Origin of the sequence: Bacteroides finegoldii DSM 17565 (genome assembly GCF_000156195.1) — a bacterium.
Lineage (GTDB): Bacteria > Bacteroidota > Bacteroidia > Bacteroidales > Bacteroidaceae > Bacteroides > Bacteroides finegoldii.
Map to the genome: position 1 here is coordinate 1 of NZ_GG688317.1, position 57,671 is coordinate 57,671.

At 43.1% G+C, this 57,671-nt stretch carries 48 protein-coding genes and 2 pseudogenes (1 of these 50 running past the window's edge); 18 read left to right on the forward strand and 32 right to left on the reverse strand.

Annotation, left to right across the window (positions count from 1 at the left end; all coding sequences use genetic code 11):
* Positions 1–330: 330 nt before the first annotated feature.
* From BACFIN_RS19210 to BACFIN_RS19195, 4 genes are all read right to left on the reverse strand, one after another.
* The gene (locus BACFIN_RS19210; protein ID WP_007747474.1) at positions 331–1,086 is read right to left on the reverse strand and encodes a succinate dehydrogenase/fumarate reductase iron-sulfur subunit; all 756 of its coding nucleotides are present in this window, start codon (positions 1,084–1,086) and stop codon (positions 331–333) included.
* A 36-nt stretch (positions 1,087–1,122) separates the two neighbouring features.
* On the reverse strand, positions 1,123–3,102 hold the full coding sequence (locus BACFIN_RS19205; protein WP_007747475.1) for a fumarate reductase/succinate dehydrogenase flavoprotein subunit: 1,980 nt from the start codon (positions 3,100–3,102) through the stop codon (positions 1,123–1,125).
* Positions 3,103–3,139: 37 nt separating this feature from the next.
* The gene (locus BACFIN_RS19200) at positions 3,140–3,844 is read right to left on the reverse strand and encodes a succinate dehydrogenase/fumarate reductase cytochrome b subunit (RefSeq protein ID WP_007747481.1); all 705 of its coding nucleotides are present in this window, start codon (positions 3,842–3,844) and stop codon (positions 3,140–3,142) included.
* 120 nt (positions 3,845–3,964) lie between these two features.
* A complete protein-coding gene (locus tag BACFIN_RS19195) occupies positions 3,965–4,837 on the reverse strand; it encodes a helix-turn-helix domain-containing protein (RefSeq protein ID WP_032839052.1) in 873 nt (290 codons plus the stop codon).
* 165 nt (positions 4,838–5,002) lie between these two features.
* Between BACFIN_RS19195 and BACFIN_RS19190 the strand changes: the two genes are divergently transcribed.
* Entirely contained in the window at positions 5,003–5,968 is a 966-nt protein-coding gene (locus BACFIN_RS19190) for a glycoside hydrolase family 18 protein (protein ID WP_032839053.1), read from the forward strand.
* A gap of 83 nt (positions 5,969–6,051) precedes the next feature.
* On the opposite strand, the gene BACFIN_RS19185 is transcribed toward BACFIN_RS19190, so the two are convergent.
* Positions 6,052–10,173, reverse strand: a complete 4,122-nt coding sequence (locus BACFIN_RS19185) for a hybrid sensor histidine kinase/response regulator transcription factor (RefSeq protein ID WP_007747493.1) — start codon at positions 10,171–10,173, stop codon at positions 6,052–6,054.
* A gap of 217 nt (positions 10,174–10,390) precedes the next feature.
* Between BACFIN_RS19185 and BACFIN_RS19180 the strand changes: the two genes are divergently transcribed.
* The 5 genes from BACFIN_RS19180 to BACFIN_RS19160 are packed head-to-tail and all read left to right on the forward strand — an operon-like array spanning position 10,391 to position 19,883.
* The gene (locus BACFIN_RS19180; RefSeq protein ID WP_007747500.1) at positions 10,391–11,923 is read left to right on the forward strand and encodes a hypothetical protein; all 1,533 of its coding nucleotides are present in this window, start codon (positions 10,391–10,393) and stop codon (positions 11,921–11,923) included.
* A 13-nt stretch (positions 11,924–11,936) separates the two neighbouring features.
* A complete protein-coding gene (locus BACFIN_RS19175) occupies positions 11,937–14,972 on the forward strand; it encodes a SusC/RagA family TonB-linked outer membrane protein (protein ID WP_007747503.1) in 3,036 nt (1,011 codons plus the stop codon).
* Positions 14,973–14,997: 25 nt separating this feature from the next.
* The gene (locus tag BACFIN_RS19170) at positions 14,998–16,632 is read left to right on the forward strand and encodes a RagB/SusD family nutrient uptake outer membrane protein (RefSeq protein ID WP_007747506.1); all 1,635 of its coding nucleotides are present in this window, start codon (positions 14,998–15,000) and stop codon (positions 16,630–16,632) included.
* A 36-nt stretch (positions 16,633–16,668) separates the two neighbouring features.
* The gene (locus tag BACFIN_RS19165; protein WP_007747510.1) at positions 16,669–18,264 is read left to right on the forward strand and encodes a glycoside hydrolase; all 1,596 of its coding nucleotides are present in this window, start codon (positions 16,669–16,671) and stop codon (positions 18,262–18,264) included.
* Positions 18,265–18,299: 35 nt separating this feature from the next.
* Entirely contained in the window at positions 18,300–19,883 is a 1,584-nt protein-coding gene (locus tag BACFIN_RS19160) for a glycoside hydrolase family 30 protein (protein WP_007747511.1), read from the forward strand.
* A 20-nt stretch (positions 19,884–19,903) separates the two neighbouring features.
* On the opposite strand, the gene BACFIN_RS23090 is transcribed toward BACFIN_RS19160, so the two are convergent.
* The gene (locus BACFIN_RS23090; protein WP_229092709.1) at positions 19,904–20,146 is read right to left on the reverse strand and encodes a hypothetical protein; all 243 of its coding nucleotides are present in this window, start codon (positions 20,144–20,146) and stop codon (positions 19,904–19,906) included.
* 5 nt (positions 20,147–20,151) lie between these two features.
* Between BACFIN_RS23090 and BACFIN_RS23095 the strand changes: the two are divergent.
* Positions 20,152–20,334: pseudogene (locus BACFIN_RS23095) on the forward strand (cytochrome C biogenesis protein CycH); the annotation flags it as partial.
* A gap of 78 nt (positions 20,335–20,412) precedes the next feature.
* Here the strand turns inward: BACFIN_RS23095 and BACFIN_RS19155 are convergent.
* The gene (locus BACFIN_RS19155) at positions 20,413–21,063 is read right to left on the reverse strand and encodes an HU family DNA-binding protein (RefSeq protein ID WP_007747515.1); all 651 of its coding nucleotides are present in this window, start codon (positions 21,061–21,063) and stop codon (positions 20,413–20,415) included.
* A 66-nt stretch (positions 21,064–21,129) separates the two neighbouring features.
* On the reverse strand, positions 21,130–21,267 hold the full coding sequence (locus BACFIN_RS22455; protein WP_007747519.1) for a hypothetical protein: 138 nt from the start codon (positions 21,265–21,267) through the stop codon (positions 21,130–21,132).
* Positions 21,268–21,516: 249 nt separating this feature from the next.
* Here BACFIN_RS22455 and BACFIN_RS19150 point away from each other — a divergent pair, with 249 nt between their 5' ends.
* The gene (locus tag BACFIN_RS19150; RefSeq protein WP_032839056.1) at positions 21,517–23,085 is read left to right on the forward strand and encodes an ATP-binding protein; all 1,569 of its coding nucleotides are present in this window, start codon (positions 21,517–21,519) and stop codon (positions 23,083–23,085) included.
* Positions 23,086–23,234: 149 nt separating this feature from the next.
* On the opposite strand, the gene BACFIN_RS19145 is transcribed toward BACFIN_RS19150, so the two are convergent.
* The 5 genes from BACFIN_RS19145 to BACFIN_RS19125 all read right to left on the reverse strand — a co-directional run bounded on the left by BACFIN_RS19145 (position 23,235) and on the right by BACFIN_RS19125 (position 29,462).
* Positions 23,235–24,818 carry a S41 family peptidase gene (locus BACFIN_RS19145; RefSeq protein ID WP_007747528.1) on the reverse strand — a complete coding sequence of 528 codons (1,584 nt, stop codon included), beginning with the start codon at positions 24,816–24,818 and terminating at the stop codon, positions 23,235–23,237.
* Between the two features lie 67 nt (positions 24,819–24,885).
* The gene (coaD, locus tag BACFIN_RS19140) at positions 24,886–25,341 is read right to left on the reverse strand and encodes a pantetheine-phosphate adenylyltransferase (protein WP_007747530.1); all 456 of its coding nucleotides are present in this window, start codon (positions 25,339–25,341) and stop codon (positions 24,886–24,888) included.
* Positions 25,338–27,215 (reverse strand): DNA topoisomerase IV subunit B, encoded by a 1,878-nt coding sequence (locus tag BACFIN_RS19135; protein WP_007747532.1) that lies wholly within the window; start codon positions 27,213–27,215, stop codon positions 25,338–25,340. Before BACFIN_RS19135 ends, coaD begins: the two co-directional genes overlap by 4 nt.
* A gap of 5 nt (positions 27,216–27,220) precedes the next feature.
* A complete protein-coding gene (locus BACFIN_RS19130) occupies positions 27,221–28,357 on the reverse strand; it encodes a GNAT family N-acetyltransferase (RefSeq protein ID WP_007747535.1) in 1,137 nt (378 codons plus the stop codon).
* 112 nt (positions 28,358–28,469) lie between these two features.
* Positions 28,470–29,462 carry a calcium/sodium antiporter gene (locus BACFIN_RS19125; RefSeq protein ID WP_022275655.1) on the reverse strand — a complete coding sequence of 331 codons (993 nt, stop codon included), beginning with the start codon at positions 29,460–29,462 and terminating at the stop codon, positions 28,470–28,472.
* A 132-nt stretch (positions 29,463–29,594) separates the two neighbouring features.
* Between BACFIN_RS19125 and BACFIN_RS19120 the strand changes: the two genes are divergently transcribed.
* Positions 29,595–31,445 carry a mechanosensitive ion channel family protein gene (locus BACFIN_RS19120; RefSeq protein WP_007747543.1) on the forward strand — a complete coding sequence of 617 codons (1,851 nt, stop codon included), beginning with the start codon at positions 29,595–29,597 and terminating at the stop codon, positions 31,443–31,445.
* Positions 31,446–31,550: 105 nt separating this feature from the next.
* Here the strand turns inward: BACFIN_RS19120 and BACFIN_RS19115 are convergent, their stop codons facing one another.
* The 4 genes from BACFIN_RS19115 to BACFIN_RS19100 form a co-directional block, all read right to left on the reverse strand.
* On the reverse strand, positions 31,551–32,483 hold the full coding sequence (locus BACFIN_RS19115; RefSeq protein ID WP_032839057.1) for a metallophosphoesterase: 933 nt from the start codon (positions 32,481–32,483) through the stop codon (positions 31,551–31,553).
* Between the two features lie 95 nt (positions 32,484–32,578).
* On the reverse strand, positions 32,579–35,389 hold the full coding sequence (locus BACFIN_RS19110) for a TonB-dependent receptor (RefSeq protein WP_032838997.1): 2,811 nt from the start codon (positions 35,387–35,389) through the stop codon (positions 32,579–32,581).
* Positions 35,390–35,510: 121 nt separating this feature from the next.
* A complete protein-coding gene (locus tag BACFIN_RS19105) occupies positions 35,511–36,701 on the reverse strand; it encodes a THUMP-like domain-containing protein (RefSeq protein WP_007747551.1) in 1,191 nt (396 codons plus the stop codon).
* Positions 36,702–36,750: 49 nt separating this feature from the next.
* Positions 36,751–37,455: a M15 family metallopeptidase gene (locus BACFIN_RS19100; RefSeq protein ID WP_007747553.1), complete on the reverse strand. Its 705-nt coding sequence runs from the start codon at positions 37,453–37,455 to the stop codon at positions 36,751–36,753.
* Positions 37,456–38,031: 576 nt separating this feature from the next.
* Here BACFIN_RS19100 and BACFIN_RS19095 point away from each other — a divergent pair.
* Positions 38,032–38,535, forward strand: coding sequence for an RNA polymerase sigma factor (locus BACFIN_RS19095; RefSeq protein ID WP_007747554.1), 504 nt, complete (start codon positions 38,032–38,034; stop codon positions 38,533–38,535).
* A 298-nt stretch (positions 38,536–38,833) separates the two neighbouring features.
* Here the strand turns inward: BACFIN_RS19095 and BACFIN_RS19090 are convergent, their stop codons facing one another.
* The 6 genes from BACFIN_RS19090 to BACFIN_RS19085 form a co-directional block, all read right to left on the reverse strand.
* The gene (locus BACFIN_RS19090) at positions 38,834–39,154 is read right to left on the reverse strand and encodes a hypothetical protein (protein ID WP_149923660.1); all 321 of its coding nucleotides are present in this window, start codon (positions 39,152–39,154) and stop codon (positions 38,834–38,836) included.
* 896 nt (positions 39,155–40,050) lie between these two features.
* Positions 40,051–40,269, reverse strand: a complete 219-nt coding sequence (locus tag BACFIN_RS23100) for a hypothetical protein (RefSeq protein WP_007747556.1) — start codon at positions 40,267–40,269, stop codon at positions 40,051–40,053.
* Positions 40,270–40,311: 42 nt separating this feature from the next.
* Complete coding sequence (locus BACFIN_RS23105) at positions 40,312–40,644, reverse strand: hypothetical protein (RefSeq protein ID WP_230325678.1); 333 nt, start codon at positions 40,642–40,644, stop codon at positions 40,312–40,314.
* A 29-nt stretch (positions 40,645–40,673) separates the two neighbouring features.
* Entirely contained in the window at positions 40,674–40,940 is a 267-nt protein-coding gene (locus BACFIN_RS23110) for a hypothetical protein (RefSeq protein ID WP_007747561.1), read from the reverse strand.
* Positions 40,941–41,065: 125 nt separating this feature from the next.
* Positions 41,066–41,677, reverse strand: coding sequence for a DUF6557 family protein (locus tag BACFIN_RS0219225; protein ID WP_232281625.1), 612 nt, complete (start codon positions 41,675–41,677; stop codon positions 41,066–41,068).
* Positions 41,678–41,754: 77 nt separating this feature from the next.
* Positions 41,755–42,204, reverse strand: coding sequence for a DIP1984 family protein (locus tag BACFIN_RS19085; RefSeq protein WP_007747567.1), 450 nt, complete (start codon positions 42,202–42,204; stop codon positions 41,755–41,757).
* A gap of 209 nt (positions 42,205–42,413) precedes the next feature.
* Between BACFIN_RS19085 and BACFIN_RS21140 the strand changes: the two genes are divergently transcribed.
* The 3 genes from BACFIN_RS21140 to BACFIN_RS0219235 are packed head-to-tail and all read left to right on the forward strand — an operon-like array spanning position 42,414 to position 44,333.
* Complete coding sequence (locus tag BACFIN_RS21140) at positions 42,414–43,343, forward strand: DNA-processing protein DprA (protein WP_007747568.1); 930 nt, start codon at positions 42,414–42,416, stop codon at positions 43,341–43,343.
* A gap of 19 nt (positions 43,344–43,362) precedes the next feature.
* Positions 43,363–43,896 (forward strand): DUF6557 family protein, encoded by a 534-nt coding sequence (locus BACFIN_RS19080; RefSeq protein ID WP_007747570.1) that lies wholly within the window; start codon positions 43,363–43,365, stop codon positions 43,894–43,896.
* Complete coding sequence (locus BACFIN_RS0219235) at positions 43,893–44,333, forward strand: hypothetical protein (protein ID WP_007747574.1); 441 nt, start codon at positions 43,893–43,895, stop codon at positions 44,331–44,333. Before BACFIN_RS19080 ends, BACFIN_RS0219235 begins: the two co-directional genes overlap by 4 nt.
* A gap of 70 nt (positions 44,334–44,403) precedes the next feature.
* On the opposite strand, the gene BACFIN_RS19075 is transcribed toward BACFIN_RS0219235, so the two are convergent.
* The 3 genes from BACFIN_RS19075 to BACFIN_RS19065 are packed head-to-tail and all read right to left on the reverse strand — an operon-like array spanning position 44,404 to position 46,939.
* On the reverse strand, positions 44,404–45,147 hold the full coding sequence (locus BACFIN_RS19075; RefSeq protein WP_007747576.1) for a hypothetical protein: 744 nt from the start codon (positions 45,145–45,147) through the stop codon (positions 44,404–44,406).
* 1 nt (position 45,148) lies between these two features.
* Positions 45,149–46,414, reverse strand: coding sequence for an RNA-splicing ligase RtcB (locus BACFIN_RS19070; RefSeq protein WP_007747577.1), 1,266 nt, complete (start codon positions 46,412–46,414; stop codon positions 45,149–45,151).
* Positions 46,415–46,420: 6 nt separating this feature from the next.
* Positions 46,421–46,939, reverse strand: coding sequence for a hypothetical protein (locus tag BACFIN_RS19065; RefSeq protein ID WP_149923659.1), 519 nt, complete (start codon positions 46,937–46,939; stop codon positions 46,421–46,423).
* A gap of 176 nt (positions 46,940–47,115) precedes the next feature.
* On the opposite strand from BACFIN_RS19065, the gene BACFIN_RS19060 reads away from it, so the two are divergent.
* From BACFIN_RS19060 to BACFIN_RS19040, 5 genes are read left to right on the forward strand one after another with little or no spacing between them, the layout of a single operon-like run.
* Positions 47,116–48,078 carry a helix-turn-helix transcriptional regulator gene (locus BACFIN_RS19060; RefSeq protein ID WP_007747582.1) on the forward strand — a complete coding sequence of 321 codons (963 nt, stop codon included), beginning with the start codon at positions 47,116–47,118 and terminating at the stop codon, positions 48,076–48,078.
* Positions 48,066–48,617 (forward strand): 3'-5' exonuclease, encoded by a 552-nt coding sequence (locus BACFIN_RS19055; protein WP_007747588.1) that lies wholly within the window; start codon positions 48,066–48,068, stop codon positions 48,615–48,617. The genes BACFIN_RS19060 and BACFIN_RS19055 overlap by 13 nt, the downstream gene beginning before the upstream one ends.
* A 24-nt stretch (positions 48,618–48,641) precedes the next feature.
* Positions 48,642–50,582 carry a DUF262 domain-containing protein gene (locus BACFIN_RS19050; RefSeq protein WP_007747589.1) on the forward strand — a complete coding sequence of 647 codons (1,941 nt, stop codon included), beginning with the start codon at positions 48,642–48,644 and terminating at the stop codon, positions 50,580–50,582.
* Positions 50,579–53,095 (forward strand): DUF262 domain-containing protein, encoded by a 2,517-nt coding sequence (locus BACFIN_RS19045; RefSeq protein ID WP_007747592.1) that lies wholly within the window; start codon positions 50,579–50,581, stop codon positions 53,093–53,095. The genes BACFIN_RS19050 and BACFIN_RS19045 overlap by 4 nt, the downstream gene beginning before the upstream one ends.
* On the forward strand, positions 53,092–53,685 hold the full coding sequence (locus BACFIN_RS19040) for a metallophosphatase domain-containing protein (RefSeq protein WP_007747597.1): 594 nt from the start codon (positions 53,092–53,094) through the stop codon (positions 53,683–53,685). Before BACFIN_RS19045 ends, BACFIN_RS19040 begins: the two co-directional genes overlap by 4 nt.
* A gap of 162 nt (positions 53,686–53,847) precedes the next feature.
* On the opposite strand, the gene BACFIN_RS19035 is transcribed toward BACFIN_RS19040, so the two are convergent.
* From BACFIN_RS19035 to BACFIN_RS19010, 6 genes and pseudogenes are all read right to left on the reverse strand, one after another.
* The gene (locus BACFIN_RS19035; protein WP_007747605.1) at positions 53,848–54,390 is read right to left on the reverse strand and encodes a hypothetical protein; all 543 of its coding nucleotides are present in this window, start codon (positions 54,388–54,390) and stop codon (positions 53,848–53,850) included.
* A 23-nt stretch (positions 54,391–54,413) separates the two neighbouring features.
* Positions 54,414–55,620, reverse strand: a pseudogene (locus BACFIN_RS20370) (relaxase/mobilization nuclease domain-containing protein).
* Between the two features lie 5 nt (positions 55,621–55,625).
* Positions 55,626–56,024: a plasmid mobilization protein gene (locus tag BACFIN_RS19025; protein ID WP_007747613.1), complete on the reverse strand. Its 399-nt coding sequence runs from the start codon at positions 56,022–56,024 to the stop codon at positions 55,626–55,628.
* Between the two features lie 173 nt (positions 56,025–56,197).
* Positions 56,198–56,725: a hypothetical protein gene (locus BACFIN_RS19020; protein WP_032839063.1), complete on the reverse strand. Its 528-nt coding sequence runs from the start codon at positions 56,723–56,725 to the stop codon at positions 56,198–56,200.
* A 50-nt stretch (positions 56,726–56,775) separates the two neighbouring features.
* A complete protein-coding gene (locus tag BACFIN_RS19015; protein ID WP_007747619.1) occupies positions 56,776–57,123 on the reverse strand; it encodes a hypothetical protein in 348 nt (115 codons plus the stop codon).
* A gap of 133 nt (positions 57,124–57,256) precedes the next feature.
* Positions 57,257–57,671 carry the end of a virulence-associated E family protein gene (locus BACFIN_RS19010; RefSeq protein WP_007747629.1) on the reverse strand. The gene runs 971 nt beyond the window's last position, so only the last 415 of its 1,386 coding nucleotides appear in the window; its start codon lies beyond the right edge, outside the window; it ends in the stop codon at positions 57,257–57,259.

A 57,671-nucleotide genomic window follows, 5' to 3' on the forward strand; every position in this document is an offset into this window, starting at 1 on the left:
CTGACTAAAATAAACAGGAAAAACAGGAGAGGTTTTAACTTCCCCTAAAAAGACATGTACATAATGCATGGGTGGGAAGGAAAAAACAAGAATATGTAAACAATATTCTACAAAAAGATAGAAGACTGGGAGAGTTGAACGAAAAAATCAAGAGAAAAGCTTTGCTTTACGTGAGCTTTTCTCTTGATTTTTTAGAAAGAGGAACATTTACTGAATATCCCTAATAATAATCATGAGCCATTCATACATAAAGAGAATCCCCTGTCGGTGTGTACCGCAGGGGATTCTTTTATTAATCAAATTAAGCTCTTACTATTAGAAAACAGTAACTTAGTCTTTCAGTTTTGCTCTGATAAAGTCACGGTTCAAGCGGGCGATGTTGCTGATAGAGATGTTCTTCGGACATTCAGCTTCACAAGCACGAGTGTTTGTACAGTTTCCGAATCCCAGTTCGTCCATCTTTGACAACATAGCTTTTGCACGACGCAAAGCTTCCGGTTTACCTTGCGGCAGCAAGTTCAACTGGCTAACTTTTGCAGAAACGAACAACATAGCAGAACCATTCTTACATGCAGCTACACAAGCACCGCAACCGATACAAGAAGCAGCATCCATAGCTTCGTCAGCGATAGGTTTCGCGATCAGGATAGCGTTAGCATCTTGCGGAGCACCTGTGCGAACGCTTACATAACCACCAGCTTGCATAATCTTATCGTATGCAGTACGGTCTACCATCAAGTCTTTGATGACAGGGAAACCAGCCGAACGCCAAGGTTCAACAGTGATGGTATCACCGTCGTTGAAACGACGCATATAGATCTGGCAAGTAGTAGCACCTGTTGCAGGACCGTGCGGGTGTCCGTTGATGTAAAGAGAACACATACCGCAGATACCTTCGCGGCAGTCATGATCGAATACTACCGGTTCTTTTCTTTCGCTGATGAGCTGTTCGTTCAGAATATCCAGCATTTCGAGGAAGGAAGTATCACCGGGGATATCTTTCATTTGGTAGGTTTCAAAAGCACCTTTAGCTTTCGGACCAGCTTGGCGCCATACCTTCAGTGTAAATGATATATTTTTATCCATTTTCTTCTAATTCTTTTAAATGTTTAACTTCACCGATTAGCTCTTGTAGTTACGAGTCTGAACCTTGATAGCTTCGTATACCAGCGGTTCTTTGTGCAATACCGGAGCCTTTTCATCGTCACCTTGATATTCCCAGCATGCTACATAGAAGAAGTTTTCGTCATCACGTTTTGCTTCTCCTTCTTCAGTCTGGTATTCTTCACGGAAGTGACCACCACAACTTTCGTTACGGTTCAATGCATCGTAAGCAACAAGCTCACCCATTGTGATGAAGTCGTACAGACGGATTGCTTTGTCAAGCTCTACGTTCATACCTTCCTTAGAACCGGGGATAAACAAGTTCGTTTCGAATTCCTTGCGGATTTCTTTCAGTTCGGCGATACCTTTCTTCAGGCCTTCTGCCGTACGTCCCATACCTACATATTCCCACATGACATGACCCAGTTTCTTGTGGATAGAATCAACAGATTCTTTACCCTGGATGCTCATGAACTTGTCGATCTTAGCTTGAACAGCTTTTTCAGCTTCAGCGAATTCAGGAAGATCGGTAGAGAAACGAGGAACAGTGATCTGGTCTGCCAGATAGTTCTGGATGGTGTAAGGCAATACGAAGTAACCGTCAGCCAAACCTTGCATCAATGCAGAAGCACCGAGGCGGTTTGCACCGTGGTCGGAGAAGTTACATTCACCGATAGCGAACAGACCCTTGATAGTGGTTTGCAGTTCGTAGTCTACCCAGATACCACCCATTGTATAGTGGATAGCCGGATAAATCATCATCGGGTTATAATATTTCACACCACTGATTTCTTTAGCCAGTTCGCCCGGATTAACGTCAGTGATTTCTTCGTACATATCGAAGAGGTTACCATAACGTTGAAGAACAACGTCGATACCTAAACGGTTGATAGCTTCAGAGAAGTCGAGGAATACGGCCAAACCTGTGTTGTTTACACCGAAACCAGCGTCGCAACGTTCTTTAGCGGCACGGCTGGCAACGTCACGCGGAACCAGGTTACCGAATGCCGGATAACGGCGTTCCAAGTAATAGTCGCGGTCTTCTTCAGGAATATCACTTCCTTTGATTTCGCCTTTCTGAAGTTTCACAGCATCTTCTTTTTTCTTCGGAACCCAGATACGACCGTCGTTACGGAGAGATTCAGACATCAAAGTCAGCTTAGACTGCTTGTCACCATGTACCGGAATACAAGTCGGGTGAATCTGAACGTATGCAGGGTTAGCGAATACAGCACCCTTGCGGTAGCAAGAGATAGCAGCTGTACAGTTACAACCCATAGCGTTGGTAGACAAGAAGTAAGCGTTACCATAACCACCAGTAGCGATAACTACTGCGTGAGCGGCAAAGCGTTCCAGTTTACCTGTTACAAGATTTTTAGCGATGATACCGCGGGCACGTCCGTCAACGATAACCACATCCTGCATTTCATAACGGGTATACAGTTTTACAGTACCTGCGTTTACCTGACGGCTCAATGCGGAGTAAGCACCCAGCAGCAATTGCTGACCGGTCTGGCCTTTAGCGTAGAAAGTACGGGATACCTGTGCGCCACCGAAAGAACGGTTGTCCAGTGTACCGCCATATTCGCGAGCGAAAGGAACACCTTGTGCTACACATTGGTCGATGATAGCGTTAGACACTTCAGCCAAACGATATACGTTTGCTTCACGGGCACGATAGTCGCCACCTTTTACAGTATCGTAGAACAGACGGTAAACAGAGTCACCATCATTTTGATAATTCTTTGCAGCATTGATACCACCCTGTGCAGCGATAGAGTGTGCACGACGGGGAGAATCCTGAATACAGAAATTGAATACTCTGAAACCCATTTCACCAAGTGAAGCAGCGGCAGAAGCACCTGCCAGACCCGTACCCACAACGATGATGTCCAAACGACGTTTATTAGCGGGGTTCACCAATTTCTGGTGAGCTTTATAGTTGGTCCATTTCTCAGCCACCGGGCCTTCTGGAATTTTTGAATCTATCTTGATCATAATATTATTTACAATTTAATCATTTACAATTTACTATTTAGCAAGCACCGCCACAAATCAGTGTTTTCACGAAGAATACCACTACTACCAGTGCGAAACCGAGTACAACAATCGTAGAATAGATGTTAGAAATACATTTCCAACGATTGATCCATACTTTGTTGTTCCATCCCAGTGATTGCATAGAGCTCCAGAAACCGTGAGTCAGGTGGAACCACAAAGCAAACAGCCAAACGAGGTAAAGAACTACGTAAACCGGGCTAGAGAAAGTCTGCTGGATGTGATAAGCACCGTTAGCGGCATAAGCCAGCGTCAGTGTATCAGCGTGCATGCCCATGTTGTGCATCAGTTCCGGCAACTGCATTTTTGCCCAGAAGTTGAAGAGGTGCAAACCAAGACCTACGATAACGATCAGACCCAGCACCAACATGTTTTGAGATGCCCATTCTACAGTTTTTGGTTTGTCAACCACTGCATAGCGTTCGCTACCACGTGCTTTGCGATTCTGCATTGTCAGCCAGAATGCGTAGATGATGTGAATCACAAAAAGAGCGGCTAGTCCTGCGGTAGCCACTAACGCATACCAGTTTGCTCCCAGGAACTCACAAACCATGTTGTAACCATCAGCCGAGATGATTGCAACCAAGTTCATCGCCATGTGAAATGTTAGAAACAGGACAAGGGCGATACCGGTAACGCTCATCACCACTTTCCTTCCTACAGATGAATTACTTAACCACATAAATGATTGAATTTAAATTATTTAATTGTTAGAACTAAAATTTCGACGTTTTACACCTCTTACGGACTGCAAAAATAGGGGAAATAGATTGATTGAGCAAGGAATTAAAGAAATAATTCTTTAATCGCTAATCTTTCCGATTTTTTCACCATTGGCTGCTTTCTTGCGTAAGGCGCGTGGAGTGTCACCAAAAGAGTCTTTGCAGAAGTGCGCAAAGTGGGACAGAGAGTCGAATCCGTATCGGTTACATATCTCTGTGATTCGCATATTAGTGTGTTGGAGGTCATCCAGGATGCCTTCCCGTTTTTTCTCCAGTATCCATTCGTATACGGGGATTCCGTACATGTTTTTGAAGAGTCGGCGGAAGGTCGTGGTTGTGTAACCTCCCAGATGTGCAAATTCTTCCACACTTTTCACCTTGCTGTAATTTTGTATCACGAAGTATTGGAAGCTCTCCGTATAAGTACTGATCGGGTAGAAGAAAGTCTTTAATTGAGGTAGCGGATAGAAATTGGTAATCAGGAATACCAATTCCTTACATTTCAGTTCGATATATTTGCTGCAAGGAGATTTTTCATTGAGGAAGTCGGGCATACTGCTGATAAGGGAATGAATTCTTTCGCTCATCACCAGAGGGGTGTAGGTCAAGGGTGCTTCCGCTTGATCTTTTATCTCATTGTAACGGTCTTCGCAGAGTAGAGGGAGTTCGTTGAACCAGAATGTGATGTATTCAACGTCCGTAAGAGCCAGTATTTCTATTTTAGACCCGATGGCCTGTAGGATAAACTGCTTTTCGTGTAAGGTATTTCCCGGGTACTCTTCACTATTGATAAGTAATTCGCCTTTAAGCATGAAAAGCATACAATTTTGCGTGCACTTATCTTTAGGAATGTGTTCTCCTTTGGGTAAGTTCTTATATACGAGAGTGTTTTCAGTAGCTCTTGGACACCCTGTACAATTCTTATATTGTATACAAAATGAATCTTCTGGCATCGGTCTTATTCGTGAATTATTATCATCAGGGAACAAAGATAGGATTTTTTGTGTAAACTTGTGCTCTTTCTGTTGATTATTGGAAGTTATATAGTAATTTTTGAACATCATTTTATGCTGAGAGTGCATACTTTTGTGGTTGAAATTCATAAAATATTAATCGTTATGCTAATACCTAGAAAGATTATCTTTTCTTTGTTTCTGTTGGTCGGTGTATGTCTTTATGCACAACAGAAATCTTTTGTAAGTTCTTATGTGCGTGGAAATTTCTACAACAGGGGACGTGTCGCTACTGAAAGTCTGCGGGCAAGCGACGACCTTATTCTATTAAATGTCCATCCCAATAAGGACGGATCGCTCTCTTTTGAGAACCCTCGTGCATTTCAAGGTAAAGGAGTCACTACTTGGGAGGGATTGATAAAATCCATTCGTGCTGAGGTGAAAGGGACGAAGGCGAAAGTACGGATTGGAGCTTCCAGTGGTCAGTGGAAGGCGATGGTGGCTGATGAGACCGCCCGTACGGCATTTGCAAAAAATATAAAGAAAGTGCTCCAACAAAATAAGCTTGATGGCATTGACCTGGACTTTGAATGGGCGGAGAATGCGAAAGAATATGAGGATTACAGTTTGGCTATTCTCAAGATGAGGGAAGTGCTGGGCGATAAATACATTCTCAGCGTATCTCTGCATCCGGTTTCTTATAAGATAAGTAAGGAGGCGATTGCTGCCGTTGATTTTATTTCACTTCAATGTTATGGTCCTTCACCGGTTCGTTTTCCGGTAGAGAAATATTGTTCGGATATACAGATGGTATTGAAATATGGTATTCCGAAAGAGAAGCTGGTGGCAGGAGTTCCCTTTTATGGAGTGACAAAGGATAACTCGAAAAAGACTGAAGCTTATTTTAGTTTTGTGCAGAATGGGCTGATTACGAGTCCGGCAGAGAATGAAGTAAATTATAAAGGAGAAGTGTATGTGTTTGACGGGCAAGATAATATCCGTATCAAGACACGTTATGCGAAAGAGCAGGGCTTGAAAGGAATGATGAGTTGGGACTTGGCTACAGATTTGCCGTTGGATAACAGCCAATCATTGCTTAAAGCCATGATTGAAGAATTGAATAAAGAGTAGAGTCGTAGACTGTAATTGTCATTTAAACGCAGATTCTCGCAGATTTGAATATCAGTTCTTTGCGAGAATCTGCATTTAGTTTTTTATACCTGCTTTATCTGTTTCAGATAATCTGAGGGTGAGACACCGAATTCTTCTTTAAAGCATTGGCGGAAATAGCCTGTACTGTTCATTCCTACTTTATAGGCAATTTCAGATATATTAAACTTCCCTTCGAGCAACAGCCGTTCCGCATTCTGCATTTTCACCTTCCGGATATATTCGTTGGTTGAAAGTCCGGTAAGTGCTTTCATTTTCCGGTAAAGAGTGGAACCGCTCATACACATCTTGTCGGAAAGATAAGTGATGTCAATCTTCTCTGAAGAGAGGTTTTCTTCGATTAAAAGAGTTATTTTCTCAATAAACTCATTATCCAGCTTGCTTAGAGCCTCGGCTATTATGATACGTTTCTCGTTCAAATCCGTCTGATTACCCGAAACAGGCTGTGCTTGGAATTGGGTAATCAGTTTCTTTCTCGATTCGAGTAGATTATTGATTCGGCTGCGCAAAAGAGAAGCGCTGAACGGTTTTGTCAGGTAAGAGTCAGCGCCTACCTCATAACCTTCTTCTTTGTCCTGTAGCGAATCTTTAGCTGTCAGCAGAATAATAGGAATATGGCTGGTACGTACATCCTCCTTTAACTGCCGACATAGGGTAATACCATCCATTATAGGCATCATAATATCGCTGACAATGATATCCGGGATGTGGCTGAGCGCCTGTTGTTTTCCTTCTTCTCCATTATCGGCTGTGATTACCGCAAAAGAGTCGGAGAAGGATTCGGCAATGTATTTCTGTATTTCTTCATTATCTTCTACAATCAGTAAGATCGGTTTGCCATTGTCTACTGTAGGTTCTGAAGTGTTTTCGGAGGTCGTTGCTTGGGCAGTATCCTCTTTTGCCGCAGGTTCGGTAGAGTCGGTGTGCAAGGCGTTGGGATAGATATTATCCGTCAAGAGGCTGATGCAGAAAGTGCTGCCTTCGTTTTGCACACTTTCTGCACGGATTTCTCCTTCATGCAGCTCTACGAGATTCTTTACCAAAGCCAGACCAATACCGGTTCCTGATGCCTGATGTTTGCCGCTTTCCTGATAGTAACGGTCGAAAATATGTGGCAGTGCTTCGGCGGAAATTCCGTATCCCGTGTCGCTTACTTTAATTTCCGTATATGCCACCTCATTGCGCACGGTCTGATACAGGCTTAGGGTAATACATCCTTGTTCCGTATATTTGATGGCATTGGAAATCAGATTGTCCAATACGATGGTGACGATTTCCTTGTCAAAGAAAAGAAGCATTTCTTCTTTTTCTATCTGAATTCGGAAATCAATCTTTGTCTTTTGATTCAGTTCTTTGTATTTGAGACCTATTTCATAGATCAAAGGGGCGATGTTGCCTTTGCAGACACACAGCCTTTTGTTTTGTGTCTCTGTCTTTCTGAACTCCAATATCTGATTGATGAGGTTGAGCAGGCGTAATGCACTTTGGTGGATGACCGACAATTTCTGAGCTTGTTTTACCGGGAGTGAGGTATCCTTTTGCATATCCTCCAGCGGACCGAGAATCAAGGTTAGCGGTGTACGCAGTTCGTGTGTGATGTTGGTATAGAAACGCAGGCGTTCCTGATTTAATTCTTGTTCTTGTTCGTGATTCTTCTTTTCCAATGTGTAAAGGCTTTCCAAATCCAGCTTTTTCTTATATGCGTGAAGGATGAGATATACAATGCCGGCAGATATCAGGACATAGATAAGCTTTGCCCACCAGGTGAGCCAAAGGGGCGGGTTAATCCGGATAGTCAGGGAGGTGGCTTCTTCCGGCCATTCCTGGTTGTGAATGCGCGCTTTGATAAGAAACTCATATTTTCCGGGAGGAATGTTCCGGAATGTCACGCTATTGTTTTCATTGACTGTGTACCACGAATTTTCTAGTCCTTTCAGCATATACACATATTCCACTTGATTGACCAGAGAGTAGTTTTGTACGTTGAATGTCAGCCCGAAGCTATTTTGTGCATGGGTCAGTTCAACCTGTTCTCCTTTGGATACATTGATGAACAGGTCATTATTTTCGAGATTGCTCAACCGTCCCAGTACTTTCATTTCGGTGATGATAGCCGACGGATTGGCTTGGTCGTTCATGGTGATATCCGGATCGAAACAACATACTCCGTTGATTGAACCGAAATAAATCAGTCCGTTCTTGTTTTGCGTTACGCAGCCGCTTGAGAAACTGCCTGCCGGGACATCGTCCGAATGACCGTAATTGTAGAAGCAGTTTTTATCCGTGACGTAGCAACTGATTCCTTTATTATTACTGAACCAGATATTACCTTTCTTATCTTCCGTTATGGCACAAATATTGGTATTGAGTAAGCCATCTTTCCGTTGGTAAGTTTTATAGGTCAGTGCGTCGGTTGACGGGAAGCATACCAGTCCTTCTCCTGTCCCCATCCACATTCTTTTCTGTCTGTCTTGTATGATCTGGTTGATGGTGTTGGAGCAGAAACCTTCCCTTTGTACGAAGGTTTGAATCAATTGCAGGTCCGGACTGTATACTCCAAGTCCGTCTCCGAAAGTACCGATCCAGAACCGGCCTTTCTCATCCTGTGCGATGGCACGTACAAAGTTACTGTGCAATTCGCTGTTTCCCGTATGATAATGCCGGATGATTTCCATGTTCAGAGGATTCAGTACGATGATTCCTCCACTGTATCCTACCCAGATATTATGTCGGGAGTCTTCGTAGATTGTACGGACATCCTGATTGGATTGTCCCATCAGAGAGATGGAACGGAAAGTTCTGTTGCGGCTGTCATAGTAACTGATTCCTCCTTGGAAAGAACCGAACCATAAGTTGCCTTTAGAGTCTTGCAGGGAAGTGAGTATAAAGTTTGAAGGAATTTCTCCGGTTTCTTTTTTATAGATAGCGGTGCGCTTGTCCCCTTCAAATACATTGATTCCTCCTCCGTCCGTCCCGATCCACACCCGTCCTTGTCTGTCTGTGCAAAGACTGCTTGCCACTTTGTTATTCAGGCTGTTCTCATTGCCGGGAATGGGAGAGTAGCTCAATGTTGTGAATAAAGGAGGGGTACTGCTGATGAAATTGATTCCTCCTCCCCACGTCCCTATCCAGATATTGTCAAAAGAATCTTGGAATATGCATCGGGCACTTGCATTGGAGAGACTTCGGTTATCATCTCCTTCTTGTATATATTCGAGGGAGATCTGGTCCGGTGAAAGAAACATACTTTGCTTTAGATCCAGTATGGTAATGCCATTCAGCTCGGAGGCTATCCATAGTTTGCTGTCATTTAGTTGTTTGATGGCGAGTATGCGGTTACATAAGGCTTCGTGCTTGTCGTTTTTGTTATTCTTGAAGGTGATAAAGTTACTATCGGCAGCGTTGAAGAGAGCCAGTCCTTTGTCTGTTCCCAGCCAGATATTCCCGTTTGTGTCTTTGGTGAGACATCGTACATCATTTCCGGGCAGGCTCATCGGATTATCCGGTTCGTGTCGGAAGTTTTTTACACTTTTGTCTTTCAGCGAGAGAATGCTGAAACCACCGCTAACATGGCCGATATATAAATTTCCGCCTCCTCCGTCCAATACGGTCCATGTTTGTTCGTCGGGCAAGCCGGGAATTGTGTTTTTATTGTAATGGGTAAATTGTCCGCTGTTGATGTCGAGATATTCTATACCTCTATAATAGGTACTGATCCACAGTCCGTCTTCGCTTTGTGTAGAAGGGGCAATGTCTGTTACGTCATTGGTTATCAGGCTATGCGGATCCTCCGGATTGTGCAGGTAGGGAGTGAATACCTGTTTGTCATAATTATAGGCATTTAATCCGTCACGTTGGGTCGCTATCCATATCACAGGACGTTTAGTGTCGGCATACACCCGGTTAAGTTCATTACCGGTGATTCCCTGACTGTTTTGTGAGGGGTCATTCTTATAATAGGTGATGAAGTGGGTTCCATCGAACTTGTTAAGCCCTTCTTCTGTAGCGAACCATAGGAAGCCTTGTTTGTCTTGTGTAATGCTAACTACATAATTATTAGACAGTCCTTGTTCGATTCCCAACCGTTTTACGGAATAAGTTTGTGCTGCCGACTGATAAACGGACAGCAAGAATAAAAATAAAATAGAAGCAATGTGTCTTTTCATAACTCGTGCCTATTCGTTTCATTTACAGGCTCAAAAATAGAAATAAATATTTTATTTAGAGTATGTAAATCGTGCATTGCATGATTTATGTAGCTTCTCTGCATGATTTTTATCGGTTGTATGTATCTTATTCACTTATATTTGCATTGTGAAAGCAGACGATTGGTTCTGTCTTTCACGATAAACCGATAAGTTTTAATCATTAAATACTATTATTATGAGAGCAAAATTCTTGCATGGTGCAGTGTTATGGACTTTTCTTTTTGCTGCAACGTTGACTACCGGGTGTAGTGACGATAATGACTACAAAGATGTAGACGGGCAGAAACCAGTTGTAGAGTTGATTGCCGATCATATCCATGTTGATCCGGGCAGTGAGTTAACGTTGACTGCTACCATTACTGATGCAGATGGTATTCGTTCTATCAGATTACAAAATGCTGAACTTTATTTGGATAAAACTATTGATTTACTTAGCATTTATGGTGAACCATTATATTCTTATGAATTAGAATATGCTATTACTCTTTCTGAAAAACTGCCGAGAATGGCTGATTATCCGATTATAGTTACTATTACAGACGTAGGAGGGCGTTCAGTTGAACATACCATTATGGTTTCAACGGATAATGATTCGGAAAAACCGACAATCAAATTTGCAGCAGAGGGTGAGTTCACAACTTTGACAGCGGAGGATGGAACCGTTCCGTTCCACTTTATAGTAGAGGATGAACAGGCCTTAGATTATGTAGAAGTAAGTATTCCGTCCTTGGAGTTGGTTGAGAAAGTAGATGCGGAGGGAAAAACTAAATTTGATGGTGTGGTGAGACTTCCAATTGCGCAATCGGGAACTTATGATGTAAAACTAAAGGTCGTTGATAAATTTGCTAATGAAGAAACTACTACTACATCTTATACAGTCAAAGTGGTGGCGGAAATGCCGGATTTTCAGAAAATGTATCTTAGTGATGTTGAGGATGCCAGCCAGTTGACTTCTGATGTGTTTGGTGTTCCGATGAGAATTGAACGTACGGGAGCATATACTTATAAGGCGAATTATTATTCGCAGAAAGCAGGGACGGAGATTTATTTTATTCCTCAAAAGGCAGATATTTATCCGATTTGCTTTGGTAGAGACCCCAATAATCTTAATAAATTAGTCTCTGATCCGAGTATTGCTGAACCGATAGTCCTTGAACAGGCTAATGTATATTATGAAATAACTTTCAATATATCAGATAACTCATATTCAATGAGTACTTATTCGATTGAACAGGCGATTGATCCTGCGCCGCATGAATTTGGCTCAATTTCTTTAGATACGTGGAATAATGGTGGTTCATGGCTCCAAGAGTTTTATTTTGGTTATATGACAGATGCTCCTAAGAATATCCAGAGATTTGAGCAAGATAACATTAATCCTCATTTATTTTATCTTAAATCATTGTCACTTAAGGCAAATACGCAGATGAATTTTATAATTCATAATTGGCACCATGATAACTGGTGGGATTATTGTGCATGGTATGTTGATAAATCGGAAGGAGCAGATGCCGTTTATGACCCTGAAGTTTTCGGATATTTTAGTGATGAAAATGCGGTGCATGTAAATCCGGCTTGGCAAGGGACTATGTTGACCAGACAAAATAAAGACTGGGCAAAGCCAACGGTAAAGACAGCCGGAGATTATAAACTTATATTTGACGCTCATCTCGGAAGGGTTAAGTTGATTCCTGTTGATAACAAGTAACATTAAATTTAATATGAAAAAGCAGATATTATTATTGTGTCTCGCATTAATAAGCTTATGTGGCTATGCGCAGAACATTACTGTAAAAGGCGTTGTGACTTCGGCTGCGGATAAGGAGCCGATGATCGGTTTGACAGCCTTGATAAAGGGTACGACAAACGGTACCGTGACCGATTTGGACGGTAACTATACATTGAATAATGTGCCTAAGGACGCAATTGTGGTTTTCTCCATGATTGGATATAAAACACAGGAAATTAAAGTGAACGGACGTACTACAATTAATGTAGTGATGCAAGATGATACGCAAGCATTGGATGAAGTTGTAGTCATCGGTTATGGTGCAGTGAAGAAGGGTGACTTAACCAGTTCCATTGCAGCTATCAAAGGTGACGAACTAAAAACGTTGAGTTCCGGTAATGCAATGAACTCTTTACAGGGGAAAATCAATGGCGTACAAATATCAAGTGCAGGTGGTCCCGGAACAGTTCCCCGCGTCATTATTCGCGGTGTGTCTACAGTCAATGGATCCAATCCGTTGTATGTAGTTGATGGAATGCCGGTAGGAGATAATATAAACTTCCTTGATCAGAATGATATTGAATCGATGCAGGTTTTGAAGGATGCTTCTGCTTCTGCTATTTATGGTACCCGTGGTTCGAATGGTGTTGTTTTAATTACCACGAAGAAAGGAACAAAGGGGGCAACCAAATTCACTTTTACAGCTTCAGCAGGTTTCCAAACATTAGAGAAACCTGATATGGCAAAAGCTTCCGAGTATGAATATGTATTGAAGTCAAGATACATTAATGACGGTAATGTGCCTATGTATGTGGGGTATAATGGCATTACTGATGCTGAAGGAACGGATTGGTGGGATGAGACGATGAGGAAAACGGCATTGATTCACAATTATAATTTAAGTTTCTCCGGTGGAACGGATAAACTTCTTTATTCGGCAAGTATTGGTTATTTCGGACAGGATTCTCAATATAAAATAGGAAATTGGCAAAAGTTTACAGCTCGTTTTAGTATGGAATATACTTTTAACAATATTGTAAAGGCCGGTATTGATTTTACTCCCAAGTATGAAAACTGGAAAGACACTCCCGACTTGATAGGATCTATCATGGCTATGGACCCTACTACTCCGGTGATGCGTCCTGAAAGTGAATGGACGGATAATGAATATGATAATTATTCCCGTTCTCATAACAGCCAAGTATGGAATCCGGTAGCTAATATGGCACGTATGGCGAAGAATACGGATGAATATGGCTTGTTGGCTACTCCGTTTATCAATATAGAACCGATTAAAGGGTTGATCTTTCGTTCACAATTGGGATTGAATGCTCGTTTCCGCTTATATGATGAATTTACTCCGACATTTGATATTGATAATTTGGAGCGTGCGGAAACCAGCGTGGCAAAAAGGGAAATGAAGAATTGGATAGACTGGAACTGGACAAATACGTTGACATGGATAAAGTCGTTCAATCAGAAACATAATCTGAATATAATGGCAGGTTATACTATGGAGCGTTTCCAACACTATTGGCTGACAGGCTCACGTGACGGAATTCCTACGAATGACGAACTTCTGCAATATGTCAGTGCAGGTACAAAGAATCAGCAGGCTTCCGGAACTAATTCCTACTCTTCATTGATTTCTTATCTGGGACGTGTGATGTACAATTACAACGATCGTTATTACCTTACAGCCTCTGTACGTGTGGATGGTTCTTCTAAATTCGTAAAAGGGAATAAGTATGCAACTTTCCCGGCTGTATCCGGAGCGTGGCGTGTTACTGGTGAAGAGTTTATGAAAGACCAGCATATTTTTGACAATCTGAAAATCCGTGCTGGTTGGGGACGGGTAGGTAATCAGTCTATTGATGATTCGGCTTATGCTTCTACAGTCGGTACAACTGATTATGTGTTCGGTCAGGAAGGTAATCGCGAGATAGGTACAAGTGTAACTGCTATCGGAAATACGAAAGTACAATGGGAAACAGTAGAAGACTTCGGAATCGGAGTGGATATGGGCTTTCTGAATAATCGCTTGACGGTAACGGCAGACTGGTTTCAAAAGAAGTCACATGATATGTTGATGAAGCGTGATAACCTGTTGATATTGGGTTATCCGATGTGGAACGGACAGATGTGGGAGAATATTGGCAGTATGAAAGCTACCGGTTGGGAATTGTCCATCGGTTGGGAAGACCGTCAAGGAGATTTTACTTATGGTGTCGGTTTGAATTTATCTTCTGTAAAGAACAAGGCCGAAAAACTGATGGGACAACCTCTTTATACGGGTGGATTTAATGGTGATTATATTATTCGTAACGAAGAAGGCGGAGAAATCAGCCGCTTCTATGGATATGTTGTAGATGGGATCTTTCAGAATCAGACGGAGGTCAATGCGCATACCGATGAACATGGAAAAATAATTCAGCCTAATGCCGTACCGGGTGATTTCCGTTTTAGGGATCTTAACCATGACGGTGAGCTGGATGATAAAGATAAAACTTATATTGGTTCTGCTTTCCCTGATCTGATGGTAGGTCTGAATGCTCATCTTTCTTACAAGAACATTGATTTCCTGGCTAATTTTTATGGTACTTTTGGAAATGATATATTCAACACTACGTTAGGACGTTATTCCGGTGCCGGAGGCGAGAATGTATATGCGGGAACTTATAATAAAGTTTGGCACGGAGAGGGAACGAGTAATTTCTTACCTCGTTTGTCTGTGAATGATTCGAATATGAACTACAAGCGTCCGTCTAGTTTCTTTGTTGAAGATGGTTCTTATATGCGTTGTAAACTTTTGCAGATAGGCTACACCCTGCCCAAGAATTGGACGAAGGGATTCAGCTTGAGGCTATCATTCTCCGCACAGAATCCGTTTACAATTACAAAATACTCCGGTATGGATCCAGAAACCGCCTCATTAGGAACGAAAGGTAATGTGACGGAATCCGGTATCGACTGGGCAGGTTATCCGAATCCTCGTACTTATCTGTTCGGACTGAATCTAAATTTCTAATTTAATATATAAACTAGTAAAGACCATGAAGAAATATATATTAGGGCTTTCCATAGCCGCTTTTACAATCTCACTATCCGGCTGTGCCGATTTTTTGGAAGAACCGGTTAGGGCACAACAGAACCTGGATGACTACTTCAAAAGTGAAGATGAATGTAAACAGCAGATTACAGGATGTTATCAGTCTGTCTTTTTTGATGACTGGTGGCAGATACAGAAATTTTATATAGCAAGTGATATGTGTACGGATGATATGTGGATGGGAAACACAACGCAGGATCCCGGAGAATACCGTGACCTTGCCCATTACACCGGAAATACATATAATGCAGGAAATGCCTGTCAGAACTTTTGGCAATATCGTTATAAAGGTATTCTAAGAAGTAATGTTGCGATAGAGCAGATTCCAAAAGTCGTTTTCGAGAATGAAAGTTTGAAAAAAAGATATATTGCGGAGGCTAAATTCCTGAGAGCATTTCATTACTTTGAATTGGTAAGAAACTTTGGAGGTGTACCTTTGGTACTGGGATTGAAATTGCCGAGTGAAATAACAGGCATCAAACGTGCAACTGTAGAAGATACTTATGCGCAGATAGAAAAAGATCTGTTGGAAGCTATTCCTGACTTGCCGAAGCGGAGTGAATACGACGCTATGGATTTAGGCCGTGCTACAAAAGGGGCAGCGCAAGGGTATCTGGCGAAAGCTTATCTGTATCAGGGAAAATATACGGAAGCAGAGCCATTATTACAAGAGATTACTTGCAGAGGCGAGTTCGCTGGTGGCAGAGAAGAATATGAATTGTTGAGCGATTTTGGACAAGTATGGGATATAGACCAAAGAAATAGTACCGAATCATTGTTTGAGGTCCAGACTAATAGTGATGTGTCTTATAATTTGGGTATACGTATTCCTATTGTTTGTGGCTCGCGTGATGATAGTGGTTGGGCGTGGGGACTTCCGACAAGCAATTTAGAGAGAGCTTTTCAAGAGGAAAAACCTGTGCGAGAGACACCGGAGGAACAACTTAATGAAGATTACCGTTTGAGATGGACGATTATTAAGAATGGAGCGACAAAGGTTTATGGCGATGCGAATGCTAAAAATCCTTATGTAATATCTCCGAATGATCATAAGTCTCCCCGTGTTTCACGTAAATTATATATACCTGTGGAAAAACGGCCTACTCCCTATGATGCACCTCATATTCCTTTGAATTATCGCTTGTTGCGTTATGCCGATGTATTGTTGATGTATGCGGAAGTGGAGAACGAACTGGGACATGATGATGAGGCTAAATGGGCTTTGAATAAAGTTAGGGATCGTGTATATTTAGCTCCGTCGACGGCTACCGGCACTGAACTTCGCAACGCTATTCGTAAAGAACGCCGCTTGGAACTGGCGTTGGAAAATAACCGTTTGTATGATTTGCGCCGTTGGAAAGATGATAATGGTAAATCGGCTATTTGTAATGTTATGGGACCGAATGGTACATTTGTTGCCTATAATAAGATTGGTTATGATTCGGATGAAAGCAGTAACCAAAAAGAGAATAGTAATAAAGGTGTCAATTTCAAGGAGGGTAGAGATGAACTTTTCCCCTTGCCTCCAACGGAAATAACCTTGTCGGGTGGAAGCATTGAGCAAAATCCCGGATACTAAATCAATTCAATTTCAGTATAATAAAGACACAATGTTATGAAAAATAAATATATTCTTTTAGGACTTTCGTGCTTGGCTGCTCTGTGTTCATGCAGTGACGACAAGGCTTTTGAACCAGATTATCTTCCGAAGATAACTTCGGACCATGCGATGACATCAACGGTAAATGTTGCCGACAAACATCAGGTTATTGATGGATTTGCTTCTTCTGATGCTTGGACGATGGATTATATCGGTAAATATTGGAGTAATAATGCTAAAGAAGGCATTGCTAAACTTCTTTTCTCTCAAAAGATAGAAAGGGGAAACCCGGAAGGTATTGGTCTTTCCATGTGGCGCGTAAATTTAGGTGGTGGTACTGCCGAGCAGGGCGAAGCTAGCGGAATTACGGATAAGACTCGAAGAGTGGAATGTTTCCTGACGCAGAATGGTACGTATGATTGGAATAAATCTAGTGGGCAGCAGTACTTTATGCAGAAAGCGAAAGAATATGGTTGTAATAATTTCGTATTGTTTAGTAATACTCCTCCTGTACAGTTTACTGTCAACGGTAAAGGGTCAGGTGATTGGTGGAACAATAATTTAAGAGAAGATTGTTTTGATGATTTTGCTGATTTCTTGGCCACTGTGGCTAAACATTTCTCTGATAATGGATACAATATCTCATATATAAGTCCATTGAACGAACCACAGTATTCATGGGGAGGAGATGGTCAGGAGGGATGTTCTTGGCAACATGTACATGTGGCAAAGATGGCTAGAGCGTTGAATGAGAGTCTGAAGACAAAAGGGCCTGAAAATACGATGATGTTATTGGCGGAAGCTGCTAAGGTTCCTTATCTTTATACTACTGATGACAGTTGGGCAGATCGCGCGAATGTTATTCCAACTTATTTTAAGTCAGATTCAGAACATTATCTTGGCGACTTAGAACGTATGCCTAAGTTGATTTGCGCTCATAGTTATTGGTGGGATAAAACATGGGATGTGTTGTTTGATTCACGTACGAAAGCCCGTGCTGAGGCGGATAAATATGGGTTGAAACTTTATCAGACGGAATGGAGTATGTTGGGCGAAGGATATGAAGATTACGAAAATTATGATCAAGCAACTTATATGGATTTAGCTTTAAGTATGGCTAAAGTGCTGCACCATGATTTGGTAACGGCAAGTATGAATTCTTGGGCATATTGGACAACAGCCTCACAGGAAGTTTATAGCCAGAAAAGCCGTTTTTACATGATTCGTTTGATTCCGACCGGAGGAGATTATGGTAATATTGCTGATGGTGGAACTTATGAGTCTAGCAAGAACCTGTGGGTGTTGGGTAATTATAGTCTCTTCGTTCGTCCGGGGTATCATCGGGTAGATTTGAATATCCCTGAAGGAGATAAAAAATTCTTTGGTTCTGCTTATATCTCTCCTGAGGAAGATAAGTTGGTAGTGGTATATACTAACATAAATGATGAATCTATACAAATGGAAACATCTATCGAAGGATTGAATAAACAAGTGGTTTCTATGAGACAATATGTAACATCAAGTACGAGTAATTTGAATGAGGTAGATGAATATTTGAAAGGATATATTCCGGCTAAATCGGTTGTCACAATGGTTTACGATTTGAAATAGAACGGATAATATTTTCAATAGGTATATTGTAAAAAATGAAAAGTAAAGTGTTCTTGGCCTCTTTAGGCTTCTTCTACATGAGTATGGTAGGCGGGTGTTCCCAACCTGCCACTGATGTTAGCTATCAGCTAGAAACAGACCGTCCCTGCCAGACAATGACTTATTTCGGCGCTTCCGACGCTTGGAGTATGCAGTTCATCGGACTTTGGCCGGAGGAAAAGCAGAATCAGATAGCCGATTGGCTGTTCAGTACGGAGAATGATGCGAATGGACAGCCCAAAGGTATCGGTTTGTCTCTTTGGCGTTTCAATGTCGGTGCAGGCAGTGCGGAACAAGGTGACGACAGTCAGATTGCTTCTCCTTGGATGCGTGCCGAATGTTTCTTGCAACCGGACGGGACCTACAATTGGAGCAAGCAACAGGGGCAGCGTAACTTCCTGAAGTTGGCGAAGGAGCGTGGGGTCGATAAATTTCTGGCTTTCCTCAATTCTCCTCCCGTCTATTATACGCAGAACAGCTTGGCTACAAACACGGGTCGCGGTGGTACGGCAAATCTGAAACCGGACTGTTATGAGAAGTACGTCCGTTTTTTGGCCGATGTAGTGCAGGGAGTAGAGCAACACGATGGTATCAAGTTCAACTACATCTGTCCTTTCAATGAGCCGGACGGACACTGGAATTGGGTAGGACCGAAACAGGAAGGTTGTCCGGCAACGAACAGGGAAATAGCCCGTACTGTCCGTCTGTTGAGCCGGGAATTTGTGAACCGGAATATAGATACGCAGATTTTGGTAAGTGAATCTTCCGATTACCGTTGTATGTTCCGTACACACGAGACAGATTGGCAACGTGGCTATCAGATTCAGGCTTTCTTCTGTCCGGACAGTGTGGACACATATTTGGGTGATACTCCGAATGTTCCCCGACTAATGCTGGGACATAGCTACTGGACAACGACTCCTTTGAGTGAGTTACGCAATATCCGCAGTCAGTTGCGGGATACATTAGACAAACACGATGTTGACTTTTGGCAGACGGAGACTTGCATCATGGGCAATGATGAAGAAATCGGAGGAGGAAATGGATTCGACCGTACGATGAAGACAGCCCTTTATGTCGCCCGTATCATTCACCATGATATTGTATATGCCGGTGCAAAGAGCTGGCAATGGTGGCGTGCTATTGGCGGCGATTATAAAGACGGACTGATTCGTGAATATACTACGGACGATAATTTCTTGGATGGCAGAGTGGAAGATTCCAAACTGATGTGGGCTCTAGGCAATTACAGCCGTTTTATCCGTCCGGGAGCAGTCCGGTTATCCGTTTCAGCTTTCGATCAAACAAACACTTTCATTCCCGATGGCGACACTGACCAGCAAGGATTGATGTGTTCTGCTTACAAAAACGTGGATGGAACGTATGTGATAGTCGTTATAAACTATGCCAATGAGGAGAAAGAGTTTTCTATTCATAAAGAAAAAGTCGGGAATGCGCAATGGCAGGTTTATCGTACTTCGGATAAAGAAGGGGAGAATTTGCTACCGGTAGGAAAAGTGAAGAGTGGAAAGATTGTTCATATTCCGGCACGTTCTATAATAACACTTCAGAGCAACTAATAAAAGCAGCTTTATATTCTTTATTTCTTTTTGAAAGCTGTACATTTGTGTGTCCGTCCATTACCTTCGTAGCAATGGACGGACACAATGCGTAAATAAGGAAGCATTTTATCGACAATAGAGGAAAGATTGTCATTTATCAGACAAAGGATGGGAAAACTTCCATTGATGTGAAGTTGGAGAATGAGACGGTGTGGCTGACACAGGCGCAAATGGCAGACTTGAAGAGCACCGTACGTCTTCTTTCTAACGTCATCGAACACAAACAATTGCCGCTTTTCTGTTCCTTTGGTTTCTGGAGAAGAACGGTATACTGTATAAATCTGATGGTTCGAAGTTAATCGGTAACAATATGCTCGTAGCACTTACGTTAATGATTGCTGAAAGCCGGACGGAAGAAAAGGACGTGATGGTGAAGGTAGTAATCAATTTGATTAATAAGAATAATTGAATGTAGGTCTTATGAATGGGGGATATAAATAATTGAGAGATACCTCGCCGCAAGGTATCTCTCATTCTATTATAGTCTTTACTTTATGGCATTTGTTTCATCCTCTTTTATTTCCGCCTTGCCGTAATATCCCGGCATTGGTACATAAATCGGGTTATAATACGTATGGATATTATTCAATTTCTTTTCTTCTTTCAGTCGTTTGATATGGCGGGCGGCCGTGGTGGAGGTAAATCCGCATAACCTTTGAAAATCGATGCGGGTTAACATAGGTTTATCGTTGAAGTAATTCGTCAGCAACTTGTCTATCTTTTCATTCGAAAGGGAAGCGGAATGGTTTCTTAGTTTGCTACGCTCCACATGGACGACACTGACAGACCTTTTCAACTTGGCGTCTGCCTTGAAACAGATGTTGGCTTTTAGCTTTATCTGATTCGCTTTCAGCTTGGGCGAAGTGATCGGTTCCTGGCTGTTCAGCTTAACCTGGAAATAACCGATACCATCCAGATGAACGCTTTCTCCTTCGCGGAGACGATAGCCCATGAAGTGGCTCAGTGATTCGAGTACCGACTTTACATCCCCTTCGGTCAGAGAAGTGGCCATTTGGATTTCCTTTGCCAGATAATCCGTGTCGATGTGTTGGAAGTTGACCACACGTGCGTGGTATGTTTCCTTGTTTTCCTCATCCTTCGGGTGGGGCGTTTTGTACAATTCAAATTGTATTGCCATTGTATCTTTGTTTTTATTGTTATATAGCTGTCGCTTGCTTGGTGTAGAGCTACTGCTTACTTTCTGTCAAGCTACTGCCTGTTTGCCGCCAAGTGGCTTTATATATACATTGTCCTGCCTTTGTTGTTGGATTAAGGTATAAGGATAGTTGCCTTCCGGAGCCTTTATCATTAGTTTGTCACGGCCGTGACGAGATCTCTTCATGGGCGTGGTAGGATCTTCTCACGGCTGTGGTAGGAAATCTTCATGGCCGTGAAGAATAGACTATATCGACCTCAAAGGTAAACTATATAAGGGAGAAAAGCAAATGATTTCCGCTTGTTTGAGTAATTCGTCCCGTATGTTTCATGTGATATACCGGTGATTTCATAGTCGGATGGGCTTTTCTTAGAAAAAAAGTCCTATCTTTGTACAACGTGTCATACGCTAATGAATGGAAAGGAGAAACAGATAATGAAGCAGAGGATTTACCCTATCGGCATACAGAGCTTTGAGAAGTTGCGTAGGGATGGCTATATTTACGTAGATAAGACAGCGTTGATTTATAAATTAGTGACTACCGGAAGCTATTATTTTCTCAGTCGTCCGCGTCGTTTCGGCAAAAGCCTGCTGCTTTCTACATTGGAAGCTTACTTTCGTGGAAAGCGGGAATTGTTTGAAGGGCTGGCGATAGAACAACTGGAACAGAATTGGACGGTACGTCCCGTTTTGCATCTAGACTTGAATATCGGGAAGTATGATGCACCGGACAGCCTGGACAAAATATTGGACAATGCTTTGACTGTTTGGGAGGAACAGTATGGTACGGGACCTAGTGAAACGACTCTTGCCCTCCGCTTTAAAGGAATCGTACAGCGTGCGGTGGAGCAGACCGGTCACCGTGTCGCCATCCTTGTGGATGAATACGACAAACCTATGTTGCAGGCTATCGGCAACGAAGAGTTGCAGAAGGAGTACCGTAATACGCTGAAACCTTTCTATGGCGTACTGAAAACGATGGACGGATACATCAAACTTGGTTTCCTGACAGGCGTGACCAAATTTGGAAAGGTGAGTGTGTTCAGCGACCTGAACAATCTGAAGGATATCTCCATGCGCCGTGATTATATTGATATTTGCGGCATTACAGACAAGGAACTGCATCGTTATTTTGACAAAGACCTGCATACCCTTGCCGATGTACAAGGATTGGATTATGAGACCGTTTGTCTTGAAGTGCAGAAACGCTACGACGGATATCATTTCAATTTCAACACGCCCGGCATTTACAATCCTTTCAGCCTGCTCAATACTTTTGATGCAATGGCGTTCGGCAGTTATTGGTTTGCCACAGGCACTCCTTCTTATCTTGTCTACTTATTGAAGAAACATCATTACCGTCTTGAAGAGATTGAAAAGGTGGAAGTTACGGAAGATGTGTTGGACAGCATTGATTCCGAAGGCACAAATCCCATACCTGTCATTTATCAGAGTGGCTATTTGACTATCAAAGACTACGACCCGGAATTCGGTCTTTATACGTTGGATTATCCCAATCGTGAGGTGGAAGAGGGATTCGTGAAATATCTGATGCCTTTCTATATCGATAAGAGTGAGGCGGAGGCACCGTTCGAAATTCGTAGATTTGTGGGAGAAGTACGTAATGGTAATATTGACGGTTTCTTCCATCGTCTGCAAAGTTTCTTTGCAGATGCTCCGTACGAAGTCATTGTCGGTCAGGATCCGGTACGCAATGTTGAACTTTTCTTCCAGAATGTTCTTTTCATTGTCTTTCGTTTGGCGGGTTTCTATACTCAGGTGGAGTATCACACTTCTCGCGGACGTATTGATTTGGTCTTGAAAACCGATAAGTTTATCTATGTGATGGAGTTCAAGCAGGGGGCTACTGCTGAGGAGGCTTTGGCACAAATCAATGAGAAAGGGTATGCCGACGCTTTTGCTTCCGATTCACGGACATTATATAAAATAGGTGTAAGCTTCAGTGACGAACAACGTAACATTGAACGGTGGTTGGCGGAGTGACTGGACGGTGATAAGTGACAGGTATAGGTGATAGGTTAAAAAACAACCTATCACCGCCGGAAACCCCGATGAATAAGGTGTTTGATTGCCGTCGGTGATAGGTGATAGAGAAAAGTGATTTTTCTATATAGGAGAGAAGAAGTTCTTGTTTATTTCAACTTCTTCCCGTATTCATCCGAATTCAGTATTTCCAAAGCCTTTTGTACACTTTCGTTCGTTGTGTTCATTACCCGGAAATATTCGGTCATGTCCCAAAGGTCGCGGGCAATCAGTGCTTTGAGCTGCGTTTTGATAAGTGGGAGTGCTTTCTGATATTGTTCTTCATTGAACTTCACACCCTCTTTCTCGCCCATCTCCCGCAAAGTAGCCAACATATTATCGTCAATGACAAACTTCTCGTTGAATGATTCGAACTTCTTATACTTGTTAGCTAATTCTTTCCGGTGTTCCTCAATAAACTGCATGGTAAATTTGATGATAACCCCTTTGCCTACCAGGTTCCGGTGATAATCCGTATACAATGTCGTATCGATTGGTACGAAATAATCGGGCATGATACCACCACCTCCATACACAGTACGTCCTAGTTTTTTAGTCTGTACCTTTAATGAATCCGGGAAGTGAATGCTGTCGGCATTCATCAGTTCACCATGATTGAAACGGTCGATGAGGTCTTTGTTGTAATCGACCGTACTGCCATACGGCTTTTGGATAGAACGTCCCGATGGAGTATAGTAACGGGCGATAGTCAGACGAATCATAGAACCATCCGGCAAATCGATAGGACGTTGCACCAAGCCTTTGCCGAAAGAACGGCGGCCTACAATAATTCCTCTGTCCCAATCCTGTACCGCACCGCTGACAATTTCGCTGGCGGAAGCTGTATACTCGTCCACCAATATGATGAGGCGGCCATTACGGAAGTCTCCGTTACCTTTGGCATAGAAATCACTACGCTTGGCGGTCCTACCTTCGGTATATACAATCAGTTCTTTTTGTCCCAAGAATTCGTTGGCAAGGTCAATGGCTGCATTGAGATAACCGCCTCCGTTTCCTTGCAGGTCAAGAATCATATCTTTCATTCCTTTCTTCTGGAGGTCCTTCATTGCTTTTTTGAACTCTTCGGCAGTTGTTGCTCCGAAGCGGTTGATACGGATATAACCCGTTTTAGGTTGAATCATATAAGAGGCGTCGAGACTAAGGATAGGTATCTTATCTCTCTTTACTGTAAACAATAAAGGCTCCTTTACACCGCGACGAACGATTGTCAGATTGACTTTCGAACCTTTCGGGCCACGAAGACGCTTCATGATATCTTCCGTACTCATTTTCACCCCGGCAATAGCGCTGTCGTTCACGGCAATGATGCGGTCACCGGCAAGGATACCGACTTTCTCGGAAGGTCCGTTGCTGACAGGCTGTACCACCAACAGGGTGTCTTCTATCATCTGGAATTGTACTCCGATACCCTCGAAGTTACCTTGGAGCGGTTCGTTCATTTTCTTCACTTCCTCTGCATCCGAGTAAGTAGAGTGCGGATCGAGTTGTGCCAACATCTTGATGATGGCTTCTTCTACCAACTTGTCTTCATCTACTTTGTCCACATAGAAATTGGAGATTGCAAACTCTGCCATTTGCAACTTACGCATAGCAGCCGAACCGAAGTTCTGAGCTTGTACTGTAAGTATTGTCCCCAGACAAACTAAGAGGACGTATATTTTCATTCTATTCATAATCTTACTTTATATAATATAATTGCCGGATACGTCTACATCATTCTCAACTCTCCATTCTCAACTCTCAACTTATCACCATTCCTTCGGGAATAAACTGGCTGATATCTTTGTTGTAAGTTAATAATTCGCGTACAATCGTGGAGCTGACACAAGTCTGTTCGGGTTCAGTGAAAAGTAAGATGGTTTCAATGCCTGCCAGCTTACGGTTGATGTCGGCAATTGTCTCTTCATATTCGAAGTCTTTCACCGTACGAATGCCACGAACGATAAACTTAGCGCCTACTTCCTGTGCAAAATCGATAGTCAGACAGTTGTACGACATTACTTGTATACGAGGCTCGTCTTTGTAAAGTTCCCGGATCATCTGTTCCCTTTTTTCAATGGGGAAGTACGTGTTTTTGTTCTCATTGATACCGATTCCTATCACGATTTCGTCCATAAAGGTAAGTGCACGTTTCACTACCGAATAATGTCCGATGGTGAAGGGGTCGAATGTACCCGGAAATATTGCTTTTCTCATGATGCCAAGTCTTCTTCTATAACCAGATTGTCTATAATAAAGTTTTGTCGTTCCATAGTATTCTTACCCATGTAGAATTCAAGCAGTTCTTTCACTGCGTCCGTCTTGCGCAAAGTTACCTGTTCCAAACGCATATCCTTACCGATAAAGTGCTTGAATTCGTCCGGTGAGATCTCTCCCAGACCTTTGAATCGTGTGATTTCCGGATTCGGGCTTAGCTCTTCAATGGCGTTGATACGTTCTTCGTCAGAATAACAATAAATGGTCTTTTTCTTGTTGCGTACGCGGAACAAAGGAGTTTGCAGGATATATACATGCCCTTTCTTGATGAGATCGGGGAAGAATTGCAGGAAGAAAGTAATCATCAGCAGACGGATGTGCATACCGTCCACATCGGCATCGGTTGCTACGATTACCTTGTTGTAACGCAACCCGTCCAAACCATCCTCTATATTAAGGGCAGCTTGAAGAAGGTTGAACTCCTCATTTTCGTAAACTACCTTCTTGGTCAGTCCGAACGAGTTCAACGGTTTACCGCGAAGGCTGAATACAGCTTGGGTAGTCACGTCACGGCTTTTGGTGATGGAGCCGCTTGCAGAGTCTCCCTCAGTGATAAAGATGCAAGATTCTTCTTCCAGTCCTTTTCCTTTCGGGTCGTTCAGATGAATGCGGCAATCGCGCAACTTGCGGTTGTGAAGGTTGGCTTTCTTCGCACGTTCGCGGGCAAGTTTCGTCACGCCTGCGATGGCTTTACGTTCCTTTTCCGACTCCTGTATCTTTTGTTGTATCGTTTCGGCTATGTCCGCATTCTTGTGCAGGAAGTTATCGACTTCCAGTTTGATGAAATCACCTACATACTTGTTGACTGTGATACCACCGGGAGCCATATTGGTAGAACCCAGTTTGGTCTTGGTCTGGCTCTCGAAGATCGGTTCTTCCACATTGACGGCAATGGCGGCAACCAATCCGTTGCGGATATCGGTATAGTCCATGTTCTTGTTGAAGAACTCTTTAATGGTACGGGCGATATGCTCCTTGAAAGCACTCTGATGCGTACCTCCTTGAGTAGTATGCTGACCGTTGACGAAAGAGTAGTATTCTTCTCCGTATTGTCCGGTATGAGTGAAGGCGATTTCGATATCTTCCCCTTTCAGATGGATGATCGGGTAAAGTCCGGTTGCCGTCATGTTGTCGTTCAAAAGGTCTACCAGACCGTTGCGCGACAGAATACGGTGTCCGTTATAAATGATGGCAAGTCCCGTATTGAGATACGTGTAGTTGCGCAGCATTGTCTCGATAAATTCGGGTTTGAAGCTGTAATTCAGGAATAATGTATTGTCCGGTTCGAAGAAGATATAAGTTCCGTTGTCCTCTTCGGTGTTCTGTGTCTCGTCCGCCAGCAACTCTCCTTTGGAGAAAGTGGCGATACGTACCTTGCCGTCGCGGTAGCTTCGTACCTCGAAACGGGAACTGAGGGCATTGACAGCTTTTACACCGACTCCATTCAGTCCGACACTTTTTTTGAAAGCCTTGCTGTCGTATTTGCCGCCTGTATTCAGCATACTGACAGCTTCAATCAGTTTTCCTTGCGGAATGCCTCGTCCGTAGTCGCGAACGCTGACACGAAGATTCTCCTCGACAATGATTTCGATTTTCTTACCGGCCTGCATTTTGAACTCGTCAATACTGTTGTCAATTACTTCTTTCAGGAGGACATAGATTCCGTCTTCGGCGTGCGCGCCGTCGCCCAGTCTACCGATATACATACCGGGACGTGTGCGGACATGTTCCATGTCGCTCAAGTGGCGGATGTTGTCGTCAGTGTACTCTACTGCATCGTTGTTGTCTACAGGTATCAATTCGTTCTCTTCCATAGCTTTTATTTTATCTCTTTAATGAACGCACGGCGGCGCTTATGTTGTTGAGTATCAAAGTAATCCCATTGTGCCTGGACTTTTCCGTTCAGTTCCAGTTCGGGGTTGCTTTCTGCAAAGATAAAACCTAATTTTTGATAAACCGGAATTAAATCGGAAAATAACAAAGCGTTAACACCTTTATTCTGATATTCGGGTTTCACGGCAACGAGTAGTAAATCAAGCATTTTGGCACGACGTTTCATGAATAATGCTTTTAGCAGATAGAACCATCCTAAAGGCAACAACCGCCCGTGCGATTTTTGCAGGGCTTCGGCAAGGGATGGCATGGAGATTCCTACGCAGACCAGTTCGTCGTTGGCGTCGGTGATGAGGGTTACCATGCGCAAATCGAGAATAGGCAGATACATTCTTACATACTGATCAATTTGCTTTTGGGTCAGAGGTGAATATCCGTAGAGGGGACTATAAGCTTCGTTCATCAGTTCGAATATCTTCTGTCCATAGTCTTTGGCTATTTTCTTTCCGGAGGTATATTTCTTTATCTTGAGGTTATATTTGCGTTGAATCAGTTCGGAGATACGCTTATGTTTGTCGGGGATGGTCTCCGGTATGTAGATTTTGTATTCTACCCAGTCGGCATCTTTCTCGAAACCGAGTTTCTCCATGTGTACCGGATAGTAGGGATGGTTGTAGATGGTGGCCATCGTGCTGAGTTGGTCGAAACCTTCCACCAGCATACCTTCTGCGTCGAAGTCGGTAAATCCGAGAGGTCCGACAATGTGAGTCATGCCCCGTTCCTTCCCCCAATCTTCTACGGTTCTTATCAGTGCGGAGGATACTTCCGGGTCGTCGATGAAATCAATCCATCCGAAACGGACGTTCTTGGAACCCCATTTTTCGTTAGCGCGGTTGTTGATGATAGCGGCTACACGACCTACTATCTTATCGTCTTGGTAGGCGAGGAAGTAATCGGCTTCACAGAACTCGAACGCTGCGTTTTTCTTCTTGTTGAATGTGTTAAGCATATCGTCATACAGGTCGGGCACGGAATAGGGGTTATCCTTATACATCCTGTAATTGAAACGAATAAATTTCTTAAGTTCTCTCTTCGTAGAGACTTTCTTGATTGTAATAGCCATATCTCGTATTTATGATTCAGGAAGCAAAGATACGTGATAATCTTTAAATTACAACGCGCAGGACGGCAAAAACTGTGTACGGGGGATGAGCTGCCAAAAATTGACGGATGGTTTAGGTATTGTAAATCAATACTAATGTATAAGCTATATAGCAAACCACCATGATACTTCCCTCTATTCGTGTAATCGTTCGTTTGGCGAAGAATAGCCCGAAGAACCAGAGCAGGATACCGGAACCTACTAATGTGAATAAGTCGAAGTTAGTAATTCCGCTAAGATGGAGCGGGGTGATACTTGCACTGCATCCCAATACGAAGAAGATATTGAAAAGATTGCTTCCTATTACATTACCGATGGCAATCTCCGGATTTTTCTTCAATGCGGCAACGATGGAAGTGGCAAGTTCGGGCAGAGAAGTGCCTCCCGCTACCAAAGTCAGGCCGATAATCGATTCACTGACTCCCAGACTGCGGGCAATACCAGTGGCTCCATCGACAAATAACTGTCCTCCGTATATAAGTGCAGCTAGACCGCCGATGATATATAGAGTGGATTTCCACCAGGGGAGCGATTTGATTTCCTCTTCTTCGGCGGAGTGCTCGGCTGGCTGCGCATTGTCCGTTATAGGCTTGGAAGGACCAGAGGAAGCGATAGCAAATGTATATCCCATAAAGATGGCGAAAAAGCAAAGCAATAACAGACCGTCTACTCTATTTAGAATGTTCTCTGATGCCTTGTCCAGAAAGACATCGTTGGCACAAACCAGTAAAATGATTGAAGAGAGTATGCAGAGCGGTATTTCTTTTCTGAGCGTATTACGGGTGATGACAATCGGGGCAAATAGGGCGGTGCAGCCTACGATCATCAATGTATTGAAAATATTGCTTCCCACTACATTACCGATAGCGATGTCCGCACTGCCTTTGAGAGCGGAAGAAACGCTGACCGTCAGTTCTGGGGCAGAAGTTCCGAATGCGACAATAGTAAGCCCGATAACGATAGGCGGAATGCGAAAGCGTTTGGCTACTGAGGCAGAACCGTCTGTTAATCCGTTGGCACCTAGAAGAATGAGGATAAGTCCTCCTATAAGAAATAATATATTCATAGCTTTTTCTGTTTGAATTGCAAAGATAATCAATTTAGGAATTGTAATGTCAAAAACAATCCGTATGTTTGCTCTGTTTTAGTAAAAAAGAAGTGGATTAACCTTAATTTGTAATCATTTGAATAGTAGAATATGGAAATAAATAAAATAAAGCGGTTGGTGCTGATATTGTTGATGTCTTTTGCAACAATTGGGGCACAGGCGCAGTTGGAGCAGGCTGTCAAAAAGATATTTGCGGGGGATAGTATAACCGGTGTACATGCTTCTATGAAACAGGGATCGGACTCTGCTTATGTGGCAAATTTGCAAAAGACATTGGAGACTGCCCGGCTTAATGAGGCGAATATGCGGATGGAGATGGAGCAGATGAAGCTTCAGATGGCCGCAGCCGATTCAGTGAAGTATGCCCGGCAACGACAACGCATCGATTCTTTGCGTCAGTTTACCAAAGGTATTCCTGTAGTGGCGGATGGCGACACTTTATTTTATCTTTATACAAAACGGGGTGGGTATACTCCTCAACAAAGGGCGCAAATGACCGGTAGCGCCATTGAAGAATTGGGAAGGCGCTTCAATCTTCGTCCCGATTCGGTTTCTGTAGACCATTCGGATATTGTTTCCGATTTGATGTATGGCAATAAGGTGTTGCTGTCCCTTACGGATCAGGACGCTTTATGGGAGGGCGTTTCCCGCGATTCTCTGGCGAATGAGAGACGGCAGAACGTTGTTGACAAACTGCACGAGATGAAGGCGGAACACGGGATTTGGCGAATGGCAAAACGTATTCTCTATTTTGTATTGGTGATTGTAGGCCAGTATTTTTTGTTCCGTCTTACCAATTGGCTGTTCCGTAAGTTGAAAGTACGCATTCTACGCTTGAAAGATACGAAGATAAAACCGGTGTCGATTCAGGGATATGAATTGTTGGACGCACAGAAGCAGGCGAATCTGTTAGTCTTTCTAGCCAGTGTAGGGCGGTATATCCTTATGGGATTACAATTACTGTTTACCGTACCGCTGATTTTTATTATTTTCCCACAGACGGAAGGGTTGGCTTATCGTCTGCTCGGTTATATCTGGAATCCGATTCGTGGAATCTTTGTCGGTATCATTGACTACATTCCTAAACTGTTTACCATTATTGTGATCTGGTATGCAGTGAAATATCTGGTGCGTTTCGTGTTGTATCTGGCACGTGAAGTAGAGGGAGGGCGTCTTAAGATCAACGGCTTTTATCCGGATTGGGCAATGCCGACGTTCCATATTATCCGTTTTCTGCTCTATGCCTTTATGATTGCGATGATTTATCCCTACTTGCCGGGTTCCAACTCCGGAGTGTTTCAGGGAATATCGGTGTTTGTCGGCTTGATTGTCTCACTCGGTTCGAGTACGGTTATCGGCAACATCATTGCCGGATTGGTGATTACTTATATGCGTCCGTTCAAGATAGGAGATCGGATTCAGTTGAATGATACTACAGGGAACATTATTGAGAAAACTCCGCTTGTCACCCGTATCCGTACGCCTAAGAATGAGGTGGTCACTGTACCCAACTCTTTCGTCATGTCGTCTCATACCGTGAATTATAGCACGTCAGCACGTGAATACGGGCTGATTATTCATTCTGAGGTGTCCATTGGTTATGATATCCCTTGGCGGAAAGTAAATGAATTGTTGATTGATGCGGCATTGAATACTCCCGGTGTAGTGGACGACCCGCGTCCGTTTGTTCTGGAAACTTCTTTAAGTGACTGGTATCCGGTATATCAGGTGAATGCTTATATCAAGGAAGCTGATAAAATGCCTCAGATTTATTCAAACCTGCATCAGAATATTCAGGATAAATTTAATGAGGCGGGTATTGAAATCATGTCACCGCATTATATGGCTATGCGGGATGGTAATGAGACGACGATTCCGAAAGATGATTTGAGAAATACAAGTCCTACAGATAAGACTGCCCAAGAAAGTAAGCCGAAATGACTGTGACCGATAGATATATATAGTTAGAGTGTCCCTTTCATCACGAAAGAGACACCCTATGTCGTGTGTTTTTTCTGAGAGTAGAATTTATCTTTTTAAGAGAACTTATTTCTTTCGGGTGATTGTATAAAGCACATTTCCTTTCTTGTCTATCATGCGTAGATTAAGTTCTTTCTTGTTGATAGAGCAGATGGAGAAACCCGGTTCAGGACTACAGAATTTTGTTCCTTCGATGGGCTTTACTTTGCGTGCCAGTGATGCAGAGGAATTGACAATATAGTCGATGTCACTTTCCGGAACGCGGATATGCTGGAAGTTGTGGATATGTCCGCAGATATACATATCTACTTTATATTTGCGCAAGAGAGGGTCTATACGTTTCTGCATGTCCATCCGTTCGCTTTCTTCTTTCGGGGTGTATGCGTAGATAGGATGGTGTCCGGCTACGATAATCCAGTCTTCTTTGGCATTAGCCAGCACAGAATCCAGCCATGCCAGTTGTTTGTTGATATCCTGTTTGCAGGCATCGGGGTATTTATCATTCTCTTTGCGGTATTTGTCGATCAGAGGAGTCGTGTCAATCCAAATGATACGGATGGTTGTACCTTCTTCTTCGAATCTCTTTGTGTAGTAACGGTCGGGCATTGTCCAACGGCGGCTAATATTGGTGTAGTCCAATACAGCTTGTGTGTTACCGCGATATTCGTGATTTCCCAAAATCGGAAACCAATCAATCATCAATTCCGGATGAGAATAGATAAGTTCGTAGTTGGTCATCCATAAGGGGTCGTTCACGCTGCGCACTCCTTCGAAATGATGGATATCCCCGGTAGCCAGGACGAATTCGGGACTGACCTCTTCTCCCATCGTACCCATCAGTTCGGCAATCGGTTTTTGGTCATAGTATCCGTTACGTCCCAAGTCGTTCGCTATATAGAAGTTGAACTTCTGATCAAATATAGAATAATCCGTCAATTGTGCCTGAGCGAATGTACAGACGGAAATCAATGCTAGAATCAATAAACCTTTAATCTTTATATTCATATTCTGTTGTATATTAGATGTTTGTAAATGTATGCAATTGTTTTGATTTTTGAGGGGCTGTTGGTTTAAAAGGAACAAATCAGCCCGTATCAGAAGTTGACTTTTACTCCGGCGTTAATCTTCACTCCATAGTGTTCTGACTGCATTGTACGGTCTTTGACGCCTTGATAATAACGCAACGGCTGGTTCAGCAAATTGGTGGCATCCGCATAGAACGTAGTCTTTATTTTCTTCCCAAACGTATAGCTGGCGTTCAAGTCCATGTAATTGACAGCATCGTAATAGCGGTCTAGTGCGGCAACTTCTCCCATTTCATCGATAAAACTGGAGGCGTAGTTATAAGAGAGACGTACGTTGAATCCTTTCTTCTCGAAATAGAGAGAGGCGTTGGCTGTGTGTTCCGGAGAACCGGGAAGAGACAAGTCTTTTTCATTTTCACGTCCTTCGAAGTTAAAGTTGTTCACTTTAGTGTGGGTATAGGTGTATGTGCCGTAGAATCCGATACATTTCAGTGCGGGAGCAATGAAACTGAAATCACGTTGGTAAGCAAGTTCTACGCCTAATAGATCTGCATCACCTGCATTTTTGGGCTGAGTGAATTTTTTGTATTCGTTATTCTGGTAGGTATAATCTCCTATTACCTGGTCTACAATGAAATCGTTGATTTTCTTGTAGAAAATGCCTGCACTGACCAAACCTACACTTTTAAAGTAATAATCTGCACTTAAATCGAAGTTGTAGGATATAGTCGGAGTTAAATCAGGATTACCCATCACCAGCTCGTTGTCGCTACGGTTGATATTCACGCACGGGATCAATGCCGAATATTTGGGACGGCTTAATGTTTCTGTAAAAGATGCGCGTACTTTGAAATCGTCGTTTACATCGTATTTGAATAAGACGCTGGGGAGCCAGTTGACATAGTCGTTTTTATGCTCACCGGTCGGTTCGAGGCTTTCATCTTCGTTTTCATCTACGTTCCAATTCCAGCCGTTGTATTTGATATGAGTGGCTTCCATACGGAGTCCTAACATCATCTTTATTTTCTTTCCGAGATTTTGGTCGAAACGGAAGAAAGCGGAAGTGACGTTCTCTTTGGCGTGGTAATTGCCGGAAGACTCTTCAAGAACCTGCTCGCCTTCCATATTGGCCAGATTGAGTGATCCTAAGTATTCTTTGGAGACGAAATCCGTAGCTTTGTATTGGCTGCCGGGCATGAAGCCGTCTCGGATCTGACTGGTAAGATTGTTCATGTATTCTGTATCGTAGGTGTCTTTATATGCATCTGCGTAGTCGTAGCAGATTACGTCACGGTCTTTTGTCTTGGAAACATATTTGGCTCCGAACTTCAGACTGTTGCCGTAGATACCGTTGGTTAAAGGCAGTTCGAAGTTGACTTTGAATTTCAGGTCATTTTCATAGATTTCCTGATTGCTTTCGGTCAGTTCCTTTACTTTCCATTTTCCTCTTTCACCGTCTGCTTTTCCATTGTGGAGGCTTACATCTGTTGTCACGTATGGAAAACGGTCGCCTGCATCTACGACGTCGAATCCGAGAAAGTCCTGTTTCAGGTTAAAATATCTTTCGTTCGGACGATCTTCGGTGGCACGTGCGTAAGAAGCTCCCCAATCCATAGATAGTTTGCTGAATTGGTGCTCTCCACCCAGACTGAAATCCATAGTCTGCTGTAGTTCCAAACGGGCATTTTTATTGTTGGGTGTGCCTCCTTTAGTTTCTATTTGTGCGGATTGTTGCATTTCACCTTCGTCATCCAGTCCTGTCTTGTCCAGGTCCTTATAAGTGACACGGTAACGGTTTTCCCAGTCATGACGGCGGTTATAGATACCCTGCAATGTCAGTCTGTGGTTCGGGTTTATATCGTAGTCGAAGGCCAATGAGTAGCTTTGGCGTTCACGGGTTACGTAGTATTGGCGTTTTTGTGCTTCTACCATGACTACTTCTCCTTTCTTGTTGACATCATATTCGAACTCCACATCGTCCGATCCTACCGGAGCGTTTTGGTAGGAGATAGCGGCCATTACTCCTAATTTATTATTGAAGAATCGATCACCGTAGGTAAGCCCCAGATTCAATTGGGCTTTTTCACTGACCCAGTTGTATCCGGTTCCGGCAGTAGCACTGAAAGTACGTTTGTACGGAGTGCTTTTCGTGACGAGATTGATGGAGCCTCCGATAGCGTCTCCGTCCATATCGGAAGTAACTACTTTATTCACTTCAATGGTCTGTATCATATCGGCGGGAATCAGGTCGAGCTGAACGTTTCGCGTATCACCTTCAGCGGAAGGAAGGCGGTTGCCGTTGATGGTTACGGAACTAAGGTCGGCGGAAGTTCCGCGTACTTGTCCGAAGCGGGCTTCTCCTTGGTCATATTGTACGTTGATACCATTGATACGTTTCAACGCATCTCCGATATTAGAGTCGGGGAATTTACCGACTTGGTCGGCTGAAACGACATTAGTGATTCCCAGATTGTTTTTCTGTGCATTGATGGCACGGCGTTGTCCTTGGAAAGCACCGCCTACCACTATTTCCTGCAGTTCCAATCCTTCGTTGAGCACTACATCTTTTTCGAGTGTCTTTCCGGCAGGAATGGTTATCTTCATTTCGACAGGAGAGTAACCTACATAACTTACTTTTACGGTGTATGTGCCGGGAGTAAGATTGGCAAATGTGTAGTAACCGTTGATATCACTTGTTACTCCGGTGTGTAATTTTTCAATATAGATGGAGGCTCCCGGCAGAATCTGTTTGGAAGTATCCACAATGCGTCCGCGGATAGTACCTTGTTTGACTACGTTCACTTTTTCTTCTGCAAGAGTGTTACCGCTTGTACTCATAATTAAAAGAACTAATGAGAGTAATCTGATAAATCGTTTCATAAATGTTAGCGTGCGTTAATTATTTGCTGCAAAAGTAGAGGGGTGACGTTTCTTGCTTTTTACAGTTGGTTGAAGAACGCATAACAAATATGTTACGTTTATATTACGGCATGTGAGATGTCTACTTGATTTTCTCGCAGCGGATCAGGACTTTCTGTTCGTTGTTTAATGTGCTGGCAAATAGATAAGTATCTCCTCCTTCCGATAGCTTGATCCGTTTACGGAGTTCGGCTACCGTAGCCGGGAAGTTGCGGATGGTGATGTTTGCTTTCTTGAGGTCGGCCAGACATTCTTTGCTTTCTTTTTTATTGAAGCTGCATTGATTGACAATCCGGAATATTCTTCCGGGAAAGTTATCAATCAAGGTGTCGGAGGTGTAAAGATGACTGTTGGGGTGTAATTTCCTTATAGGAAAAGCGGATGACAGGCTTTTGAAAGCTCCGGCTTTCAGAAGGGAGGCATTAGGCTCATACAAATATTCATCTAAAGAATCTGTGTAGTTGCATTGGCTGCATTGTTCCTGTTCTCGGGTGAATGTAAAGTGTTGTCCTTCTTGCTCTCCTTTGGTGGAGAGGTTGACACAATGGATTTTGATTTCTTGCGGTATTGTCTGACCGAGAATCAGCAGTAACTCCTTACATTCGTTATTGACGGATATAATATGGACTTCCTGTGTCTGTTGCAGTTCTCGTAGTGCCAATGAAAGGTCGAGCATAGGGGAGAGCTTTACCATTACTTGCTTGGCCTTATTTAGTAAGAGTCCTTCGAGTGCGGCTACGTCGGGCTCGCAGTCGGAGATAGCGACAGCTTTACCTCCGTGCTCATTGCGGCGGGCGGGATCGAGAAAGATACAGTCTACCGGAGACATTGCTTTCAAGTGAGCTATTCCGTCTTCGTTCTTTACATTAATGTGGTTTAGGCCCAATATGTGGAAGTTGTGTGCGGCTATTCCGCACAATTCTTCTTGTCGTTCTACATAAGTGACGGATTTGAATTTTTCGGCAAGGAATGAACAATCTACCCCGAATCCTCCGGTCAGATCAGTTAAGGAATCTCCTTGCAGGAGACCGGCTTTGTAATAGGCGGTGATCTCCGAAGAACATTGTTCTAAGGACAGGTGCTTGGGATATCTTATATCTTCTATCTTTTTCCACGATGGAATCTTTTCTGCGGCGATTTGCCGTCCTGCAATCTGAGTGATAGCAACCGGCATATCTACATCCGGATATTTTTTGCTTTGTAAAGCAAGAGTACGTACATCGTCTGTTGAATGTTCGCGGATAAAAAGTCGGGTTTCAGAGGAGATATACATAAAGATATGGTTATATGATACGATAATGTGATTAATGATGGGGTGCCGGTCATGGAATTAATTTATATTTCTGTTTAGCTACATCCCGGCTGCAATAATTGAAATGCCACCATTCACTGGGGAGTGCACGAAATCCGGCTTTTTTCATTACTGTCCGTAGTAGTAACCGGTTCTGATGTTCCGTCTCGCTTATTTTTCCATTGCGTACCAGCTCGTTTTCCTGTGTGATATGGGCTTCTACACCCAGATGGTCTACTTTCGTCCCCATAGGCAATGGTTGTCCAAATGAATCCAGAATACTGATATCCACGGCTAAGCCATAATTATGTAGTCCACCACCCCGATTCGGATTGGAGACGTATTTGTATTTGGAGGTTCCTTTCACTACATTCCACATTTTTTTCTGTACAGACATTGGACGGGCGGCATCGTAAATGATGAGGCTATAAGACGGGTGTAATTCCTTTAAAGCTCTTTGTGCCTTCACGAGAGCATATGCGGCGTCCGGGTGCAAATAAGCTTCTGTCAGATTATCGTAAAGGACTTCCCCGGTGAAGTTATCATCCTGTGTGTACATTAGCTGTACAGCAAGACTATTGTCTAGCTCAGTAACGTTTATCAATCCTAGAGAATCCATGTATAGAGCCATCGAACTTTTTTTAGGTTGAGGGGTTCTTGGGGGTACTCCGGAAATGTACGGGAACCATGTTAGTAGTAGGTAGAGAATAGGCAGATAGCATTTCAGCATCATCATTATACTTTTTATTTTGTATGCCAAAGATACTCTTTTTGCTTTTAGCTTGCAAATGAGGCTATATCTAAAATATAATTTATTCCCGTTTTCTTCCGATGAAATGGGCGATTTTTAGATATTCATTCTCAGGTGATAGTCCTACCTTGTATATAATTATTTGTGTATATGTACTATTCTTTATATGTGGATGGATTTTTTTTTATAACTATTTCTCCTTCCTACCTGTAATGTGCTGATAAAGTAATACATTTGTATCCATAATAAAAATGTTCTAGTAACATAATCTAAATCAGTCTTATGAATTTTAGAATATAAAAAAGACAGCTGTTTGTGAAAATCGCTAATATTGTTTGTTTGTGTTATCCCATTTTGAGTCAAGTGTGACTTCAAAATGGGATTTTTTGTTGTGTGGCATACCGGAACACCACCCAAAAACTATCAGAAATGACCTAAAAATAGTCGGCGGATAGATTTTCCCCTAAAAAATGTTTATTCTCGGTTCATTGCTTCCATCGAATTCTCGTAAACTTGCATCATCGAATTGAAACAAGTATTCACAAATTAAAAGTAACGCATATGAAAAGTTTAAGCTTCGAGAAAGACCTGGTAGGAGTACAGGAAGAATTGCTCCGTTTCGCTTATAAATTAACAACCGATCGCGAAGAAGCAAACGATTTGTTGCAGGAAACTTCATTAAAAGCCTTGGATAACGAAGATAAATATACCCCCGATACAAACTTCAAAGGATGGATGTACACTATAATGCGCAACATCTTTATTAATAACTATCGTAAAGTGGTACGAGACCAAACGTTCGTCGATCAGACTGATAACCTCTACCATATAAACCTGCCACAAGATTCAGGATTTGAAAGTACGGAGAGCGCTTATGATTTAAAAGAGATGCGCCGTGTGGTTAATGCCCTTCCAAAAGAATATAGAGTTCCGTTTGCTATGCACGTATCCGGATTTAAGTATCGTGAGATTGCTGAAAAACTAGATCTTCCTTTGGGAACAGTAAAAAGCCGTATTTTCTTTACTCGTCAGAGGTTACAGGAAGAATTGAAAGATTTCCGCTAAATAGGTGAAGATTGTTTTCTGTTTACATTAATAATTTATAGATGGGTAGTCTGAGCAGGCTACCCATCTTTTAGTTTGCAGATTACTTTACCAGTTACTAATAGAAAGCATATTGCAAAAAAGTTTTCTAGCCACTTCGGCTGCCGGTTCTTGTGACAGTAAGTTGTCTACAACATCAAGTGTAGAGTAGATTATTCTCCCTTTACCATAAGGAATGATTCCCAAAGTAGAACCTAGGCAAAGGGGGGGGGAGTACGATAGGAGCCTACAATCATTTCATCACCTTCCAAATAGAACCCTAATTTCTTATCTCCCTCGTGCACCAATGCTTGGTAAGGCCCATAGCTGTGTTGGTGGGCAGTCCATTAAACAGGGGATGTTCTTTTACGAAGTGAATGCCACCTATCCAATTGCGTCCTACCGAGTAAAATCCTTTATAGACACATCCGGTAGCCTGTGCTATGGCATCCATCCACGACTCGGCTGATTTGAGGAGTATTAGTGTAGTTCCGTCTTTTTTCACCCTGTCAAGCAAATGCTGTGGTGAGATGCTCGCCGAGTTGGGAAGTGACCATACTAATTGTACACTGCCCGGAGGAGCATTTTGACTATATTCCACACTTATCTCTATCTCTTGTCCTGCTTCCAATTGGAAAGGACGGGTGATATCTGTGAGGTTCTACAAACTAAAAGAGACTCTATTCCCTTAGGAATGAGCCTCTTAGTTTGTGGACCAGCCTGGGCTTGAATCAGGGACCTCCAGATTATGAGAACGATAAGATGATTTTCTGTGATAGTTCGATTTACTAATCTTAATTAAGTATCAGATAGTTGCGAATTTTACTATCTCCTATAAAACTCACTAAACACCTCTAACTGAAACCGTTTGTTTACGCATTGTTTACGCAGAATTAGAGGGAATAAAGATTGCTATTTAACTCATTAGGAGTAATGCTAAGTACCCTCTTTTGTTTTGCATAAAGCATAATGTTGTCGCAAATAATTTATAATTTTGCGACAAACCCAATGTAATGGCAAGCATAGAAGACCATATTTTGACTGAAGTCGGGAACCTGTTTTTATCGTATATCTTAGAGATAAGAATTCACCTGGATATGGCAATCTCTCGTTAGTCTTTTAGCTCATTCTGTAATCTGCCTAAAATATATAATACTATTTTGCACGATAGAACGATTGTCATAAAACCAATATAAACCTTCTCCCAAGATGTGAATTTTCTTTTCGGTTGACCTAATACTTTTCTCAAATGTTCCATTGTATTCAAAATTTAAGTTAGGGACAAAGATGGTCAACACAGCATTCCTTTTGCAGGAATACTGAGGCAAAGACACAGACAAGGTCAAAGTCTAAGACCGGATGTTTTTATAGCTGCAAACATCCGCCGTTTGTTAGTTAGACATTCCAATTCTAATTCCAATTAAATGCAAGCGACAATCTCTGCCCCATCAAAGCCGTGATTAGCATCCATTGAGATGTAAGTTCGCGACACCTTTTTTATGCTTCAAGCCGACTTAGTTGCTCATAAGTGTTTTGTAAGGCTTCCGGTACATTGATTTTCAATTTAGAAATGCGTTCCAGCTCTTTCAGTTGCCATTCTTTGTATTGAGTGTAAAGTGTCATGTGGCATTGTTTTTCACTTTCCAGTTCCTGCTTGAACCGATGCGTATTTTCTAGAATCTGTTTCTCGGCTTGTTTTTTGATAGCAAACTTCATTTTATTCAGCTCCCGTTCATTCTGACGATGCCATTTTTGGAGTTACGAAAACACATCTTCTACTTTTTGCGGGTCAACGGAAGGAATGTGAGTGTAAATCAACGTGTCTTTTCCATTTCCTTCGGTGCTGTAAGGTTTCATGATTCTGTTTTGGAGTTCTTCACGGGCTAAAGAGAATTGGCCTCCGGGATGGATATATTTCTCAATAGTAGCAGCTACGGCTTCCAATTGCAGATAGCGGTTACGCTCTTTGATATTCATCTGAGCGATGATATCCACTTCCGTCGTTTCTTTCGGATAGGATGGGCTAGAAGGTATTTCGACTCCCTGAAGCGTACACCATTCTTCAAACATAAAGTTTGCTACCTGTTTCAATTCCTTGTCTTTAGCTTTGACTGCTTCCCTTATCCAAGCGCAAAAGTGTTCATTGAGACTATGTCTTTCAAAAGAGGACGAACCAGACTCAGCATATCTTCGTCATAACCCACACAGACGGTCTTCCCCGATTCGGAAGTTGAGCCTACAATATCGACTTTCGTAGTCACAAAGGTCATGTTTTTCAACTTTGCTTCATTCTCGGCCATGACCTCTTGCGCCAAATCAGCCAAATGCGATGCCGATGTGGAAGTCAGCCCATGCTCACTGAAAAATACTTCACTTACTTTTTCCATATTATATTCGATTTATATCCTTATCCATCGTTCTTCCGACATTCCTCCACCAAGCGAGACAAGCAGGAGAAGCATTATGGCAGAAATAATATATATCCAAATGAACATGACAATCTGCTCTCGTTTCATTTCGTTCCTCCATGAAATGTTCTTTCCATACTCTTTCGTGCAATCTCTTCCGTCCCGCCAAAGTAAGTAATTTCCCACAGCAAGCCTGCAACAAGCTCTTGAGGCGTAATCACAATATCTTTCTCCACCACCACTTCCATGCCCGCTATTTCCGACCATAACGGATAACAGGCCATAGGGCAATCTAGATGGTTGTCTACCTTGTCATAAACCGAACAGTTCATGTCAATCATCGGGCTACAGGTTTCCCAACGATATCCTAAGCGAATGTAATATTGGGATGATTTTGCTTCCAACGCTTGGACGTTCTGATAAATTCTTTCCCATTTGTCCAAATCGAGATGTTCGACCAGTTTCGGTTCGTTGGTCTGCCATAAATTTAGGAATGCCGGTCTGATTTCGGCAAAACTGAATTGCGAAAAAAGTTCCTTGAATGTCATAGTGCCTATTTTAGAGCAATAAATTCCCTCAACCCACCCTCGTCTTTCCTTCCAAACAATCGGTACAAGGTAATGCAGAATAATCTTCCCCCAGAGGCCGTGTACGCTATGCGTTTGTACACCGTGCCGGAGATGCGCGGTAATAACCATGCTTCTACCAGCTGCCACCTTGGTTTGTTGCCCCTGCCATGCGATAAGGAAGTGCCGCCATTGTCTGTTACAAAGAAGGACTATACCTTATTATGTCAAATTAAATCTACCGACCAGTTCAGGCTTTGTAGCTTCATATCCAAGTTTCGGAGCTGTTTGGGATAGTTGTCCGTAACCTTTCTTAATTTACCCACGTCCACCATGTGAATATATTTTATCTCCTGTCGCCCGTAACGGTCATTTTCAACAACGTGTTTCAAGAGGTCGCGCATTACCGTCAGACGCAACTTCAATGTGTCTTTGCGGGCAATCATTTGGATGAGAGTTTCTCCCTCGTACACGGTTTGCATGTTGGTGCGGTTAATCCGATAAACAATCACCTCGAATTGCAAAAGGCATTCATCCAATTCTTTATACAATTCATTCACGTTCTCAGAAGGTTGCTCACCTTCCTGCACCTTAGCACTGTATTTCAGCCGACTCTTCAATTGGTCGATTCTGTTTTGCAGGTCGGTGTGGATGCTTAATGCTTCTGCCAGTTTCATTCTATGTCTCCTATTTGGTTTGATGATGCAAAGTTCCGTCATCAAAGTGCCAAATCGCAGCACAAGGCGAAGATATTTTGTATTTCCATTATAAATTTTCGAACCACATGTAGAGTAATGCAAACGAAAGCAGACGGAAAAATAATCTGCCTATGCTCCAATTCGGCACATCGAAATGTTTCCTTTGCCACAAAATAAAATACCATCTTATGAAAAATAGAGAAGATTGGAAAGAGGTTGTCAAAAAGAGGCAAAATAAAATGGAGGCGTGGAGGCTTTCTTTTCTTTCAGTAGAAGAATTATTATGCCTGCAGTTGCTAGGTTATTCTTCCAAGCAACTATATGAAAACGTGGAAAGCGAAAGATATTCACTGAAAGAAACGGCTTCCATGTCCATCCGCGAACTCGACAAGGCAAAACGAATATTGGACAGGCAGACAAAAGCAGGAGTGATTACCATCCCTTATAATGACGAAGCGTATCCTCATCACTTCCGCAATTTATGCAGAGATGCACCGTTGCTCATCCACGTGCTGGGGAATAAGGATTTACTCAACCGTGAGGATAATGTAGCCATTATTGGTGCACGCGCAGCAGACAAGGAAGGCCTGAACATGGCCTACGAGTTTGCTGAACAGATGGGCAAGCAAGGACATATCGTCATCAGCGGCTTGGCTTTGGGTTGCGATACGGCCGCCCACCAGGGCTGCCTCGATGCGGGCGGACAGACAATAGCAGTGGTGGCCTCGGGCTTGGACATCACGCATCCCAAGGTGAACAAGTCGTTACAGGATGAAATAATCGCCAAGGGCGGAACCATCCTGTCCGAACATCCTTTCGGCGTGAAAGCCAACCCCACGAGATTAGTGGCGCGTTGCCGTATGCAGGTCGTTTTGACCCAATCGGTCATTGTGGCCCAATGTCCCATCATCAGCGGCACGATGTATGCCGTGCGTTTCGCCCAGGAATATAACGGAGTCCCCTTTGGATGGGAAAACAATGTTTATTCTGTCCAGTATGATACGCAGAATGAACTGAACTCAGGCAACAAGTTCCTGCTCGATTATAACTTGGCTCTGCCCATTAGACTTGGGCAGGAGATAACATTAGACTTAGATAATAAAATTGTTATAGCATAACACTCTATTATAAATAATTATGACACTAAAAGAATTACTAACGCAAGTCGGCTTCGACGAACTTCTTCCGCATCTGAAAAGACACGAACCGGAGCATCTTGACAATCTCTACGCCTTCCGCGAGGCATACGACATCCTTCGTAACATGGAACCTGCAAATAATTTTGAAGGTAAAATCTTTGTAGAATGGCATGGCGGAGAATGGGAAGATGAAGAAAAATGGATTGGCGTAGGCCCGATGCACGACTGTACTTGGGAAGAAGATTTGGCCAAAGAAATTGTCGTGGCGGACGATGTGCATATTTCCAAAATAGAAATCGCTATGCACTGTCTATGGGAAATCACTTATTGGGGATTCTCACCTGACGAAAGAGAAGAAACATGGCAAAGAAAATTTGGGCCAAAGGTTTTGAATAATAAGTATGAAGTTGCTTTGGATAAACTGGAGGAAAGCATCTGGCGGCATCAAACTCCACGCCGACTACGCAGCAAGGGGAAGGACGGCGTTATGTTACGTGGACAAACGCGCGCGATTTCTTTAATAATTGCATGAACCGCTCAAAACGAAAGCGAGAATACCGTCAAGACAAACGGGAAGAATATCTGCGCAAAATGGCCGCACGAGAGAATTTGGTAAGGACACTTTCTGCCGAAGGGAGCAGTTTCCGGCGAAACGATGTGGAGTTTCTACTCAATGTCCAATACGGCAGACAGTATGATTACCTCTCAGAGACGCAAAATACCAATTCGCGCCTCACCTACATTTTGGAGTCAATGACCCAATATCAGCTGCTCGACCTTACGAAGTATGACAGTGCCGTTATCTTCATCCGTTGTCCTTCTCACTGCCCGCTGGATGAAACGGAGCTTGAGGCCTTCCGTAAATCCGTGATGCAACATCTTGGATACACAAACATGTTGTTCGGTACGCAGACAGAAAATTATGAAAAAGAGGAAGTAAAGGTTACGCTGTTATTGAACAAGAAATAAGTTTAAGACAGGGACGCCAATATACCGGTGTCCCTGTCTTATCTTAGGGTTATTGCCGATAATGTTTGTTTTACTCCCACCACTCCCTCATCTTGTAAAGACGTATTCGGTAATATAGCCGCTCCATCTTGCGGACATATATCTTCTCGCCATAATAGTACTTGTCGGGAAGACCGTCTTCTTCATCACTTGGTGCAGGCGCTTCTTCATAAGCGTCCACTAGAGTGGAAGGAACTATATCCTTTACATTTCTGGTATTCATTCGTTCAATCTGTTGCCGGGAGATGTGCAGGCCATCGCCTTTGATATGTTGCAGCAGGCTGATGCAAATATCTATCCAGCGGTTGAAGCCGAAGTTACCATTCTCGTCCGCTATCAAAGAATGTGAGAAGTAAGCCCTCATACAACGCAATTTGGCACACTCCAAAGCATACAGATATTGCCAGTCGTATTGTGGGGCATGGGCGGCGTGTTCCGCTAACTCGTCGATGAGTGGTTGCAGGTATTCTTTCTTCCATTCGCTGAAACGCTTGCGGTGATACCACAAGCCACGTTCATAACTTGCGGTAAGCATTTTTTCGAAGCTTCTTTCTTCTTCCGTAGACTTATGCCCGTTGCTACAGTGGTATGTGTTCCATTCAGAAAATACCGTCACCCATTGTTCGAATTCCTCGTCAGATTGCAGTTCCTTCGGTATGCGCATTCTGCGTTTCAACAAGTCCTTTTTCTCTTTTTCTGAAAGATGGGAAACATCGGCCAACGGATAATCATAATTGTTATGCTTCAGTCCTATCAATTCTTGGGGTTTACTCATATCATTCTGCTGCTTTGAAGTTATACACAGGCTTTATCACATTCACAATGCTCACCGTGTCGCGGATATTTCCGATGATTTCATCCTTCGGCTTGTACACCATGGGTGACTCATCCTTGGTGTCTTCCGACAAACTTTCGCTGTATATGCCCAGCATAGAAGCACGGTAATCATCCATGGAGATGCTTTTGAAGGCCTGACTCCGGCTCATGACGCGTCCGGCGCCGTGCGGGGCCGAGCAGTTCCACTCCGCATTGCCCTTGCCGATGCAGATAAGCGACCCGTCGCGCATGTTTAGCGGGATGATGCACTTCTGTCCTTCATAGGCGGCTATCGCCCCCTTGCGGATGATGTTGTCGTCGCCTATGTAGTTATGCACACTTTCAAATGCTAAATCATTTTGCATCAATTTGACATAGCCTTGAGAAATGAAGTAATCCATGATAAGATGGGCAATCAGACTACGGTTCATCTTGGCCCAATGCTGGCAGAGACGCATATCATGCAGGTAATCTTCACGATAAGCACCTTCCAGATAGGATAGATCGGGCGGTATAGTTGGCTTGCGCATTTTGAATGAATTGTGCAGTTGGCGTATGGCATCCTGCAACGCATTCTTACGTCCCGTCGCTTTGTATTCGGCAATCATGCGGTTTTGTTCTTCCATCAGTTCGGCCCATCCAAACTGGCACTTTACGGCTAACTTCTGATAAATTTGCGCCACCTGTTTCCCCAAGTTGCGGCTTCCGGTGTGAACAACCAAGTAGCTTATGCCGCATTCGTCTTTATCCAACTCAATGAAATGATTTCCTCCGCCCAGCGAACCGATGGAGGCGTTCAAGCGTTTAGTTCCCTTCAGTTCGCGATAGCAGCGCAACTGCTTGATGATATCTTTGGCTGCGCGATATACATCCATATACTTTTGCGGGAGCGGCGCATAATTGCAGTCTCGGTAATTGCGACCGGACGGTATGTAGTGAAGAATAAACTCGTTGAAAGTATGATAGTCTATGTCACCCACGCAGACAAACGGTTGCACCAAGATGCCACAACCTATGTCCACACCGACAATATTGGGAATCACCTTATCGCCTAAATCTCCCGTAAAGCCAATGACGCAGCCTGCTCCGGCATGGACATCGGGCATAATGCGGATTTTACACTTGCTGAACACATCGATGGACAGCAATTCCTTGATTTGCTCGCGGGCGCTGTCTTCGATGTGGTTAGTATAAATTTTTACGTTATAGTTCTCTATCGTTTTCATTTTGCTTTATGAAAGGATGCGTATCTTCAACTGTTTCTTTTCGCCCTCGACCAACTTGTTCCACAGGCGTGAACGTTGCAAAGCGGATGCCGGAATATAATCCTGGTATCTCTCCAGAAACTCCATGCTATACAATTCGTTCCGGTGATAGCAGTCTATGATTTCGCTCCAATCCCAATACTCGGCAAACTGTTCCAAAAGCGCGGGAGTAAGTTCGATGTCGGAGTTTCTTGATAATTCACGCCAATTCCAATATTCCTTGTATTTCTCCAGATTCTCCGCCGTAAACAGATGCTCATTGTCCGAACCGGAAAGTTCCTCCCAGTCCACTTTGTTCTTAAACTTCTCAATCATGGATGCAGTCCAAAGGATGTTTCTGTTGCCGGAAATTTCTTTCCACGACACCTTGTCCTTGTACTTTTCCAACAGTGGCTCATTCCACGCAAACTCGCTTGACAGTTCTTTCCATGCGGCTTCTTCCAATACCTTAGCCATAAAATCGTTGTTCCAGTTCTTTGTTGCCATACTACTTGTCATTAAAAGGTTTAACATCTATTCTGCCGCAAAGTAAAGGGCGTTAAATGCCAAAACAAAGCATAACATAAAAGAAATGCAGAAAAGAACGAAATTTTTAAGGTTGGGCTACGATTTGGCACAGGGGAATATATAACTTTGTGGCATAACCATAAAATGACAGTAGTATGGCAGCAAATCTCTTTGGGCGGTATGTCTGGCTGATAGATACCCTGCGCCGATACAAACGCCTGACATTCCAAGAAATCAGCGAGCTTTGGCAGGAAAGCGGGCTGGGCTATGGTGAGGAATTGCCTTTGAAAACCTTTCATAATCACAAGAAAGCTATTAAAGACATCTTCGATGTATATATAGAATGCGACCGGAAGGACGATTACCGCTATTACATAGACGAGCCGGAACGGTTGGAAGGAAACAACCTGCAAAGCTGGCTGATAAGTTCCTACGCTACATTGAACCAAATACAGGCGGACAACAAACTGGAAGACCGGATTATTTTTGAAAATATTCCATCGGGACAAACCTGGCTCACGCACATAGCCGAAGCCATGCGGCGCAATCATGTGTTGAGTGTCACGCACCAAGGGTTCGGCAAACCGGAAGCCTGCACGTTTGAGATTGAACCTTATTGTCTGAAAGTCGTGAAGCGTCGTTGGTATGTGGTGGCACGCAGTCCCTACTATTCAAACTGGAACAAAGAGAAAGGCATCAAGCCCGCCGATGTCTACCGGGTATATGCCCTCGACCGTATTTCAGACATTCAGGACACGGGCAAGACATTTAAGATGAAAAAGGATTTCGATATCAATCATTATTTTGAAGGATGCTGCGGAGTAATCACATCGGATGAACCCATACAGCGCATTGTTCTTTTGGCTTATGGCGGTTTTGCCGATTATCTGCGTTCCTTACCCTTGCACGAATCACAACGAGAGATAGAGGGCGATGATGAGTCCACGCTGTTTGAGTACCATCTGAAACCGACTTTCGATTTCTACCAGCTGATTCTTGCTCAAGGCGACCAAGTGGAAGTGCTGGAACCGGAATCTGTGCGCGATGAAATGCGCAATTTTGCTAAAAATATGTTGGACTATTACACTTGGGAGGAGGATAAACCATGCAAGGAATAAATTTCATAGCCATCGACTTTGAGACAGCCACAGGCAAACGAGCTTCCATTTGCGAGGCGGGCATCTGTGTGGTGCGTGACGGAAAGATTGTGGAAACCCGTTCGTGGCTCGTCCGTCCGCAAGGAAATAGCTACAGCTATTGGAACATGCAGATACACGGCATCCGCCCGAATGACACGGCTGATTCTCCGGAATTCCCGGAAGTATGGACAGAAATCAGCAAATACCTTAAAGACATTCCCGTACTTGTGGCTCACAATGCCGCTTTCGACATCGGTTGTATCCGTCACTCGTTGGAATTATACGGCATGGAGAAGCTGGAGATCACTTATTATTGTTCCCTCCGTGCGGCACGCAAACTTTATAGCTTCGGCTGCAACAGTTTGGACTATCTCTGCGACCAGTTCAGGATACCTTACGGGCAACACCACCGGGCAGGGGATGATGCGGAAATGTGCGCACGGCTGTTTCTGAAGGAATTGGAGGATGCCGGATGGTGCGGATGGGAAGAGATGGGGAATTGTGGTGGAAAGTTGTAAAATGAAAAACAAACTTATGATACGATGAATACATTAGAATTAAAATCCATTGCGGAACTGCAGGACATGGCGTTTTATATTCCTGCCTATCAACGGGGATATCGTTGGACGCAACAGCAAGTGAAAGATTTGCTGAAAGATATACTTGAGTTCAGCGGGAAGAAAGGTAATGCCAGCATTTATTGCTTGCAGCCATTAGTCATCGTGAAAAGACTTTCCGATGAAGATTCAGTAATGAAGCGAATACATGAGGCAAAAGATTTGAATGAAGTAAGACACTTGCTGAAAGAACAATGGGAAGTAGTGGACGGACAACAGAGACTGACTACCATTCGCCTTATTTTAGAAGTGTTACAGCAACCTCATTTCTACGATATTGAGTATGAGACCCGTAAAAACAGCGCCTCTTTTTTAGATGGCATTATGAACGGAATTCCAGACTCTAATGTCAAGGAAAACATTGATTATTACTACATCAAACAAGCTGTCAATTGCACCAACAATTGGCTGAAGGGAAAAGACATTGACCGTTTTCGAAACGTTTTGCTCCATCAGGTAAAGTTCATTTGGTATGAAACCCAAGAGAATAACCCCAAAGAGGTGTTTACACGGCTGAACATCGGAAAGATTTCGTTGACCAATGCAGAGTTAATAAAGGCACTTTTACTAAACAAATCCAACTTCCCGAACGATGGCTACAGCACAGTCAGGTTACGTCAGCAGGAGATAGCCATGGAATGGGATGTCATAGAATACACACTTCAATCCAATGAATTCTGGCTCTTCCTTAACGAGCCCGGCAACGAACGTTCGACACGTATTGATTTCATCTTTGACATGATTTGTCAAGAAGACATGCTGCATTGCAAGGATGACCAAGAGATTCAGATGAATGGTGACCTCAAAACATTCCGTTACTTCAATCATTATTTTGAAACACAGAAGCAAAAAGAAGAAGCTATCCAAACTATCTGGGAGAAAGTAAAAGAGATTTTCCAGACCTTGCAAGAGTGGTTTGATGACAAGGAATTGTACCATTATATCGGTTTCTTGATTTGCATCGGAAAAAGCGTAAACAGAATTTATCGGCAATGGACACGATATGCCACCAAATCGGCTTTCCGAGAAAATTATCTTATGAAGGCAATCAAGGAAAGCATCCGTTACAAGGACATTGAAAATACCGTCTATGAAGTTGATGCGGAAGTTCCCCAAGAATTCAAAGGTGGGGTCAAGCAGAATTGTCGTCCCATTTTGCTTCTGCACAACCTGCAGACAGTCATCAACCAGAATAATGTATTGGCTGAAAACAAGAAATACCGGGAGGGTGTATTTTACAAATTCCCGTTTCATTTGTATAAATCAGAAGATTGGGACGTGGAACATATTGACTCAAATACTGAAAACAAACTGAATGATATACAATCGCAGCGCGAATGGTTGCTTAATGCCTATTTCGGACTCCAGGGTGAGGCATTCAAAGAAATCAGGAAAAATATTAAAGACTTCTTCGAGAAATTTACCGGAAAGAATTACGAACAAAGCGAAGATCCGGACAAGCAGAAGGCACGAAACGAGCGATTTGAAGAGCTGCGAAGCAGTATTGATGACATAAACGGGAATATTCGGCTGTCTCAGATTGAGAAGAATAAAATATGGAACTTTGCCCTGCTGGATTCATCCACCAACCGGAGTTATGGAAATGCCATCTTTCCGGCCAAGCGTAGAGTCATCATTGGCAAGGATCAGGGTAAGAGATTCTTTCCGCCAACGGTTGACGAGAACGGAGCGATTGTGGAGTGTAAAGTCCAAGAAGGTCAATCCTCTTTCATCCCGCCATGCACCAAATCTGTCTTCCTGAAGTACTACAACGCCGCATCGTCTGATTTCAATACTTGGAACAAGGAAGATGCCATAGCTTATATGAACAACATCAAAGACACACTTAAAGAATTTTTATTATGACAGAATATAGCAAGAACATCTCGTTTTGGGGCCTGTTGACATCAAAGAAAATAGTCATTCCCATCATTCAGCGCGACTACGCACAAGGCAGAATTGGTAAAGAATACCTGCGGGAACGTTTTCTTGGCCAGTTGTTTGCCGCACTGCAAGGGGATGCTAAGCCATTGGTGCTCGATTTCGTCTATGGTAGTGTGGAAGCGGACACTCTCTATCCGCTCGACGGTCAGCAACGTCTGACTACGTTATGGCTGCTGCATTGGTATTTGGCTTTATGTGCGGGGACATTAAACGAAGATAGGGCAACGCTGCAACGATTCTCATACGAAACAAGAGTCTCCTCCCGAACCTTCTGCCAAAAACTTTGTGACATAAACGAAAAATATAAACCAAAGAATCACGGCATCCGTTCTTTCATACGCAACCAACGCTGGTATTATTCCATTTACGATCAGGATCCTACCATACAATCCATGTTGCGTATGCTGGAAGGTACGGACATTAAGGACAGCAACGAAACAGACATAATAGACGGTATTGAAGAATATTACTTAAAATGGACAAAGGATAGGGCTTTGGAACTTTTGGAACGATTGAAAGATGAAGAGAACGCACTTGTTAAATTCTATCTGTTGAACATGGAAGACAAAAACATGCCGCTGACCGATAATCTGTATATCAAGATGAATGCCCGTGGCAAAGTCTTGACCGATTTTGAGAACTTTAAGGCCGACTTGCTAAAATACAAACAGAACGACCGGGAGTATTTGATACCGGAGGATGATGCAAGTAAAGAAGATGGGGTCAGTGTGTTGATGGACACTCGGTGGACAGATCTGTTTTGGCATTTCCGTTCCTCCGAAGACCGCATTGATGAAATCTACATGAGCTTCCTCAATCGATTTTTCCTCAATTTGCGCATTGCAAACACAAGTTTTAAACCGGAAAAGATAATAATAGAAGATTTGTATAAGATGCTGTCCACGGCAGATAAGAAAGGAAACAAAACAGACTGCCATTATCAAAGCATGAGCATCTACAATGATGTGCTCACTAAAGAATGTATCGGTGAACTTACTGCTTGCTTGAACAATCTGTGTAGACAGTATGAAAAACTAACAGAAGATTATGGAAAAGAAAAAGCCAAACAGGCTATGGATGAGCTTTTTTGGCCTTATTGGAAGTTAGACGAAGACAAGACCGGCAATACACCTTTCTATTTCATCCCACATTATAAAAAGACAGAAAATAATAAGACAGATAATACTCCATACACGCTTACCTATCCGCAACAAGTAGTTTTCCATGCCATTTGCGTTTATCTGACCACGTGTAAGGAGGTGAACATAAACAAACTAAAAGATTGGATGCATTTTGTTTGGAATATAGTGGAGAACAGCTATATAGACAAGGAACAAAGCATCAGTGCCATTCGTTTCTTTGGAAAGGGAGTCAATGAATTGCCCAAATTCGGAGATGCAGTAATGCCCATTAATGCTTCGGACGACATTATCACTTACTTAGCCGGAATAGACGAAAGCCAGATAAAAGACACATTCAGCCGGAGACAGTTATTGGAAGAAATATCGAAAGCCAAACAGATAAAGAAAGGCCCTGACTGGAAAGGTAAAATATATGCAGCAGAGAACTTTGCGTTCTTCAAAGGTGCCATTGCTTTCCTTTTCAACAACGAAGAAGGAAAGGTAGATTGGAGTTGCTTTGATAAAAAGATGGAGACCGCAAGGCTGTTGTTCGATAAAGAAGGTATCCGGACGGAGAAGCGTGTGGAAACCTTGCATACGCTATACAGCTACTGTGACAGTTGGGAATTACAATTCTGGTGGAATGCCAAGATATTCACTTGTACCGCAAACACATGGAAAGAAAACATCCTGACCAAAGTCAATGCCTCTAACGAATATATCTATTCAAAACCAGTTCACCATTTATTGATGGGACATTCTCCTTCAAATGAGACAAGGTCTGAGAAAATACGATTATTGGCCAATGAATCATTCGTTAGGTTCCTCGTATCGGAAAATACAAATAATTGGAATTTGTATATCCGTCATCCACATGATGCTTTATACTATTGTGGCTATAAGTATGGGGTAATGTTGAACTATCCGATGCGCGATACCTATTTGAACCGACTATTAGATGCTGGAATCATAGAACTGACCGATAGCAATAAGAGAATAACCGGCACCGGACTATTTTGGGGAAATCTTAGTATAAACTTCATCTATCATGTAAACGGAAAGGAACTTTATCTGCAATGGTATAAGCAAAGTAACAATAAGGAATACGATATCTATCTTATGACGCAGGGATGGGACTACAAGAGGCGTTCCATTGTGTTGGAGAATGAACAAGGTGATAGAAAGCAATACTATTGTTTTAATATTGCAGAGCCGAGTGATGGCACTTCATACATTGATAGTTTCTGCCAACAAGTAGAAGCTGAATTTGCGGAATTCATCTCAGAAAAAAAACATCCAATGATTAGATTATGACCATCCTTCACCTCTCAGACACTCACAGTCAGCATCGGCGGCTTACCCGGCTGCCCGATGCTGACATCCTTGTGCATTCCGGGGATTTCACCATGAATGGAAGTGAGCAAGAGGCCATTGATTTCATGAATTGGCTTTGCGACCTTCCATACCCACACAAGATTTTTATCTGTGGCAATCACGATGCCTGTCTATACGGAGCCAAGATAGACGGGTTGGATAAGAATGTGCATTACCTATGCAATTCCAACGTGATAATTGAAAACATAAAATTTTACGGCGTTCCCATGTTCATGGAAGATTGCATTTCAGACCGCCAGGCCCGTAACTATGCAGCCATACCTGCCGACACGAATGTATTAATTACCCATTGTCCGCCCTATGGTATTCTTGATTTTGACGATGGGATAAACTATGGTTCGATCGAGCTTTTGACGAGAGTAGAAGAAATAAAGCCCCGTTTGCATTTGTTTGGGCATGTCCATAAGCAGCACGGAGTAAAGAAAGATGGTTCAACTATTTTCTCAAATGGCGCAAGCATGAATGGAGATTACACGAACTTCAACTTTCCGAACCTGATTGAAATATAATGAAAGTATTGATTATTCAGAAAGAGGTGTTCAAAGAAATAGCAGCGAAGTCCGCTCGCTTTTCCCAACTTTGCTTTTTTATTTGCTGACAATTTGTTGGTAAAGACTGGACCATAGTCGAGGTGAAAAACAGCCTTATTGGATGGCATCATACATGATACCTCATGTGGAACAATATACAACCATTCCCAATACCACTGTATAAACAAACAAAAATATTCCCAAGACTTTCATCCAGAAGTCAGAGAACCAAACGCCTTCATTTCGCCTAAGGATTTTGCGCATATTGGATTCATGTTCCGTTAACATTTTCGTCTGTTCGGAACGGTGATTTTTCAACATGTTTTTCCATGTCTCAATGGCTTGGTTTAAGAGCTGTTGAAGCTGAGCAAGATGTTCGGATTTTATAGTTGCCTTGAACTGCGTGTTTTGCTCTGCTTTTACAATCGCATTGTAAATGCCGTTGATAATGTTATTGGAACTACTAATAGCTTCCTGCAAAATCACTGCAGCCTCACCCTCAGCTTTAATAGCATCCAGAAGATCTCGATGGATTTTCAACAATGCCTCTTTTGCTTCACGTATTTCTGTGAGTCGCTTGTCTGCATCCTGTTTTTCAGCCTCTAATTCATGATTGCTTTCAGCCTTTTTCAGCATATCATCAACGTTTATTGATGAAGTGATTTTAGATTTTCCAATTCCCATGATTCTTGTTTTTGGTTGTTAGTTTATCTGTGAAGTCCTTTCCTACGCTTACACATGCTGTTTGCCATTCTTGCACAGTGGCGTGCCCATTCAAGGTCATCCTCGTCTTTGTCCCGTCCCTAGCCACCTGTGTCAGAACCGCCACCGCCGCTTGATGCGGCCATACTTGTGGCAGCATCCAAATACCCGGCAAAGAGCAAAAGAGCCGTGTGCTGTATCTCTTCAATCTTAGCTAACGGATGTGCCTCTTCTAAAGAACAATCCTGCCGAATGATATTGTCTGCGAATTCTGGTATCGCCACATGGTATTTGTGATACTCGTCTGTCGTTATATCGTAATGCTTCATAACAAGCTGCGAAGCAGTCGAAGGTTGTATAACAGGAGTCTTGCCTGCTGTCCGTGTTTGTTGGGGAACAGGTTTTATTGGATTTCCTTTCCTGCGGATGTAGTTTTGCCCAAGTAGCTTCAATCTTTGATGGAGTCAGGTTTCGCCCGACACCCAATATGGATGATTTGTAAATGGAGTTGCTACGCTTGATAGAATAGCCATAAATTCCTCCACCGTCTTTTTCTTGCAGGTGCACTTTATAGCCCCGTTTCACCAGTTCCATTTCATACCTCTGCCAACTGAATTCGTCCATCGTGCGGAGTATCTCCATGCAGTTGTCTGAGACTTCCTGCCTATGTTGGATACCTATTTCTTCAGACTGGACCCAGCCTCGTCTCTCGTTGATGATGTTCGCAGCCATGACAGCCCTCTCGCCAATCTTATGGCTGTCATTGATTTTTCCGTCCATATCTACATGGTTGGCATCAATGTGCAGATGGAGAATGCCACTTTTGGAATCACGATGCAGGGCGACTATGTATTGCGAACCTTTGAGGTTGGTCTGTTTTGAGGAAGCCCGTTTGGTTTTGCCGGAGAGGTCAATGGAATCAAACACGCGGATGAACTCGTTTGATAAACGTTCCCAATCATCCATCGTCCAATCCCGGCTTTCTTCTTCGGATGGAGAAATCTCAATTCTTATCACATTTCTGCCAAGAGGCCTGCCCTTATTAATGTTCTCTGCAAACTTTTTCTGCACGAGCATCATCCGTCCGTACATCGCTTCCGGCGAAATATCATCGGGCAAGAAGTTGGCTTTGACTATATCCGCTTTCTCCTTGTTGACGGAATATCTTATGGCATTTGCGCCATGCGATATGGTGGAGGTTTTTGCTATCATAAAATTTATTCAGTAAGGTAATTTTCTATCTGGCTCCAACGATTGATAAGCTGAGTAGCGGCCCTCATCCATTGTTCCACAAATCGGGTATCGCTGAAATACATAGCCCGTTTGTCCGCTTGGATGGATTTCACGGCTGCTGCAATACGGATAAGGTCACCCCTTGCATCCGTCAGACTACATAGGGCTTCCACTTCATGGTCAGACAACCGTTGCCGTGGATGTTGCCCCAAGGCGGTACGCCGCACATATTCGCTAATGGATAAGCCGCAGGTTTTGGCAAGTTCTGCCGCTTGAGCATATTCCTGTTCTGTCACCCTGGCTTCAAGCCACAGGGTGCGTCTTGTGACTTTCTTTTCGTTTTCTTCATCAATTTCTTTGTCGGTATTCTTTTTCTTCTTCATACTCTGTTATGCTATGGGTAAAACATCAATTCAAAAAGGGTCAGCACGGTGGGAGCTTGCGACTGCCGGAATATGCCTATGTGAAACGAATAAGCGAAGCGAATTTGTGCGACATAGGAACTTCTTGCAATACTGCATACAACAGCTTCGGACACACCACCTTTCTGATACGACTATATAGAGTTGTCTGCCAAAATATCTCCGCCGAAATTTTCCGTTGCCACAGTCAGTGGGAAAACTGAGACAAAAGGGAAAGAAGAGGACGAAGTATGTTTACCGTCATCTGATATAGCAGGAGGATTCTCTCTTTCATCAGGTCGGTCTTTCAGCCGGACATAGAAAGGATTGTCTATGCGGTAACCATCCTGCATCCACGCCGATATACATTTTAACGTATGGATGCTTGTCCGATTACTCTGCATGGATGCGATAATTCCCAACTGGTTCATCTTGTCAAGCACACGGGATATGGTCTTTCTGTCGTAGCCCAACTTGCTGGACAAATCCACTTCTGAAAGAACGGCTTGCCCTACTTGCAAAGTTGTGGAAAAACCTTTTATGGCGTACTCGGTCTCTTTTAATACGGCCGTTTCAATCAGTTGGTGTAAAATTTTCATGCGGTCAATGCCGTATTTGCTTCCTGCCAGATACGTAAGTTGCTCAGCTGAAAGCACTATGCAATAATGTAAGTTAGTTTTCATCATCTGTTTGTTTGAAGATATTTTATAAGTGGTACAGCCAAAAAAGAAAGTCAGCGGTGCATCCCACATCCTCTCTCCGGCATATAATACTCCCTGTCGTATGCGATATGGTCAAGTACGTCTTGTAGTCTGTCAAGCTGACGACTATTCAATACACGGATGGCAGCAATGGTTATTTTCTGTGAAGCAATACGGCGGTGCTCACAGTTCAGCTCTGACATGTTACCGTCTCCATCTGCATAGACGCTCCGCAGATAGTCGTTCACAGCTTCGGTTTGTACCCTGCTTGGATATGCCGCAGGGTAACGGTCTTGAATATACTCCACCATGTGGCTGACCGCGTTTGCCAGTAACGGTTCATGCTCTTGGAGTTGTTTGATAAGTTCTTCCTTTCTCATGTTTTCAATTATTTTGTCCCATGTCCCAAATGTTTCTTATAACTTTCTCTTTTATCTGTCTTTTGTTTTCATCCTTTTTAGGGGAAAAGAGGGACAAAGGGACAGATATTCTTCTTTTCCCTTAGTTTGAGATTTAGAATGGCAAATCCTGTTCACTTGGTAATGAAGTACAGACTTCTTCGTTTGGTGCGTCCACTCTCACCCACGGATGCTTTGCCCGTCCGGTCTTGTCACAATAGGCAGGATGTAACCCTTTGACTTTTTCCTGATCACTCCGTTTCCAATTAGGAATCATGGACATCAGGCGATTGATATATTGTGATGTGTATTTGGCAGGATTGCGTCTGACCAAATCATTGGGCATTTCCTCTATAATCTGCCGGGCACAAACCATGTTGAGCGAAGTCATTGTTGAGTTTGGTTCTGAGTATGCTCCCTTTTGATAAGCCTGTCGGATCGGAATGGTCCAACTTGCATATTGGACGGGAATCTCACGCTCCAAATACATTTCCAGATCTTCTATGATGGGATCAACAAGGATGTTGGAA

Excerpts from the sequence above, each read along its gene's own strand:
- BACFIN_RS19210 (WP_007747474.1), bottom strand. The coding sequence starts at position 1,086 with ATGGATAAAAATATATCATTTACACTGAAGGTATGGCGCCAAGCTGGT.
- BACFIN_RS19205 (WP_007747475.1), bottom strand. The coding sequence starts at position 3,102 with ATGATCAAGATAGATTCAAAAATTCCAGAAGGCCCGGTGGCTGAGAAA.
- BACFIN_RS19200 (WP_007747481.1), bottom strand. The coding sequence starts at position 3,844 with ATGTGGTTAAGTAATTCATCTGTAGGAAGGAAAGTGGTGATGAGCGTT.
- BACFIN_RS19195 (WP_032839052.1), bottom strand. The coding sequence starts at position 4,837 with ATGCCAGAAGATTCATTTTGTATACAATATAAGAATTGTACAGGGTGT.
- BACFIN_RS19190 (WP_032839053.1), top strand. The coding sequence starts at position 5,003 with ATGCTAATACCTAGAAAGATTATCTTTTCTTTGTTTCTGTTGGTCGGT.
- BACFIN_RS19185 (WP_007747493.1), bottom strand. The coding sequence starts at position 10,173 with ATGAAAAGACACATTGCTTCTATTTTATTTTTATTCTTGCTGTCCGTT.
- BACFIN_RS19180 (WP_007747500.1), top strand. The coding sequence starts at position 10,391 with ATGAGAGCAAAATTCTTGCATGGTGCAGTGTTATGGACTTTTCTTTTT.
- BACFIN_RS19175 (WP_007747503.1), top strand. The coding sequence starts at position 11,937 with ATGAAAAAGCAGATATTATTATTGTGTCTCGCATTAATAAGCTTATGT.
- BACFIN_RS19170 (WP_007747506.1), top strand. The coding sequence starts at position 14,998 with ATGAAGAAATATATATTAGGGCTTTCCATAGCCGCTTTTACAATCTCA.
- BACFIN_RS19165 (WP_007747510.1), top strand. The coding sequence starts at position 16,669 with ATGAAAAATAAATATATTCTTTTAGGACTTTCGTGCTTGGCTGCTCTG.
- BACFIN_RS19160 (WP_007747511.1), top strand. The coding sequence starts at position 18,300 with ATGAAAAGTAAAGTGTTCTTGGCCTCTTTAGGCTTCTTCTACATGAGT.
- BACFIN_RS19155 (WP_007747515.1), bottom strand. The coding sequence starts at position 21,063 with ATGGCAATACAATTTGAATTGTACAAAACGCCCCACCCGAAGGATGAG.
- BACFIN_RS22455 (WP_007747519.1), bottom strand. The coding sequence starts at position 21,267 with ATGAAGAGATCTCGTCACGGCCGTGACAAACTAATGATAAAGGCTCCG.
- BACFIN_RS19150 (WP_032839056.1), top strand. The coding sequence starts at position 21,517 with ATGAAGCAGAGGATTTACCCTATCGGCATACAGAGCTTTGAGAAGTTG.
- BACFIN_RS19145 (WP_007747528.1), bottom strand. The coding sequence starts at position 24,818 with ATGAATAGAATGAAAATATACGTCCTCTTAGTTTGTCTGGGGACAATA.
- coaD (WP_007747530.1), bottom strand. The coding sequence starts at position 25,341 with ATGAGAAAAGCAATATTTCCGGGTACATTCGACCCCTTCACCATCGGA.
- BACFIN_RS19135 (WP_007747532.1), bottom strand. The coding sequence starts at position 27,215 with ATGGAAGAGAACGAATTGATACCTGTAGACAACAACGATGCAGTAGAG.
- BACFIN_RS19130 (WP_007747535.1), bottom strand. The coding sequence starts at position 28,357 with ATGGCTATTACAATCAAGAAAGTCTCTACGAAGAGAGAACTTAAGAAA.
- BACFIN_RS19125 (WP_022275655.1), bottom strand. The coding sequence starts at position 29,462 with ATGAATATATTATTTCTTATAGGAGGACTTATCCTCATTCTTCTAGGT.
- BACFIN_RS19120 (WP_007747543.1), top strand. The coding sequence starts at position 29,595 with ATGGAAATAAATAAAATAAAGCGGTTGGTGCTGATATTGTTGATGTCT.
- BACFIN_RS19110 (WP_032838997.1), bottom strand. The coding sequence starts at position 35,389 with ATGAAACGATTTATCAGATTACTCTCATTAGTTCTTTTAATTATGAGT.
- BACFIN_RS19105 (WP_007747551.1), bottom strand. The coding sequence starts at position 36,701 with ATGTATATCTCCTCTGAAACCCGACTTTTTATCCGCGAACATTCAACA.
- BACFIN_RS19100 (WP_007747553.1), bottom strand. The coding sequence starts at position 37,455 with ATGATGATGCTGAAATGCTATCTGCCTATTCTCTACCTACTACTAACA.
- BACFIN_RS19095 (WP_007747554.1), top strand. The coding sequence starts at position 38,032 with ATGAAAAGTTTAAGCTTCGAGAAAGACCTGGTAGGAGTACAGGAAGAA.
- BACFIN_RS23100 (WP_007747556.1), bottom strand. The coding sequence starts at position 40,269 with ATGAAGTTTGCTATCAAAAAACAAGCCGAGAAACAGATTCTAGAAAAT.
- BACFIN_RS23110 (WP_007747561.1), bottom strand. The coding sequence starts at position 40,940 with ATGGAAAAAGTAAGTGAAGTATTTTTCAGTGAGCATGGGCTGACTTCC.
- BACFIN_RS19085 (WP_007747567.1), bottom strand. The coding sequence starts at position 42,204 with ATGAAACTGGCAGAAGCATTAAGCATCCACACCGACCTGCAAAACAGA.
- BACFIN_RS21140 (WP_007747568.1), top strand. The coding sequence starts at position 42,414 with ATGAAAAATAGAGAAGATTGGAAAGAGGTTGTCAAAAAGAGGCAAAAT.
- BACFIN_RS19080 (WP_007747570.1), top strand. The coding sequence starts at position 43,363 with ATGACACTAAAAGAATTACTAACGCAAGTCGGCTTCGACGAACTTCTT.
- BACFIN_RS0219235 (WP_007747574.1), top strand. The coding sequence starts at position 43,893 with ATGAACCGCTCAAAACGAAAGCGAGAATACCGTCAAGACAAACGGGAA.
- BACFIN_RS19075 (WP_007747576.1), bottom strand. The coding sequence starts at position 45,147 with ATGAGTAAACCCCAAGAATTGATAGGACTGAAGCATAACAATTATGAT.
- BACFIN_RS19070 (WP_007747577.1), bottom strand. The coding sequence starts at position 46,414 with ATGAAAACGATAGAGAACTATAACGTAAAAATTTATACTAACCACATC.
- BACFIN_RS19065 (WP_149923659.1), bottom strand. The coding sequence starts at position 46,939 with ATGGCAACAAAGAACTGGAACAACGATTTTATGGCTAAGGTATTGGAA.
- BACFIN_RS19060 (WP_007747582.1), top strand. The coding sequence starts at position 47,116 with ATGGCAGCAAATCTCTTTGGGCGGTATGTCTGGCTGATAGATACCCTG.
- BACFIN_RS19055 (WP_007747588.1), top strand. The coding sequence starts at position 48,066 with ATGCAAGGAATAAATTTCATAGCCATCGACTTTGAGACAGCCACAGGC.
- BACFIN_RS19050 (WP_007747589.1), top strand. The coding sequence starts at position 48,642 with ATGAATACATTAGAATTAAAATCCATTGCGGAACTGCAGGACATGGCG.
- BACFIN_RS19045 (WP_007747592.1), top strand. The coding sequence starts at position 50,579 with ATGACAGAATATAGCAAGAACATCTCGTTTTGGGGCCTGTTGACATCA.
- BACFIN_RS19040 (WP_007747597.1), top strand. The coding sequence starts at position 53,092 with ATGACCATCCTTCACCTCTCAGACACTCACAGTCAGCATCGGCGGCTT.
- BACFIN_RS19035 (WP_007747605.1), bottom strand. The coding sequence starts at position 54,390 with ATGGGAATTGGAAAATCTAAAATCACTTCATCAATAAACGTTGATGAT.
- BACFIN_RS19025 (WP_007747613.1), bottom strand. The coding sequence starts at position 56,024 with ATGAAGAAGAAAAAGAATACCGACAAAGAAATTGATGAAGAAAACGAA.
- BACFIN_RS19020 (WP_032839063.1), bottom strand. The coding sequence starts at position 56,725 with ATGAAAACTAACTTACATTATTGCATAGTGCTTTCAGCTGAGCAACTT.
- BACFIN_RS19015 (WP_007747619.1), bottom strand. The coding sequence starts at position 57,123 with ATGAGAAAGGAAGAACTTATCAAACAACTCCAAGAGCATGAACCGTTA.